The 57,671-nt window shown below is 69.0% G+C and carries 52 protein-coding genes (1 of these 52 running past the window's edge); 10 read left to right on the forward strand and 42 right to left on the reverse strand.

Annotated features, from left to right (window positions below):
• Positions 1 to 471: 471 nt before the first annotated feature.
• From JFC09_RS08470 to argC, 10 genes are all read right to left on the reverse strand, one after another.
• Positions 472 to 1,557 carry a CPBP family intramembrane glutamic endopeptidase gene (locus JFC09_RS08470; protein WP_198393596.1) on the reverse strand — a complete coding sequence of 362 codons (1,086 nt, stop codon included), beginning with the start codon at positions 1,555 to 1,557 and terminating at the stop codon, positions 472 to 474.
• A gap of 130 nt (positions 1,558 to 1,687) precedes the next feature.
• Positions 1,688 to 2,977, reverse strand: coding sequence for a tyrosine--tRNA ligase (gene tyrS, locus JFC09_RS08475; protein ID WP_198393597.1), 1,290 nt, complete (start codon positions 2,975 to 2,977; stop codon positions 1,688 to 1,690).
• Between the two features lie 140 nt (positions 2,978 to 3,117).
• Positions 3,118 to 4,524, reverse strand: coding sequence for an argininosuccinate lyase (gene argH / locus JFC09_RS08480; protein WP_198394027.1), 1,407 nt, complete (start codon positions 4,522 to 4,524; stop codon positions 3,118 to 3,120).
• A 68-nt stretch (positions 4,525 to 4,592) separates the two neighbouring features.
• The gene (locus tag JFC09_RS08485) at positions 4,593 to 5,807 is read right to left on the reverse strand and encodes an argininosuccinate synthase (protein ID WP_198393598.1); all 1,215 of its coding nucleotides are present in this window, start codon (positions 5,805 to 5,807) and stop codon (positions 4,593 to 4,595) included.
• A gap of 89 nt (positions 5,808 to 5,896) precedes the next feature.
• On the reverse strand, positions 5,897 to 6,457 hold the full coding sequence (locus JFC09_RS08490) for an arginine repressor (RefSeq protein ID WP_198393599.1): 561 nt from the start codon (positions 6,455 to 6,457) through the stop codon (positions 5,897 to 5,899).
• Complete coding sequence (argF, locus tag JFC09_RS08495; RefSeq protein WP_198393600.1) at positions 6,439 to 7,374, reverse strand: ornithine carbamoyltransferase; 936 nt, start codon at positions 7,372 to 7,374, stop codon at positions 6,439 to 6,441. The genes JFC09_RS08490 and argF overlap by 19 nt, the downstream gene beginning before the upstream one ends.
• Entirely contained in the window at positions 7,371 to 8,591 is a 1,221-nt protein-coding gene (locus JFC09_RS08500; RefSeq protein ID WP_198393601.1) for an acetylornithine transaminase, read from the reverse strand. Before JFC09_RS08500 ends, argF begins: the two co-directional genes overlap by 4 nt.
• Positions 8,588 to 9,541 carry an acetylglutamate kinase gene (argB, locus tag JFC09_RS08505; protein ID WP_198393602.1) on the reverse strand — a complete coding sequence of 318 codons (954 nt, stop codon included), beginning with the start codon at positions 9,539 to 9,541 and terminating at the stop codon, positions 8,588 to 8,590. Before argB ends, JFC09_RS08500 begins: the two co-directional genes overlap by 4 nt.
• Positions 9,538 to 10,701: a bifunctional glutamate N-acetyltransferase/amino-acid acetyltransferase ArgJ gene (gene argJ / locus JFC09_RS08510; RefSeq protein ID WP_198393603.1), complete on the reverse strand. Its 1,164-nt coding sequence runs from the start codon at positions 10,699 to 10,701 to the stop codon at positions 9,538 to 9,540. Before argJ ends, argB begins: the two co-directional genes overlap by 4 nt.
• Entirely contained in the window at positions 10,698 to 11,792 is a 1,095-nt protein-coding gene (gene argC, locus JFC09_RS08515) for an N-acetyl-gamma-glutamyl-phosphate reductase (protein WP_232483376.1), read from the reverse strand. Before argC ends, argJ begins: the two co-directional genes overlap by 4 nt.
• A 140-nt stretch (positions 11,793 to 11,932) precedes the next feature.
• Between argC and JFC09_RS08520 the strand changes: the two genes are divergently transcribed.
• The 4 genes from JFC09_RS08520 to JFC09_RS08535 all read left to right on the forward strand — a co-directional run bounded on the left by JFC09_RS08520 (position 11,933) and on the right by JFC09_RS08535 (position 15,679).
• Positions 11,933 to 12,913, forward strand: coding sequence for a quinone oxidoreductase family protein (locus tag JFC09_RS08520; protein WP_198394028.1), 981 nt, complete (start codon positions 11,933 to 11,935; stop codon positions 12,911 to 12,913).
• A 213-nt stretch (positions 12,914 to 13,126) separates the two neighbouring features.
• Entirely contained in the window at positions 13,127 to 14,092 is a 966-nt protein-coding gene (locus tag JFC09_RS08525) for a methionine ABC transporter ATP-binding protein (protein WP_198393605.1), read from the forward strand.
• On the forward strand, positions 14,089 to 14,772 hold the full coding sequence (locus JFC09_RS08530; RefSeq protein WP_198393606.1) for a methionine ABC transporter permease: 684 nt from the start codon (positions 14,089 to 14,091) through the stop codon (positions 14,770 to 14,772). Before JFC09_RS08525 ends, JFC09_RS08530 begins: the two co-directional genes overlap by 4 nt.
• A 64-nt stretch (positions 14,773 to 14,836) precedes the next feature.
• Positions 14,837 to 15,679, forward strand: coding sequence for a MetQ/NlpA family ABC transporter substrate-binding protein (locus JFC09_RS08535; protein WP_198393607.1), 843 nt, complete (start codon positions 14,837 to 14,839; stop codon positions 15,677 to 15,679).
• A 228-nt stretch (positions 15,680 to 15,907) separates the two neighbouring features.
• On the opposite strand, the gene JFC09_RS08540 is transcribed toward JFC09_RS08535, so the two are convergent.
• The 8 genes from JFC09_RS08540 to infC form a co-directional block, all read right to left on the reverse strand.
• Complete coding sequence (locus tag JFC09_RS08540; RefSeq protein ID WP_198393608.1) at positions 15,908 to 17,977, reverse strand: ABC1 kinase family protein; 2,070 nt, start codon at positions 17,975 to 17,977, stop codon at positions 15,908 to 15,910.
• Between the two features lie 58 nt (positions 17,978 to 18,035).
• Entirely contained in the window at positions 18,036 to 18,929 is an 894-nt protein-coding gene (locus JFC09_RS08545; RefSeq protein WP_198393609.1) for an SDR family oxidoreductase, read from the reverse strand.
• The gene (gene pheT / locus JFC09_RS08550; protein ID WP_198393610.1) at positions 18,926 to 21,460 is read right to left on the reverse strand and encodes a phenylalanine--tRNA ligase subunit beta; all 2,535 of its coding nucleotides are present in this window, start codon (positions 21,458 to 21,460) and stop codon (positions 18,926 to 18,928) included. Before pheT ends, JFC09_RS08545 begins: the two co-directional genes overlap by 4 nt.
• Positions 21,460 to 22,524, reverse strand: a complete 1,065-nt coding sequence (gene pheS / locus JFC09_RS08555; RefSeq protein ID WP_198393611.1) for a phenylalanine--tRNA ligase subunit alpha — start codon at positions 22,522 to 22,524, stop codon at positions 21,460 to 21,462. Before pheS ends, pheT begins: the two co-directional genes overlap by 1 nt.
• 90 nt (positions 22,525 to 22,614) lie before the next feature.
• Positions 22,615 to 23,529: a TrmH family RNA methyltransferase gene (locus JFC09_RS08560; protein WP_198393612.1), complete on the reverse strand. Its 915-nt coding sequence runs from the start codon at positions 23,527 to 23,529 to the stop codon at positions 22,615 to 22,617.
• Positions 23,530 to 23,656: 127 nt separating this feature from the next.
• Positions 23,657 to 24,046, reverse strand: a complete 390-nt coding sequence (gene rplT, locus JFC09_RS08565; protein WP_087008317.1) for a 50S ribosomal protein L20 — start codon at positions 24,044 to 24,046, stop codon at positions 23,657 to 23,659.
• A gap of 106 nt (positions 24,047 to 24,152) precedes the next feature.
• Positions 24,153 to 24,350 (reverse strand): 50S ribosomal protein L35, encoded by a 198-nt coding sequence (gene rpmI, locus JFC09_RS08570; protein WP_087008466.1) that lies wholly within the window; start codon positions 24,348 to 24,350, stop codon positions 24,153 to 24,155.
• Positions 24,351 to 24,392: 42 nt separating this feature from the next.
• Positions 24,393 to 25,112 carry a translation initiation factor IF-3 gene (gene infC, locus JFC09_RS08575; protein ID WP_232483405.1) on the reverse strand — a complete coding sequence of 240 codons (720 nt, stop codon included), beginning with the start codon at positions 25,110 to 25,112 and terminating at the stop codon, positions 24,393 to 24,395.
• A gap of 208 nt (positions 25,113 to 25,320) precedes the next feature.
• Here infC and JFC09_RS08580 point away from each other — a divergent pair, with 208 nt between their 5' ends.
• The gene (locus JFC09_RS08580; protein WP_198393613.1) at positions 25,321 to 25,761 is read left to right on the forward strand and encodes a DUF1844 domain-containing protein; all 441 of its coding nucleotides are present in this window, start codon (positions 25,321 to 25,323) and stop codon (positions 25,759 to 25,761) included.
• A 255-nt stretch (positions 25,762 to 26,016) separates the two neighbouring features.
• On the opposite strand, the gene JFC09_RS08585 is transcribed toward JFC09_RS08580, so the two are convergent.
• The 7 genes from JFC09_RS08585 to JFC09_RS08615 are packed head-to-tail and all read right to left on the reverse strand — an operon-like array spanning position 26,017 to position 30,984.
• A complete protein-coding gene (locus JFC09_RS08585; RefSeq protein WP_198393614.1) occupies positions 26,017 to 26,835 on the reverse strand; it encodes an SseB family protein in 819 nt (272 codons plus the stop codon).
• Position 26,836: 1 nt separating this feature from the next.
• Positions 26,837 to 27,580, reverse strand: a complete 744-nt coding sequence (priA, locus tag JFC09_RS08590; RefSeq protein WP_198393615.1) for a bifunctional 1-(5-phosphoribosyl)-5-((5-phosphoribosylamino)methylideneamino)imidazole-4-carboxamide isomerase/phosphoribosylanthranilate isomerase PriA — start codon at positions 27,578 to 27,580, stop codon at positions 26,837 to 26,839.
• Complete coding sequence (hisH, locus tag JFC09_RS08595; RefSeq protein WP_198393616.1) at positions 27,577 to 28,230, reverse strand: imidazole glycerol phosphate synthase subunit HisH; 654 nt, start codon at positions 28,228 to 28,230, stop codon at positions 27,577 to 27,579. Before hisH ends, priA begins: the two co-directional genes overlap by 4 nt.
• Positions 28,227 to 28,829, reverse strand: a complete 603-nt coding sequence (locus JFC09_RS08600; RefSeq protein ID WP_198393617.1) for a hypothetical protein — start codon at positions 28,827 to 28,829, stop codon at positions 28,227 to 28,229. The genes hisH and JFC09_RS08600 overlap by 4 nt, the downstream gene beginning before the upstream one ends.
• Positions 28,826 to 29,428, reverse strand: a complete 603-nt coding sequence (hisB, locus tag JFC09_RS08605; RefSeq protein WP_198393618.1) for an imidazoleglycerol-phosphate dehydratase HisB — start codon at positions 29,426 to 29,428, stop codon at positions 28,826 to 28,828. Before hisB ends, JFC09_RS08600 begins: the two co-directional genes overlap by 4 nt.
• Positions 29,425 to 30,579 carry a histidinol-phosphate transaminase gene (locus JFC09_RS08610; RefSeq protein ID WP_198393619.1) on the reverse strand — a complete coding sequence of 385 codons (1,155 nt, stop codon included), beginning with the start codon at positions 30,577 to 30,579 and terminating at the stop codon, positions 29,425 to 29,427. The genes hisB and JFC09_RS08610 overlap by 4 nt, the downstream gene beginning before the upstream one ends.
• Before the next feature lie 9 nt (positions 30,580 to 30,588).
• On the reverse strand, positions 30,589 to 30,984 hold the full coding sequence (locus tag JFC09_RS08615) for a LysM peptidoglycan-binding domain-containing protein (RefSeq protein WP_198393620.1): 396 nt from the start codon (positions 30,982 to 30,984) through the stop codon (positions 30,589 to 30,591).
• A gap of 256 nt (positions 30,985 to 31,240) precedes the next feature.
• On the opposite strand from JFC09_RS08615, the gene lexA reads away from it, so the two are divergent.
• On the forward strand, positions 31,241 to 31,993 hold the full coding sequence (lexA, locus tag JFC09_RS08620; RefSeq protein ID WP_198393621.1) for a transcriptional repressor LexA: 753 nt from the start codon (positions 31,241 to 31,243) through the stop codon (positions 31,991 to 31,993).
• Between the two features lie 67 nt (positions 31,994 to 32,060).
• Here lexA and JFC09_RS08625 read toward each other — a convergent pair whose 3' ends face one another.
• Together JFC09_RS08625 and hflX are read right to left on the reverse strand one after the other, a co-directional pair.
• Positions 32,061 to 34,055: an ATP-dependent DNA helicase gene (locus JFC09_RS08625; RefSeq protein ID WP_332839709.1), complete on the reverse strand. Its 1,995-nt coding sequence runs from the start codon at positions 34,053 to 34,055 to the stop codon at positions 32,061 to 32,063.
• Positions 34,052 to 35,626 carry a GTPase HflX gene (gene hflX, locus JFC09_RS08630; RefSeq protein WP_198393622.1) on the reverse strand — a complete coding sequence of 525 codons (1,575 nt, stop codon included), beginning with the start codon at positions 35,624 to 35,626 and terminating at the stop codon, positions 34,052 to 34,054. The genes JFC09_RS08625 and hflX overlap by 4 nt, the downstream gene beginning before the upstream one ends.
• Positions 35,627 to 35,681: 55 nt before the next feature.
• Here hflX and JFC09_RS08635 point away from each other — a divergent pair, with 55 nt between their 5' ends.
• Complete coding sequence (locus tag JFC09_RS08635; RefSeq protein WP_198393623.1) at positions 35,682 to 36,299, forward strand: class I SAM-dependent methyltransferase; 618 nt, start codon at positions 35,682 to 35,684, stop codon at positions 36,297 to 36,299.
• Positions 36,300 to 36,347: 48 nt separating this feature from the next.
• Here the strand turns inward: JFC09_RS08635 and dapF are convergent, their stop codons facing one another.
• From dapF to JFC09_RS08695, 12 genes are all read right to left on the reverse strand, one after another.
• Entirely contained in the window at positions 36,348 to 37,286 is a 939-nt protein-coding gene (gene dapF, locus JFC09_RS08640) for a diaminopimelate epimerase (protein ID WP_332839710.1), read from the reverse strand.
• Between the two features lie 9 nt (positions 37,287 to 37,295).
• Positions 37,296 to 38,201 (reverse strand): tRNA (adenosine(37)-N6)-dimethylallyltransferase MiaA, encoded by a 906-nt coding sequence (gene miaA / locus JFC09_RS08645; protein ID WP_198393624.1) that lies wholly within the window; start codon positions 38,199 to 38,201, stop codon positions 37,296 to 37,298.
• Entirely contained in the window at positions 38,189 to 39,007 is an 819-nt protein-coding gene (locus JFC09_RS08650) for a hypothetical protein (RefSeq protein WP_198393625.1), read from the reverse strand. Before JFC09_RS08650 ends, miaA begins: the two co-directional genes overlap by 13 nt.
• Positions 39,000 to 40,505, reverse strand: a complete 1,506-nt coding sequence (gene miaB, locus JFC09_RS08655; protein ID WP_198393626.1) for a tRNA (N6-isopentenyl adenosine(37)-C2)-methylthiotransferase MiaB — start codon at positions 40,503 to 40,505, stop codon at positions 39,000 to 39,002. The genes JFC09_RS08650 and miaB overlap by 8 nt, the downstream gene beginning before the upstream one ends.
• Positions 40,506 to 40,570: 65 nt before the next feature.
• Complete coding sequence (locus tag JFC09_RS08660) at positions 40,571 to 41,137, reverse strand: hypothetical protein (RefSeq protein WP_198393627.1); 567 nt, start codon at positions 41,135 to 41,137, stop codon at positions 40,571 to 40,573.
• A gap of 163 nt (positions 41,138 to 41,300) precedes the next feature.
• Positions 41,301 to 41,963 carry a regulatory protein RecX gene (locus JFC09_RS16890; RefSeq protein WP_198393628.1) on the reverse strand — a complete coding sequence of 221 codons (663 nt, stop codon included), beginning with the start codon at positions 41,961 to 41,963 and terminating at the stop codon, positions 41,301 to 41,303.
• Positions 41,964 to 41,967: 4 nt separating this feature from the next.
• The gene (gene recA, locus JFC09_RS08670; protein ID WP_198393629.1) at positions 41,968 to 43,074 is read right to left on the reverse strand and encodes a recombinase RecA; all 1,107 of its coding nucleotides are present in this window, start codon (positions 43,072 to 43,074) and stop codon (positions 41,968 to 41,970) included.
• Between the two features lie 211 nt (positions 43,075 to 43,285).
• A complete protein-coding gene (locus tag JFC09_RS08675; RefSeq protein ID WP_198393630.1) occupies positions 43,286 to 43,513 on the reverse strand; it encodes a DUF3046 domain-containing protein in 228 nt (75 codons plus the stop codon).
• Positions 43,514 to 43,522: 9 nt separating this feature from the next.
• Positions 43,523 to 43,915: a helix-turn-helix domain-containing protein gene (locus tag JFC09_RS08680; RefSeq protein ID WP_425548459.1), complete on the reverse strand. Its 393-nt coding sequence runs from the start codon at positions 43,913 to 43,915 to the stop codon at positions 43,523 to 43,525.
• Positions 43,916 to 44,093: 178 nt separating this feature from the next.
• Positions 44,094 to 44,561, reverse strand: a complete 468-nt coding sequence (locus JFC09_RS08685) for a CinA family protein (protein ID WP_332839711.1) — start codon at positions 44,559 to 44,561, stop codon at positions 44,094 to 44,096.
• Positions 44,558 to 45,169: a CDP-diacylglycerol--glycerol-3-phosphate 3-phosphatidyltransferase gene (pgsA, locus tag JFC09_RS08690; RefSeq protein ID WP_198393633.1), complete on the reverse strand. Its 612-nt coding sequence runs from the start codon at positions 45,167 to 45,169 to the stop codon at positions 44,558 to 44,560. The genes JFC09_RS08685 and pgsA overlap by 4 nt, the downstream gene beginning before the upstream one ends.
• 69 nt (positions 45,170 to 45,238) lie before the next feature.
• On the reverse strand, positions 45,239 to 47,953 hold the full coding sequence (locus JFC09_RS08695) for a DNA translocase FtsK (RefSeq protein WP_198394032.1): 2,715 nt from the start codon (positions 47,951 to 47,953) through the stop codon (positions 45,239 to 45,241).
• Positions 47,954 to 48,298: 345 nt separating this feature from the next.
• Between JFC09_RS08695 and JFC09_RS08700 the strand changes: the two genes are divergently transcribed.
• Positions 48,299 to 49,855, forward strand: a complete 1,557-nt coding sequence (locus tag JFC09_RS08700; RefSeq protein WP_198393634.1) for a DUF1846 domain-containing protein — start codon at positions 48,299 to 48,301, stop codon at positions 49,853 to 49,855.
• A 187-nt stretch (positions 49,856 to 50,042) separates the two neighbouring features.
• On the opposite strand, the gene aceB is transcribed toward JFC09_RS08700, so the two are convergent.
• The gene (aceB, locus tag JFC09_RS08705; protein ID WP_198393635.1) at positions 50,043 to 51,644 is read right to left on the reverse strand and encodes a malate synthase A; all 1,602 of its coding nucleotides are present in this window, start codon (positions 51,642 to 51,644) and stop codon (positions 50,043 to 50,045) included.
• A gap of 103 nt (positions 51,645 to 51,747) precedes the next feature.
• Entirely contained in the window at positions 51,748 to 53,682 is a 1,935-nt protein-coding gene (locus JFC09_RS08710) for an FAD-linked oxidase C-terminal domain-containing protein (RefSeq protein WP_198393636.1), read from the reverse strand.
• A 296-nt stretch (positions 53,683 to 53,978) separates the two neighbouring features.
• On the opposite strand from JFC09_RS08710, the gene JFC09_RS08715 reads away from it, so the two are divergent.
• On the forward strand, positions 53,979 to 55,835 hold the full coding sequence (locus tag JFC09_RS08715; protein WP_198393637.1) for an L-lactate permease: 1,857 nt from the start codon (positions 53,979 to 53,981) through the stop codon (positions 55,833 to 55,835).
• Positions 55,836 to 55,881: 46 nt separating this feature from the next.
• A complete protein-coding gene (locus tag JFC09_RS08720) occupies positions 55,882 to 56,634 on the forward strand; it encodes an IclR family transcriptional regulator (RefSeq protein ID WP_198393638.1) in 753 nt (250 codons plus the stop codon).
• Positions 56,635 to 56,747: 113 nt separating this feature from the next.
• Here JFC09_RS08720 and JFC09_RS08725 read toward each other — a convergent pair whose 3' ends face one another.
• Positions 56,748 to 57,671 carry the 3' portion of a ribonuclease J gene (locus JFC09_RS08725; RefSeq protein ID WP_198393639.1) on the reverse strand. 762 nt of this gene lie beyond the right edge of the window, so the window shows 924 of its 1,686 coding nt (coding positions 763–1,686); the start codon falls outside the window, past its right edge; it ends in the stop codon at positions 56,748 to 56,750.

Consider the following 57,671-nt stretch of genomic DNA (forward strand, 5'->3'; position numbering starts at 1 on the left):
TTCTCAAAGAACAGACACACAAACCGCTCACACCAGAACACACAGTCCCAGCACTCACCGAAAGGCGCTCATCACCACAAATTATGCGCCACCCACACGGCATGAACCAGACGTTTCCGTCCCGCTCACCCTCAGGGCAACGAGTGTTAACTCTATACTCACTCGAACCCGCCACGCAAACCACTTCTCAGTGACCTGCGCCACACGCTGCGACCCGGCAACAATCCGCTGCTGATCCAGATAATCGAGTGAACCTGTTGCCGACTGCCGTTCCAGTGGTACCAGGCGACTACGGTTCGTATACGACCGGCCGTCCTGTTCTCTTCGGTGTTCCCGCCGAGCAACAGATATAAATCTATGTCATCCCACCCGAACACGCAAATCAGAACCCTATGGCACCCATCACAGGTGGTTGGCAGCACCGCTGACCGGCCGGGTGCTGGGTCTCTGCAAGCCACGTGCCCGTGCGGTTCACGACGCCGTGTCGAGTCCCCTCCTCCGTGCGAAGGCCCCGAGGAGGACTGCGCCGGTCACACCGAACACGATCCACCCGGCGACGCCGAGCGGCCCGGCGGTCGCGCCATCGACATCCGGTGAGGCGGACAGGAGCAGGTAGAGGCCGGCGGATGCGTTGAGTGCACCGTGCGCGAAGATCGCCGGCCACACCGTCCCACTCCTCACCCGCAGCCATGACAGCCACGCACCTGCGGCGACACAGCCGGCGATCATGAGGAGCACTCCCCCTGCGTGGGGACGGGCGAAGTTGTACCCCAGGAGGATGAGGGGCGCGTGCCACAGTCCCCACACGACTCCGGACGCGAGAACCGCAGCTGGGGTCCCCCACAGTCGGATCAGCCGTGGCAGCAGGTATCCCCGCCAGCCGATCTCCTCACCCGCGGCGAGCAGTCCGTTGGGCAGCACCGCTGCGAACGGGATGGCCGCCACCTGGAGGAGGAAGAGAACCAGGACGGGGATCCCGGATACTGCCGCCGACGGGGCGAGTGCCGGAATGCTCGTGTCGAGGTCGAGGAACCCCAGGGCTGCGGCCACTGCGACGGTGAGGGCGACGAGCACCGGGGTGGCAATGATCGCGATGCCGCTCCACAGCAGGATCACGACCACCGGGTGCAGCCCGCGCGCGCTGCGCACGGTGAACCCCAGCACGCGGAACATCCGCCGGAAGCGGACTCCGTCGACCCATCGCACGGAGAGCCACGCGGCGACCGCCGGGGTGAGCATCATCGCCGTGGGGAAGAGCTGGAGGAGCAGGAGCCTCACGATCTCGTCGGGAGAGGGAACGGCTTCCGGATCTCCTCCCGACAGTGCGGACATCGCGGCGTCGGCGTCCGCACCCGGCTCCCCGTACACGGGGTCGCCCTCCACGAGGATCCAGAGCGGCAGCATCACGATCCATGCGAGAGCCAGCGCCAGCAGGGTGAACACCGCTGCGCCCCGCAGGTCGCCCGACTGTGAAGAACCGCGCGCCGTCCCACTGCGCGCCGCAGTGTGGCCCGGGCGGGCCACATGGCTGTCTTCCGTCTGTCCGTCCATCGCCATACCGCGCACGCTACCTGTTCTCTTCCGGTGACCGTGGGGTGGACGCGGAGATCGATCCGGCGCGGCAGAGGAAAGGCCCCGGTCGGATCCTCGGGAGGATCCGACCGGGGCCTTCTCGGCAGGAAGCGGCTCAGTCGCGCGTGATCGTGAGCGCGCCCAGCGTCTTCTTGCCGCGACGCAGGACGATGACGCCGTTCGTGCCGGCGTCCAGGACGTCGGCCTGGGTGACGACTGCGTCCTCGCCCTCAGCCTTCGCGTTGTTGACGTACGCTCCGCCTTCGCGCAGTGCACGTCGCCCCTCGGACTTCGACTTGACGATGCCGGCAAGTGCCAGGGCGTCGGCGACGGGCAGCCCCTCTTCGAGGGCAGCGGCACTCACCTCGCCGTGCGGCAGCTCTGCGGTGGCAGCTCCCAGCGTGCCGCCGTCGATGCCTCGCAGTTCCCCACCACGGAACAGTGCGTCCGCCGCCGCGAACGCCTGTGTGGCGTGCTCCGCTCCGTGCACCATCGTCGTCACTTCCTCCGCGAGGGCCTTCTGTGCGATGCGGGTGTGCGGCGCCTCTTCGAAGCGGACACGGATGTCCTCGATCTCCTCGAGCGAGCGGAAGGAGAAGACGCGGAGGTACTTGACGACGTCCCGGTCGTCCGCGTTGAGCCAGAACTGGCTGAACGCGTAAGGGCTCGTCAGCGCCGGATCCAGCCAGACCGTGCCCGATTCCGTCTTGCCGAATTTCGTTCCGTCCGCCTTCGTGATGAGCGGTGTCGCCATCGCGTGGACCGTCTTCTGCTCCACACGGCGGATGAGGTCCGTCCCGGACGTGAGGTTGCCCCACTGGTCCGAACCGCCCGTCTGCATCGTGATGCCGTGGCGGCGGTGGAGCTCGAGGAAGTCGTTCCCCTGGAGGATCTGGTAGGAGAACTCCGTGAAGGAGATCCCGTGCTCACTGTTCAGACGGGTCGCCACCGTCTCCTTCGCGAGCATCCGGTTGACGGAGAAGTGCTTGCCGATGTCCCGGAGGAAGTCGAGCGCGCTCAGGCCACCGGTCCAGTCGAGGTTGTTGACCATCTGCGCGGCGACCGGGCCCTCGAAGTCCAGGAACCGTTCGATCTGGGAGCGGATGCTGTCCACCCAGCCGTCGACCACTTCGCGCGTGTTGAGCGTCCGCTCACCCGACATGCGGGGATCCCCGATGAGACCCGTCGCGCCTCCGACCAGGGCGAACGGCTGGTGGCCCGCATCCTGCAGCCGCTTCGCGGTGAGGATCTGCACGAGGTTGCCCATGTGCAGGCTGGGCGCGGTGGGGTCGAAGCCCACATAGAACCGGACCGTCTCCTCCGTGAGTGCCCTGCGCAAGGCGTCTTCGTCGGTGGACAGCGCCACAAGATTCCTGGCCTGCAGCTCGCTGAGGATATCGGTCACAGCTTTCCTTTCCTACACAGGCGCCTTCCGCCCCAGCAGCCGAGTCCCGGCCGGGTCGCAGTCGCACACCGCCAGACAGTTTAACCGCCCGCCGGACGCCTTCTCGCAGGCGTCCGGCGGGCGCACCCGCTCACCAGCGATCAGACGAGCCGCTGGGACGCGAACTCACGCAGCCGCGCGGATTCCTTCCGTGCGTTCGTGAGCTGCGAGGCGACCGCGCTGCGGGCCGTGCCGCCCTTCGCGCTGCGCGAATCGATCGAACCGCGAGTCGTGAGGACCTCGCGCACTCCCGGGGTGAAGTGCTCGGAGATGCCCGCGTAGTCCTCGTCGGTCAGATCCCACAGTTCGGCATCACGGGATTCGGCCAGGCGCACGGCCTCGCCGGACAGCTCATGGGCCACCCGGAAGGGCACGCCCTGGCGGACGAGCCATTCCGCGACGTCCGTCGCCAGCGCGAATCCCCGCGGAGCCAGGTGCTCCATCCGCTCCACGTTGAACACGAGCGTCGAGACCATGCCCGTGAACGCGGGCAGCAGCAGCTCGAGTGTGTCCGACGCGTCGAACACCGGCTCCTTGTCCTCCTGGAGGTCCCGGTTGTAGGCCAGCGGCATCGCCTTGAGCGTCGCGAGCAGACCGGTGAGGTCGCCGATGAGGCGACCGGACTTGCCGCGCGTGAGCTCTGCGACGTCCGGGTTCTTCTTCTGGGGCATGATCGACGATCCGGTGGAGAAGGCGTCGTCGAGGGTGACGAAGGAGAACTCCTTCGTCGCCCACACGATGATCTCCTCGCTGAGCCGGGAGAGGTCGACGCCGATCATCGCGGCGACGAACGCGAACTCCGCGAAGACGTCGCGCGACGCGGTGCCGTCGATCGAGTTCTCGACGGAGTCCTCGAACCCCAGTTCCCGCGCGACCGCCTGCGGATCGAGGCCCAGTGACGACCCGGCGAGTGCCCCGGACCCGTACGGGGACACTGCGAGCCGGGCGTCGAGGTCGACGAGCCGCTCGACGTCGCGCAGCAGCGGCCACGCGTGCGCCAGCAGGTGGTGGCCCAGCAGCACCGGCTGGGCGTGCTGCAGGTGCGTGCGCCCCGGCATCGCCGCATCCGCGTGCGCTTCCGCCTGACCGATGAGTGCGTCGACGCTGTCGAGCACGAGACCCGCGATCACGCGGGCGTGATCACGCAGGTACATCCGGCCGAAGGTCGCGATCTGGTCGTTCCTCGACCGCCCGGCGCGCAGCCTGCCTCCCAGCTCCGTTCCCGCGACCTCCATGAGTCCGCGTTCCAGGGCCGAATGCACGTCCTCGTCGTCCTGCGCGGGCAGGAATTCGCCCGCGACGACGCGGCGCTCGAGCTCGTCGAGCGCCGCGATCATCGCGGTGAGGTCGGAATCCGTCAGCAGGCCCGCACGGGACAGGACCCGTGCGTGGGCGCGGGACGCCGCGAGGTCGTAGCGGGCCAGTCGCCAGTCGAAGTCCGTGGACTTCGACAGCTGCGCGAGCGCATCGGCCGGTCCGGAGGCGAACCGTCCGCCCCACAGCGCCACCCGCTCGGACTCCTCCGACGGAGCGCCGTCTCCCCTGCCCCCCGCGTCCGCGGGGGTCGACTGTCCGGTCACTTCAGCTTGTCCTTGCCGAACTTCACGTCGCGTGCCGCGGCCTGCTTCGACGAGAGGCCGAAGATGTCGATGAAGCCGCGCGCCGCGGACTGGTCGAACGTCTGGCCCTCGTCGTAGGTGGCGAGGCCGAAGTCGTAGAGCGTCGTCTCGGAGCGGCGCCCTTCCACGGTCGCGCGCCCGCCGTGCAGCACCATCCGGATCTCACCGGAGACGTACTCCTGCGAGGCTTCGATGAAGGAATCGAGGTTCTGCTTGAGCGGGGAGAACCACTGGCCGTCGTACACGAGTTCGGTCCACCGCTGATCGACGAGCTTCTTGAAGCGGGCCTGCTCGCGCTCGAGCGTGATGTTCTCCAGTTCGCGGTGCGCCGCGATGAGGGTCATCGCGCCGGGCGCTTCGTACACCTCGCGGGACTTGATGCCGACCAGCCGGTCCTCGACGATGTCGATCCGGCCGATGCCCTGGGCACCCGCCCGCGTGTTGAGCTCCATGATCGCCTCGAGCGGCGTGACGGCGCGGCCGTCGATCTTCGTCGGGATGCCCTTCTCGAAGGTGAGCGTCACCTCGTCGGCCGGCGGCGGGAACGCCGGGTCGTCGGTGTACTCGTAGACGTCCTTCGTGGGGCTGTTCCAGATGTCCTCGAGGAAGCCGGTCTCCACAGCGCGTCCCCACACGTTCTGGTCGACGGAGAAGGGATTCGACTTCGTCGTGACGATCGGCAGGTCGTTGCGCTCCGCGTACTCGATCGCAGCTTCCCGGGTGAGCGCGAGGTCACGGACGGGTGCGATGCACGTGAGGTCGGGAGCGAGCGAGGTGAGCGAGACCTCGAATCGGACCTGGTCGTTGCCCTTGCCCGTGCAGCCGTGGGCGACCGTGCTCGCACCGAACTGCCGTGCCGCGCGCACCAGGTGCTTCGTGATGATCGGGCGGGACAGCGCGGACACGTTGGGGTACGCGTCCATGTACAGCGTGTTGGCCTTGAGGCCGGGCATGCAGTACTCGTTGGCGAACTCGTCGCGGGCGTCGGCGACGTACGCCTCGACGGCACCGCAGTCAAGCGCCCGCTGGCGGATGGTCTCGAGGTCTTCGCCGTCCTGGCCGACGTCGACGGCCATGGCCACGACCTCGGCTCCGGTGGCCTCCTGGATCCAGCCGATCGCGACGGAGGTGTCGAGTCCTCCCGAGTAGGCGAGGACGATCCTGTCAGTCATGAGTCTGTTCTCCTTGTGTCGGGTGCGCGTCGAACGACTGCGCTCTGTGGTTCAGTGTGAAGCATGGGGGCCTGCCCGTGCGCGGACGGTCAGGTCGGCGCGTCCGTGTCGCCCGTCGTGTCGTCCTCCTCGGCAGTGCCCGCGGCGACGTGTCCGGCGAGCTCGAGGAAGAGCCGGGCGATGCGCTTGCCGCCCACGTCCGCCGCCGCGATGACGAGGACTGTGTCGTCTCCGGCGATCGACCCGATGACGCCGCCGACGACGGAGCGGTCGATCGCGCTGGCCAGGTACTGCGCGGCGCCGGGCGGTGTCCGCAGGACGACGAGGTTGTCCGAGTGGACGGCGCTCACCAGCACCTCCTCCAGCAGTCGCTGGAGGCGGGCATCGAAGACGTCCTCCCCCTGCGCGGAGAAGAGGGATGCCCGGTCGCCGCCCTCGCCGGGCACCGCATACACCGCGCCCGAGGCGCCGCGCACCTTGACGGCCCCGATCTCACCGAGGTCCCGGGACAGGGTGGCCTGGGTGACGGTGACGCCCATCGAGGACAGGCGAGTGGCCAGTTCGGACTGCGACGCGATCGGCTGTCGTTCGATGAGCGAGACGATGAGCTGCTGCCTGGCAGTCTTCGTCGTCAGCTGTTCAGGAGCCATGTCAGCAGCGCCTTCTGTGCGTGTAGTCGGTTCTCCGCCTCGTCGAACACGACGGAGGCGGGGCCGTCGATGACGGGGGCGGCGACCTCCTTGCCGCGGTATGCGGGCAGGCAGTGGAGGAAGATCGGGTCGTCGCCACGGCTCATGAGCTCGTCCGTCACCTGGTAGGCGGTGAAGGGGGAGCTCTCGTCGTCGCGGCCGTCCGCGTCCTGACCCATCGACACCCACGTGTCGGTCACGAGCACCTGCGCGCCGTCCGCCGCGGCGACGGGGTCGTCCGTCACGGTGAGCGAGCCGCCGGTGCGGACCGCGAGCTCTTCGGCCTCGGCGAGGATCCCCGCATCAGGCTGGAAGCCTGAGGGTGCCGCGATCCGCACGTGCATGCCCGCGTTCACACCGCCCAGCGCGTACGAATTGGCCATGTTGTTCGCGCCGTCGCCGTAGTAGCTCATCGTGAGCCCGGCCAGCCCGTTGCCCTCACCGGTCCCCCGGTGCTCACGGATCGTCACGAGGTCCGCGAGGATCTGGCAGGGGTGGAAGTCGTCCGACAGCGCATTGACGACGGGGACGGACGAGTGCTCCGCCATCTCCTCGAGACCTGCCTGCGCGAACGTGCGCCACACGATCGCGGAGACCATCCGTTCGAGCACGCGCGCGGTGTCCGCGATCGACTCCTTGTGCCCCAGCTGGCTCTCCCCAGGATTCACGATGAGAGGGGCCCCGCCCAGCTGGCTGATCCCGGCGGCGAAGCTCACGCGGGTGCGCGTCGACGTCTTGTCGAAGAACACCGCGACGGTCTGTGGCCCTTCGAGGGGGCGGGCCGAGTAGGGGTCGGCCTTGAGCTCGACGGCGAGGTCGAGCACCTCTGTGAGCTCGTCGGGAGTGAGGTCCGTGTCCTTGAGGAAATGGCGGGTCATGCTCGTCCTTCCGGGGCTGCTGAGGCCTGGGCCGCGGCTGTGAGGAGACCGGGCAGTGCGTCGGCGAAGTCCAGCAGCTGGTCGTCGGTGATGATGAGGGGCGGTGCGATCCGCAGGCGGGTCTCCGTCACGGGATTCACGATGAAGCCCGCTTCGAGTGCCGCGGTCGTCACGTCCTTCGCGGACCCGTCGCGCAGTTCGAGGCCCAGGAGCAGTCCGGTGCCGGACACCTCCGTGACCTCGGCCAGCGCTGAGAAGCGTTCGCGTGCCCGCTCTCCCAGCGCCGCTGCGTGGTCGACGAGCCCGTCAGCCGCGAGTGTGTCGAGCACCGCGAGGGACACCGCGGTCGCGAGCGGGTTGCCGGAGTACGTCGAGCCGTGCTGACCCGGCTGCAGCAGCTGCGTGACGGAACGGCCGAACATGAGCGTCGCTCCGATCGGCATTCCTCCGCCCAGCCCCTTCGCGAGGGTGACGACGTCGGGGACGATCCCCTCCCCGAGCTCCGGGTGCTGGAAGGCGAACCACGCGCCGGTGCGGCCGATCCCGGTCTGCACCTCGTCGAGCACCAGGAGGGCGCCGACGGCGATCGTCGCCTCACGTGCCGCACTCAGGTAGCCCGTGGGATGGTGACGGACGCCCGACTCCCCCTGGATCGGTTCGAGGATGACCGCTGCGGTGTCCGTGTCGACCGCTGCGCGCAGGGCCGCCTCGTCTCCGAACGGGACATGCACGACACCGGGAACACCCGGTTCGAACGGTTCCCGGTACGCAGCCTTCGACGTGAGCGCGAGGGCACCCATGGTGCGTCCGTGGAACGACCCCTCCACCGCCACGATCTTCGACCGCCCGGTGCGGCGGGTGATCTTCAGCGCCGCCTCGTTCGCCTCCGCACCGGAGTTCGAGAAGTAGACGCTCGAGCCTTCCGGTGCCTCCGCGAGTGCGAGCACCCGTTCCGCCAGCGCGATCTGCGGCGGGGAGGCGAAGAAGTTCGAGATGTGGCCCAGCGTGCCCGCCTGCCGGGTGAGGGCCTCGACGATCGCCGGGTGGGCATGGCCCAGGGCGTTCACCGCGATGCCCGCGAGCAGGTCGGTGTACCGCTTCCCCGTCTCGTCCCACACGTGGACGCCCTCGCCCCGCACCAGCAGGCGCTGCGGCCGTCCGAGCGCGGGGAGGATCGAGGCGGAGTGGTGGTTGCGCCAGTCGCTCAGGTCGTTCATGCGGGTCCTCCCATGGTGTTCTCGAGTGCGTCCGGGTCTGCGCTCACCATCGTGCCGATGCCTTCGGTCGTGAAGATCTCCAGCAGGATCGAATGCTCGACGCGTCCGTCCACGATGTGCGCGTGGCCCACGCCAGATTCCACGGCCTCCAGGGCCGCTGTCATCTTGGGGATCATGCCTGCATCGAGCACAGGCAGGAGCTCCCGCAGCTCGTCGGTCGAGATCTGCGAGATGAGGCTGTCCGCGTCCGGCCAGTTCCGGTAGAGGCCCGCCACGTCGGTGAGCATGACGAGCTTGTCCGCGCGCATGTGGCGGGCGATCGCGGCGGCGGCGAGGTCCGCGTTGACGTTGAGGGGCTTGCCCGGTTCACCGCCCAGTTCGCTCGCGATCGAGCAGACGACGGGGACGCGGCCCGCGTCGAGCAGTTCGTGCAGGAGATCCGTCGACACCCGTTCGACCTCTCCCACCCGTCCCAGCCCGACGACTTCCCCGTCGACAACGACCTGTGCGGGATGGGCGAGCAGGAGGTCTCCGTCCTCCCCGGACAGTCCCACAGCAGAGCTGCCGTTCTGGTTGATGCGGGCGACGATGTCGCGGTTGACGTGGCCGGACAGCACCATGCGCGCCACGTGGGCTGCTTCTTCGCTGGTGACGCGCTGGCCGGCGCGGAACTCGCTGCTGATCCCCAGCCGGTCGAGCATCGAGGAGATCTGCGGTCCCCCACCGTGGACGACGATGGGGCGGATCCCCGCGAACCGCAGGAACGCGATGTCGTCCGCGAAGGCCTGCTGGAGCTCCGGGCTCACCATCGCGTTGCCGCCGTACTTGATGACGATCGTCGCACCCGCGAAGGTCTTGATCCAGGGCAGGGCCTCCGTGAGGACGTCCGCCTTCGCCTGGGCCTGGGCGAGCCGCTGAGCGGGGGTCGTCTGGTCTGCTGTGCTGTTCATGTGGAGTACGCGCTGTTCTCTTCGACGTAGTCGTGGGTGAGGTCGGACGTCCACACGGTCGCTGCGGAGTCGCCTGACTTCAGGTCGATGTCGACGGTCACCTCGCGGGTGAAGACGACGGCCGTCGGGTCCTCGTCCGGGGTGGAGTCCGTGCAGACGCGCACCCCGTTGATGGTCACGTCGATGCATGCCGGATCGAAGGCGGCGTCCGTGGTGCCCACCTGGGCGACGACGCGACCCCAGTTGGGGTCCTCCCCGAAGATCGCGGCCTTGAAGAGGTTGGAGCGGGCCACGGAGCGGCTCACCGTGACGGCGTCGTCGACGCTCGCGGCTCCGGTCGTCGTGATCGCGATGTCGTGGTGGGCACCTTCGGCATCGACGTGCAGCTGCCGCATGAGGTCGAGGCACGCGTCGGTGAGGAGGTCCGTGAAGTCCGCTTCTTCGGGGGTGACGCCGGAGGCACCGGAGGCCATGAGGATCACGGTGTCGTTCGTCGACATGCAGCCGTCGGTGTCCAGCCGGTCGAAGGACTGCGCGGTCGCAGCGCGCAGCGCGCGGTCCAGCGCTTCGGCCGGCAGCGCGGCGTCCGTCGTCACGACGACCAGCATCGTCGCGAGCCCGGGCGCGAGCATGCCCGCGCCCTTCGCCATCCCGCCCAGCCGGTACCCGTCCGTGCCGGTGCGCTCCACCGTCTTCGCGACGGTGTCCGTCGTCATGATCGCTTCCGCGGCGGTCCGCCCGTCCTGCGCCGCCGCGCCGGCGGCCTCGACGAGCTGCGGCAGCCCACCGACGATCCGGTCGCGGAAGTCCTGTCCGCCCACCCCGATGAGGCCGGTGGAGCAGATGAGGACGTCCTCGGCGCGGACGTCGAGCAGCTCCGCGGTCCTCTCCGCGGTGAGGCGGGAGGTCTCGAAGCCGAACGCGCCGGTGTAGCAGTTCGCCCCGCCGGAATTGAGGACGACGGCGCGCGCACGGCCGTCCGCACCCGCCTGCTCCGACCAGAGGACCGGGTTCGCCTTGCAGCGGTTGGACGTGTAGACGGCGGCGACGGCGTCGGAGGGGCCGTCGTTGATGACCGCAGACAGATCGGGCGTCCGCGAGGGCTTGAGCCCGACGGTGAGCCCTGCGGCGCGGAAGCCGGTGGGATGGGTGACCGTCATGGTGCGACTCCATTCACGGAGAGGGAGAGTGCTTCGTCGAGCCCGAGCGCTAGGTGGGCGGACTGGAGAGCCTGCCCGGCGGTGCCGCGGACGAGGTTGTCGAGCGCGACCGTCACGAGCACGGTGCCGGCCCGCTCGTCGACCGCCCACTGGATCTGGGCGCTGTTCGAACCCGTGACGGAGGCGGTGCGCGGCCACTGGCCGTCCGGCAGGACGGAGACGAACGGTTCGTCCGCATAGGCAGCGGCGAACGCGTCCGCGGCAGCGACTGCGGCCTCGGCGGCCGGGGTTCCCGGCATCAGTGGTGCGGTGAGCGTCGCGTGGATGCCCCGGACCACGGGCACGAGGGTGGGTGTGAAGGCGATGCGGACCGCACCGTCGTGCTGGGACGCGGCATCCACCCCGAGCACGCCCGCGAGGTTCTGCTCGATCTCCGGGACGTGGCGGTGAACACCGGCCTGCCCGTACGAGCTCACGTCACCGACGATCTCCCCGGCCAGCAGGTGCGGCTTGACGGCCTTGCCGGCACCGGAGACGCCGTTGGCGAGCGTCGCGGTGAGGCGCGTCGCGTCGATCAGCCCGGCCCGGACCAGCGGCTGGAAGCCCAGCGTCACCGCGGTGACGTTGCAGCCCGGGACAGCGATACGCGTCGACTCGCGCAGCACGTCGCGCTGCTTCGATCCGTCCGCACGCAGCAGCTCCGGCAGCCCATAATCCCACGTCCCCTGGTGCTCACTGCCGTAGAATCGCCTCCACGCGGCGGCGTCCGTGAGCCTGTGGTCGGCAGCGAGGTCGAGGATGAGCGTTCCGGGGCTCGTCTTCTCCAGCTCCGCCGCGATCGCGCCGGACGCGCCGTGCGGGAGCGCGAGGACGACGACGTCGTGTCCCGCCAGCGCCTCCGCCGTGGACGGCCGGATCTCGAGGTCCGCGAAGGTCGCGAGGTGCGGCTGATGCAGCCCCAGACGGTCGCCGGCGGTCGAATGGCCTGCAGCCGTGGTCACCCGCAGGCGGGGATGGCCAGCCAGCAGCCGGAGGACCTCGCCCCCCGCGTAGCCGGTGGCGCCGGAGACCGCGACACTGTATTCACTCATGCGAATAATCATACACGATGATGCGTGCGTATGCGCAGCGTCCGGAGCGCGAACAGTTCGCAGCCCCGGCAGGCGTCCCCGCTACGCTCGGAGTGACGGAGAAGTCACAGCGCACGCACGCGCAGAGAGAGGGACCGACGATGGTGGAAGCACACGGTGTCAGAGCGATGCGAGCAGGAGGGCCGGAGGTCCTCGAGTACGGCCCGATCGAGGTCGGTGCCCCCGGGCCGGGAGAGATCCTCGTCGAGGTGCGGGCCGCCGGGATCAACTTCATCGACACCTACCGCAGGTCCGGCGTCTACCCGATGGACTACCCCCACACGGTCGGGGTCGAGGGCTCCGGCGTCGTCGCTCAGGTGGGCGAGGGCGTCACCGCATGGAGCGCGGGCGACCGGGTCGCATGGCACGACGCTGCCGGCTCCTACGCCACGCACGTGATCGTCCGCGCGGACAAGGCGATGCGGGCGCCCGAAGGAGTCGACTTCGAGTCAGCCGCAGCGATCCCCCTGCAGGGCCTCACCGCCCAGTACCTCGTGACCGGCTCCCACCGGGTCGAACCGGGCCAGACCGCACTGGTCCATGCGGCGGCCGGAGGCGTGGGACTCCTCCTCGTCCAGCTCATCAAGCACCTGGGCGGCACCGTCATCGGCACCGTGTCCACGGAGGAGAAGGCGGAACTGGCCCGTGCCGCAGGCGCCGACCACGTGTTCCTGTACGGCGACGGCGTGGACGTCGCACAGACGGTCCTCGACCTGACGGACGGTCGCGGGGTCGACGTCGCGTACGACGGCGTCGGCAAGGACACCTTCGACGCCTCCCTCAAGGCGACTGCTGTCAGGGGCTCGGTCGTGCTGTTCGGCGGCGCTTCCGGCCAGGTCCCGCCGTTCGACATCCAGCGGCTCAACGGCGAAGGCGGCGTCTTCCTGTCCCGCCCGTCGCTCGTCTGGTTCGTCCGCACGCCGGAGGAGCTGGCAGAGCGTTCGGAGATGCTCTTCGACGGGCTGTCGAACCGCTGGCTCGACTTCCGGGTAGGACAGTCGTTCCCCCTCACGGACGCGGCAGAGGCCCACCGGGCGCTCGAGGGCCGACGGACGACCGGGAAGGTCGTCGTCACAGTCTGAGCAGGGCCGCCCTCACGGGTCGCAGCGTGAGCGTCCTCACGCGCGGACGGCGCAGTTCACGCAGGAGAACGGCGGGGCGGGGGTCCCGCCGCTCTCCTGCGCTCCGGATGTGTTGCGTTATGTGACGCCGCGTGGCCGCGCGAGTCGGCGAACCGTTCAGAATGTGGACGTTCGCCGGCGACCCCGGCACCCCGCTCGACCCGAGGACACCCGTTGATCGAACTCACAGAGCTCCGGAAGGAGTTCGCAGGCGTCACCGCTCTGGATGGCATCACCCTCTCCGTCGCAGAAGGTGAGATCCACGGGATCGTCGGTCGCTCCGGAGCCGGGAAGTCCACCCTCATCCGCTGTCTCACGGGCCTCGAGCGCTCGACGTCCGGCAGCGCGAGCATAGACGGCGTCGACATCACCGCGCTGAGCGGTGCGCGGCTGCGCGAATCCCGCCGCAGCATCGGCATGGTATTCCAGCACGCGAACCTCCTGGACTCCCGCACGGCGCTGGAGAACGTCGAACACCCCCTCCAGGTCGCCGGCATGAAGCGCGCCGAGCGTCGGTCCCGCGCACTCGAACTCCTCGACCTCGTCGGACTGACCGACCGTGCGGACAACCATCCCGCGCAGCTGTCCGGCGGGCAGCAGCAGCGCGTCGGCATCGCCCGGGCGCTCGCGAGCGAGCCGAAGATCCTGCTGTGCGATGAGCCCACAAGCGCTCTCGACACCCAGACCACAGGACAGATCCTCGGTCTCATCGCCTCTCTGCGGGACAGACTGGGGATCACGGTCCTCATCATCACGCACGAGATGTCCGTCGTCCGCGAGATCTGTGACGCGGCCACCCTGCTGGAGAACGGCGCGGTGACGCAGACCGGCTCCCTGTCCGCCATCCTCGCGGATCCGGGTTCACCGCTCGCCAAGGACCTCGTCCCACTCCCCCACGTCCCCCACGACCCGGACCGCTTCACTCTCGAGGTGGCTCTCGCGGGCACGCCGCTCACTACGGTCTTCGACCTCGCAGCACGCGCGGGAGCCCCGATCGCGTCAGTGGAATCCGGGACGCTCGAGACGATCGGCGGGTCCCAGGTGGGCCGCCTGCGCATCACGTGCACGGATCTCCGCACACGGGACGACCTCGAGACGGCACTCCGGTCGGGCGGCATCCATGTCGAGGCGGCGGCATGACCACCGACCGGCCCACCTGGTTCGAGAACCCCGCGATCCGCATCGAGCTGTGGCCCGCCCTGGGCGAGACGCTCCTCATGACCGTCTTCGCGACCGCGTTCGCGATCATCGCCGGCCTGCCGCTGGGCGTCTGGCTGTACATGACCGCGAAGGACTCCCTCACGGAGAACGCCGTCGTCTACCGGGTGGTCTCCGCGGTCGTCGACATCGGCCGCTCGATCCCGTTCATCATCCTCATGATCGCGCTCATCCCGTTCGCCCGGTTCGTCACCGGATCGGCACTGGGCTGGCAGGCGACCGTCGTCTCCCTCACGGTGAGCGCGATCCCCTTCTACGCCCGCCTCGTCGAGGCGTCACTGCGGGAAGTCGCCACCGGCAAGATCGAAGCCGTCCAGATGATGGGCGCCGGCAACTGGCAGCTGGTGCGGCAGGTCCTCGTCCCGGAGGCGCTGCCGGGCCTCGTGTCCGGTGCGACCGTGACCGCCGTAGCGCTCGTGAGCTACACGGCGATGGCCGGAGCGGTGGGCGGGGGCGGCCTGGGGGCCCTGGCGATCTCGTACGGGTACCAGCGCTACCAGACGGACACGATGCTCGCCTGCATCGTCCTCCTCGTCGCCTGCGTCGCGCTCCTCCAGCTCCTGGGCGACCTCCTCGCCAGAACCGTCGACCATCGCGCGTAGAACCGCGCGCTGCACACACATCACGACCCACCAGTACCAGGTACACACCTGACGAAGGAGAACAATGCGCAAGACCCTCACACTCGCAGCTGCAGTCGCAGCCACCGCCCTCACGCTGAGCGCGTGCGGTGCGGGAGGCGGCGAGGACCAGGCGGTCGGTGCCGAGAGCGACGGTGTCACGACGCTGACCGTCGGCGTCTCACCCGTTCCGCACGGCGACATCCTCACGTTCGTCGACGAGAACCTCGCCGAAGACGCCGGGCTGGACCTCGAGATCACGGAGTACACGGACTACACCGCCCCAAACAAGGCGCTCGTCGACGGCGACCTCGACGCCAACTACTTCCAGCACCTCCCGTACTACGAGTCGGAGGTCGAGGGGCAGGGCTACGAGCTCGCTCACTTCGACGGGGTCCACATCGAACCGTTCGCCCTCTTCTCCGAGAAGGTCGACTCCGTCGAGGACCTGCCGGACGGGGCGACAATCGGTATCAACAACGATCCGTCGAACCAGGGCCGCGCGCTCGACCTGCTCGCCCAGGCGGGCGTCATCGGTCTCAACGACGGTGTCGACGCAGTGTCCGCGACGATCCACGACGTCGCGGACAACCCGAAGAACCTCGAGTTCGTCGAGGCGGACGCCGCACAGCTGGCGCGTACCTTGGCGGATGTCGACGCGTCGGTCATCAACGGGAACAACGCACTCGAAGCCGGACTGTCCCCCACGGAGGACGGCATCCTCGTCGAGGACGGCGAGGGCAATCCGTACGCGAACTTCCTGGCGGTGCGCGCGGGTGATGAGTCGAACGAGGCGATCGTGAAGCTCGACGAACTGCTGCACTCCGACGAGGTCAAGCAGTACATCGAGGACACCTGGTCCGACGGAGCGGTCCTGCCGGCCTTCTGACCCGAGGACACTCAGCTCAACGGGGGGCCCGGAGCTGCCGCGCGGAATCGCGTGCAGCCCCGGGCCCTTCCCCTTCTCCCACCGCGCCGCGGCCCGTCAACCACTCAAGACTGCATACGGGAATGCAGCCGTTTCGGGTTGCATAACGGCCGGCGTGGGTGGCGGGCTCTGGCATGCGAAGAAGCATGCGGCGCGCGCGGCGGTCTCGGGCGTGCGGGTGCGTCGCGGCTAGGCCGAGCTGAGCTGGAAGTCCGCCCGCCTGTCCCGCAGCGCCGGTGCGAGGACGATGGCGGCGAGCACCATGCCTCCCAGCAGCAGCCAGGCGCCGAAGTACGTGAAGATCGTGAGCCCCGCAGCCAGCTGCGGTCCGAAGTCGAACGCCATCATGATGACCCCGGCAAGCACGAGTGCCGTTGCGAGGACCACCTGCACGAGTTGGTCGACCACGGTGCGGACCAGGTTGCGGATGAGGTCGATGTTGAGCCCGCTGGTCCCGATGTCCAGCGTGCCGTCCTGCAGGTGCTTGACGACACGGGACAGCTCCACGGGGAAGTTCGCGACGACCGGTGCCGTCGCACTCGTGTACAGCATCGCATCCTGGGCGCTGCCCCGCAGACTGCGGGTATCGGCCAGCAGATCCCTCCCGTGCAGCCGCACGAGCCCCAGCAGGTCCGCGGACGGGTCGAGCCTGCGGAGGCTGTCCTCGAGAGTCGTGATCGCACGGAATGCCTGGGCGACGGCCGACGGCATCGTGAACCCGTGCGACAGGATGAAGGCGAGCAGTTCGCGGAAGAAGCCGGATGCCGCACCGCCGGCCCCGTTCGCAGCGTGGTCCGCACCGTTCGGCCTGCCGCCCGCGGTCCCCGCAGCAGCGGAGGCCACGCCCCCGTCGTACTTCAGCATGATCTGCCCGATCTCCCGCTGCACGTGTCGCAGGTCCATGCCGACCGGCATCCCGAAGAGGTCGATGACCGCATTCGTGGCCGCGAGGGAATTCTGCCGTTCGAAGGCCAGCAGCAGCTGGAGGACGTCACGGCGGTCGCGGGAGTCCAGCCGCCCCACAGCGCCGAAGTCGATGAGTCCCACGCGCGCCGCGTCGGACACCATGATGTTGCCGGCATGCAGGTCCGAGTGGAAGACACCGGACTGGAGCATCTGCCGAGCGACGACCACGAACAGGTGCTCCGCCATCTCCGTGCGGGCGATCGTCGACAGACCGCTCAGCACGTCCTCCCCCCGGGTCAGCGGCCTGCCGGGCATCCGCTCCATGACGATGACCTGTCGACCCGACAGGCCGACGAACACGTCGGGGATGCTCACGAGCGAGTCCGGCTGGGCCCGCAGGTCCTCCCGCATCGCGACGGTCTGTCGGATCTCACCGCGGTAGTCGAGCTCCTCCGCGAGGGAATCGAGGAAACCCCTTACGATCGCGGTCAGTCCGATCGTGCGGGCCCATGACGCGGTCTTCTCGAACCGCTCCGCGAGCATCATGATGATGTCCGAGTCCGCCCGCACCTGCCGACGCAGGTTGGGGCGCTGCACCTTGATGACGACCTCTTCACCCGTCTGCAGCACGGCCCGGTGGACCTGCGCGACGGAGGCGGCTGCCAGCGGCTTCTCGTCGAACTCCCGGCACACGTCTTCGATCGTGCGGCCCCAGTGCCTCTCCAGCTCCGGCCGGATCTCTGCGAAGGGGACGGCCGGTGCCTCTGACTGCAGTGCGGAGAACTCCTCGACGAACTCGGCAGGGATCATGTCCGCCCGTGTCGCGACGAACTGTCCGAGCTTCACGAAGGTGACGCCTGCGGCGGCGAGGGCCTGCGCGGTGGTCTGCGCGACCTCCCGCATGGACACTCTCAGACTGGGGATGCGGGGGCGCAGGTACCGGCGCAGACCGTAGCGGATGACGAGGTTCTGGATCTCCCCAGCCCGCCGCACTCTGCGGTACCAGGTCGGAAGGCGCGAGGCGGTCCGGGCGGCCTGGGAGAAGGAGCCGGACGGCAGGACGAGTTCGATCGCCAGCATGACATAGAGCTGGATCGCGACGAACCAGGCGAAGACCAGCAGGAACACCATGACGGCGGGGAAGCTCATCCCCAGGAAGGGGACGTCTCCCCGCTGGACGATCTCCAGCATCGAGAACGCCTGGAGGGAGGCCGGCCAGATCGACAGTCCCATGACGAGCGAGACGATCGTGTTCCTGAGGGCACCCGTGCCGACCGTGATGAGCCGGCGCACGAACACGCCGACGATGATGGCGTTGACGAGGCCCAGGACTATCGTCCAGAAGACGTCCACGGGGCTCCCTTCCTCCGATACGGTGCGGCTGCGGGTGTGGTCGCAGTGCGGGGCAACGCTACTGCATGCGCATGGAGAGCGTGCGCAGGCCGTCGCCGAGGTCCCCCGCCGTCAGCGTTCCGGCTGCGGCTTCGAGGGACGCCGGGGTGTCGATCCCAGCGCGCACGTAGCGGCCGGTCCAGGCGTCGAGGCGGCCGGAGGCCAGCCCGACGGCGAGGGCTGCCACCGCCTGCGGATCGGTCCAGTCGGACCCCACGCGATGGTCGTGCATCGGCATCGACTTCGTCATGTCCGATTCGACGACGCCGGGGGCCATCTCGAACACGCGCAGACCCCGGTCGTGCCCGTAGTCGACGAGGGACTGCGCCAAGCGGAACAGCCCGGCCTTCGACGCGGAGTACGCGGCGTGTGACGGCGTGCCCTGCGCTCCCGAACCGGAGTTCAGGTCGATGATCCGCACGGGTGCGCCGGTGGATTCCGCGGTCGCGAACAGCTGTGGGAGCAGCGCGTGGACGACGCGGAAGACGCCGGTCAGGTTCGTCTCGATGACGGCGGCCATGTCGTCGGCATCCGCCTCCCACACGGGTCCCTCGCTCGCCTCGACCATGCCGGCGTTGTTGACGAGTGTCCGCAGGGGTGTGCTCCAGTCAGCGGCGACGCGAGCCGCCGCGTCCGCGAATGCCGCGACGGACGCGGGATCGGTGACGTCGAGTGCGGCACCGATTACCCGGGGGCGCTCCGTGGCGGGGCCCGCGGTCTCCACCGACGACCTGGCCACCGCCTCGGCCGCCGATTCCGCATCCGCTGCGGACCGGGCGGTGAGGAGGACGGGGTGTCCTGCTGCTGCGAAGCCCGTCGCGAGCGCCCTGCCGATCCCGCGCGAGCCGCCCGTGATGACGGCGAGCCCCGCCGCAGGATCGATCGGCGAGGCCGACGTGGTGGGCTCCGTCATGACCGGACCTCCGCTCCGTGCTGTGCGGCTGCCGCGTCCGTCGCCTTCTGGCGGAGCGCGGACGCCTCATCCGCGGTGAGAGTGCGGTCCGCTGCGCGGAACGTCATGCGCAGCGCCACCGACTTGCGCCCTTCTGGAACCTGGTCGCCGGTGTAGACGTCGAACACCTCCAGCGCCTCCAGCTCCTCACCGGCAGCGGCACGGAGCGTGGCCGTGAGCGTGCCGGCCGGCAGCTGGGCGTCGACGACGAGTGCGACGTCCTGCCGGGAGACGGGATACGTCGACAGCGCACCGTCCCAGTCCCGCGTGTCCGGCTGGGCGAGCAGCGCGTCGAGGTCGACCTCGAAGGCGACGGTCCGAGCCGGGAGCCCGAGGTTCTCGCAGACCTTCGGGTGGAGTTCGCCGGCGAAGCCGAACACGGCTCCGTCCGCGCAGAGGAGCCGTGCGCATCGGCCCGGGTGCCAGGGGGCGCGGGCCGCGGACTCCGCCCGGATCGACTGCCCGTTCGCCACCGCGATCCTGTGGACCAGGTCGATCGCGTCGTGCGCGTCCGCCCGCCGACCGTCACCCAGCACGCCCGGCAGCTCGATGTGCCCCGCCATGACGCCGGCGATGTGGAACGGCTGCGCCGGCACGGACCGCAGCACCGCCGCCAGCTCGTCGGCAGTGGGATGGTGTCCCGGTGCGAACCGGGGGCCCGGACCGTCCGTCGGCCGACCGCCCTCCGTCACCAGACCCGCTTCGAAGACCGCGACGTCCTTGAAGCCGCGACCGGTGTTCCGCACGACCGCGTCCAGGAGTGTCGCGAGAAGGTTCGACCGCATGAGCGGCCTGTCCTCGCCCAGAGGGTTCGCGAGCCGCACCATCGTCCGGCGCTCGTCGTCCTGCGGGAGGAGCAGCTCGTCCGCCCGGTTCTGCGACGTGAACGGGTACGTCAGCACCTCGCTGAGGCCGCGGGCCGCCAGCAGATTCGACACGCGGCGGCGGGCCCGCTGCGCCGCGGTGAGGCCGGAACCACCGGGCGCCTGGGGTTCGACGGACGGGATCCGGTCGTATCCCCCGGCCCGCACCACCTCCTCGACGAGGTCCACTGGGGTGAGCAGGTCGGGTCGCCACGTGGGGACCGTCACCCGCAGGACGGTGCCTGAGTCCTGTGTGCCGGCAACGGCCTCGGCGTACGTGCCGACGGCTGCGAGCAGCGCCACCACCTCGTCCGCCGCATACGCGACGCCCACACGGGACGTCGGCAGGTCCGCGGGCATCTCAAGGACGCGCGGCGTCGGAGCAGTCCCCGCTTCGGTCGCGTCCGCGCTGAGCGTGCCTCCTGCCAGTTCGACCATGAGGTCGGCTGCCCGGCGCGCGGCAGCGGGACCCAGCGCGGGGTCCACTCCCCGCTCGAACCGCTTGGCTGCTTCACTGGGCAACCGGTGCCTGCGGGCGGTCCGTGCGATCGAGACCTGATCGAAGTGCGCCGCCTCGATGACGACGTCCCGCGTCGTATCCGTCACCTCGAGCGCCGCCGAGCCCATCACCCCGGCGAGGCCGATGATGCGGGAACCGTCTTCGCCCGTGCCCGCATCCGTGATGAGGAGGTCCTCCGGGTCGAGCTTCCGTGTCACGTCGTCGAGCGTCACGAGCTGCTCGCCCGCCCGCGCGCGCCGCACGGTGATGGGACCGGCGAGCTTCTGCGCGTCGTAGGCGTGCAGCGGTTGTCCCAGCTCGAGCATGACGTAGTTCGTGATGTCCACGGTGAGGCTGATGGGCCGCATGCCCGCCTCGAGCAGCCGGCGCGCCATCCAGAACGGCGTCGTCGCCGACGGATCGATCCCCGTGACGGTGAGCGCGGTGAAGCGCGAGCAGCCCGGCACGTCGTGGATCGGCGCGGAGTCCGCGAGGACCACGGGGAAGCCCGAGGCGTTCGGGACGTCCGTGTCGATGTCCGCGGGGTCTGCGAAGTCCTGACTCTTGAGCATCGCGAATTCGCGGGCGATCCCCCGCATGCTCAGCTGGTAGCCGCGGTCCGGGGTGACATTCACGTCGAGAGTGACCCGGTCGAGTCCGAGGAGCGGGATCGCGTCCTCCCCGGGCGCCCCCTCCAGCCCCAGGTCGGACAGGACGATGATGCCGTCGTGGTCGTCGCCCAGGCCCAGTTCGCGTGACGAGCAGATCATGCCGTCGGACACGTGCCCGTATGTCTTGCGCGCAGCGATGGCGAACCCGCCCGGCAGCACCGCGCCCGGCAGAGCCGTCACGACGAGGTCGCCGGGACCGAAGTTGTGCGCACCGCAAACGATGCCACGGGGGTCGGACTCTCCCACATCGACGGTGCACCAGTTGATGGTCTTGCCGTTGGAGTGCTCCTCGGGCTCCGCCGTGACGACACGGCCCACCACGAGCGGGCCCGTGACGTCGGGCCCGATGTACTCCTCCTCCTCCAGCCCGATCCCCGCGAACTCCGCAGCGAGGACGTGCGCGTCGTCGACGACGGAGAGATCGACGTACTCGGACAGCCATTCGAGTGGGACGCGCATCAGGCGTTCACCCCGAAACGTGCGGAGAAGCGGAGGTCGCCCTCGACCATGTCGTGCATGTCGTTGATGCCTTCCCTGAGCATCAGCGTCCGCTCGATGCCCATTCCGAATGCGAATCCCTGGTACTCGTCGGGGTCGATCCCGGCTGCGCGCAGCACGTTGGGGTGGACCATGCCGCAGCCGCCCCATTCGATCCAGCCCGCGCCCCCCACCTTCTGCGGGAACCAGAAGTCCATCTCCGCGCTGGGCTCCGTGAACGGGAAGAACGATGGACGGAGGCGCGTGCGGGAATCAGGCCCGAACATCGCGCGCGCGAACGCGTCGAGGGTGCCTTGAAGGTGGGCCATCGTGAGTCCCTTGTCGATCGCGATGCCCTCCACCTGGTGGAACACGGGGGTGTGGGTCGCGTCGAGCTCGTCGGTGCGGAACACCTTGCCGGGGCAGACGACGTAGAGGGGGACACCGCGCTCCAGCAGGCTCCGGGACTGCACGGGAGAGGTGTGCGTCCGCAGCACCAGTCCCGCTTCAGGGGGATCCACGAAGAACGTGTCCTGCATCTGGCGCGCCGGATGGTCCGGGCCGAAGTTGAGGGAGTCGAAGTTCAGCCACTCCGCTTCCATCTCCGGGCCTTCCGCCACCTCCCAGCCGTGTCCCACGAAATGGTCCGCGATCTGCTCCTGCAGGAGCTGGAGCGGGTGGCGCGCACCCTGTGCCGAGCGTGCCGACGGCAGCGTCACGTCGATGGACTCCGCGACGAGCACCTCCGCCTCGCGCTTCGCCTCGAGCTCACCCTGACGTTCCGCGAGCGCACGGTTCACACGCCCGCGCGACTGGCCCACGAGCTTGCCGGCGGCAGCCTTATCCGCCTTGTCGAGCCCGCCGATCCCACGGTTCGCGAGCGCCAGGGGCGACCGGTCGCCCGTATGCGCGATCTTCGCGAGCTTGAGCTCCTCGAGATCACCGGCTGCGGCGAAGGCCTGGAGCGCTGCGTCGACGGCCGCGGACACGGCCTCGTCGTCGCGGGGATCAATGGGGGTCGGATCGACGGCACTGGGCTCGGACATCGTCCTTCTCTCGTGGATGGGTCTGGGACAAGGGGCACTCGAAGCGCCGTGGAACAGTCTAGCCCCGGCGCAGACGCCGACATCGGCGCGTCACGAATGCATGCTTCGAGCGGATTCGTAGATGCAGATGCTCGCCGCAGAGGCGAGGTTGAGGCTCTCCGCCCGCCCATACAGAGGAATCGCCACGGCCGCATCGCATTCCGAGCGGTCCGCCTCCGGCAGACCCCACGCCTCATTGCCGAAGACCCACGCCGTGCGCCGGGACAGGTCGAGTCCGGTATCCCACGGGACGTGGAGGTCGTGTGCCGGCGGGTGGGCGTCCGCAGCGAGCACCTGCAGACCGCGTGCTCGTGCAAGCTCCGTCACCTCGGGCAGCCCCACGCCCGTGACGACGGGGATGTGGAAGAGCGACCCCACTGTCGACCGCACCGTCTTCGGGTTGTAGACGTCGACGCTGGAGGAGGTCACCACGACGGCGTCCGCGCCGGCGGCGTCCGCCACACGGAGGACCGTCCCGGCATTGCCGGGATCGCGCACCTGGGAGAGCACGACGAGCAGCCGGGCCTCACGCGTGACCACATCGGTGAGGGACACGTCGAGGTGCTCCACGACAGCGACGATGCCCTGGGAGGCTACGGTGTCCGTCACCACGGACAGCACCTCGGCGGTCGCCTGCCGGACGCGCAGACCCGCTTCACCGGCGGTTTCGATGACATCCGGATGCCGGTCCGCGGCCTCGGCGGTCGCCCACACGTCGAGCACCGCGCCGCGGGGCGCAGGCCGGGCGGAGACGTCCTCCTCACCAGCCCGGGGCGGAATGGTGACGGCGGACGGCCGCAGGTCGCCGTGGCGCATCAGCGCTTCACGGACCGCCTGAGGACCCTCGGCGACGAAGCGACGGGACTTCGTCCTCCAGGACCGCTTCGCGAGCTTGCCCGCCTCGCGGATCCGCGGAGAATCGGGGCGGGTGATGACCGGGCCGGTGAGGCGGGGGTGACAATCCATACTGGAAGCCTACCCACGCGGCCGCGTGCGGACCGCCAGGGACCGCAGACGACGACAGCGGGGTCGGGGACCCGTGAGGATCACCACAACCCCGCTGTCGCAGGCTCCTCAGGACGAGGAGAGCGGCTCAGGCCGCGGAAGTCTTCGGTGCGTTGACATCCGAGGGGAGCGCGTCCTTCGCGACCTTGACGAGCGTCGCGAACGTCGCCTGGTCGTTGACGGCCAGCTCGGCCAGCATACGACGATCGACCTCGACGCCTGCGGCCTTCAGACCCTGGATGAAGCGGTTGTAGGTCATCCCGTTCGCACGGGCACCGGCATTGATGCGCTGGATCCAGAGACGACGGAAGTCGCCCTTGCGAGCGCGACGGTCCCGGTAGCTGTAGACCAGCGAATGGATGACCTGTTCCTTGGCCTTCCGGTACAGGCGCGAACGCTGCCCCCGGTAGCCGCTCGCCCGGTCAAGGATGACCCGGCGCTTCTTCTTGGCGTTGAGCGCCCTCTTCACACGTGCCACGTGTACTCCTTGTGAATATCACCCACTGCGGTGGCAGTGGGGCCGCACGTCCCGCGGTGCCGTCGAACGGTCCGGGGCGCGCAGTGCTGTCTGCGGTGTCAGGAACTCAGCGCTTGCCGAGGAGCTTGAGGCCCTTGGCCCGGTCGCCCTTCGTCAGCACCTGGTCCATAGAGATCCGACGCTTGCGGCGCGAGGACTTGTGCTCAGCGAGGTGACGCTTGTTGACGCCCTCCCGCATGACCTTGCCGCTGCCGGTGAGGCGCAGACGCTTCTTGGCGCCGCTGTGGGTCTTCTGCTTCGGCATGGTGCCGTTCTCCTTCACATCTCGTCGTAGAGCTTCGGTGGGTCAGGAATCCGCCGCGGGGGCGTCCCCCGCCTGGGCCTCAGCCTTCGCCTGTGCTTCGCGGTCGCGGCGGGACTTGACCTCCGCCTGCGATCCCCTCGATCCGGCGGACGCATTGCGCGATTCCGCCTTCGCGTCGGCCTTGGACTTCGTCGGTGCGATGACCATGACCATGTTGCGCCCGTCCACGCGGGGCGAGGACTCGACTGTTCCGAGCTCGGACACGTCTTCAGCCAGCCGGTTGAGGAGTCTGACGCCCATCTCCGGCCGCGACTGCTCACGCCCGCGGAACATGATCATGACCTTGACCTTGTCCCCGCCCGTGAGGAACCGCGTGACGTGTCCCTTCTTGGTCTCGTAGTCGTGTTCGTCGATCTTGAGCCGGAAGCGGATCTCCTTGAGGGCCGTGTTGGCCTGGTTCTTCCGTGCTTCACGCGCCTTCTGAGCGGACTCGTACTTGAACTTGCCGTAGTCCATGAGTTTGGCGACAGGAGGCTTCGCCTGCGGCGCGACCTCGACGAGATCGAGGTCCGCTTCACGGGCGAGATCAAGGGCCTTTCGCATTGCGACGATGCCCACCTGCTCCCCATTCGGTCCGACGAGGCGGACTTCCGGGACTCTGATCCTGTCGTTGATACGCGGCTCGCTGATGTGCTGCTCCTTCTCGACTGAAAACGACCTTCCGGCAACCGGGAATGCAAAAGGCCCCGACTGCCGATGCAGAGAGGGCCTTGGATACACCACAGAAAACGGTCGGCAGGCTGCCGCAGTTACTGCGCAGCGCGACGATAGAGTCGCGCTGAGAGGTACCCGATCGCCATGAGCGATCCAGGTGGGAGCCCGAAGCCCCGCTTTGCACGCATCCCACGATACTCCACTTCCCTGCGGAGTGCACATCGACCGACCGGGCGCGTGTGCGAGACTTGGGCTCATGACCCAGTCGCATTCTTTCAGCTTCGACGCGTCCTCAGACGCCGCCCCCTCCTCCGACACCCCCGTCGCCCCCGGCGAGGCCCCGCTCGTGGATGACGCCGCACAGCAAGCGGTCCGCGACATCGCGGAGGTGCCCGCCGTCGAAGTGATCTCGACCGCCGCAGTGCATCTCATGAGTGCCTCCGCCGTGAAGCTCGGCCTCAGCGAGGACACCGACACGGAGCGGGCGGAGGACCTCGTGGACCTCGACGAGGCCCGCAAGCTCATCACCGCCCTCGCCGGACTCGTGACGGCCGGCGCCACGGAGATCGGCGATCATCACGCCCGCCCCCTGCGCGATGGCCTGCGCACCCTGCAGCTGGCCTTCCGCGAAGCCTCCTCCATCCCCGACGCGCCGGGGAAGGGCCCCGGGGAGAAGTACACCGGCCCCGTGCGCTGAGCCGCCCCCACCAGGGGCGGACGCCCGGCCTCTGCTCGGGCACCCGGGAGGTGTGGGCCGCAGAGTTCGTGTCGACTTCCTTGAGTGGGCCCGCCGCCCGGCAGTAGACTCGTGGCAGGCGGACCCGCTACAGCTCTCAGCGTCCCCTTCCCACGTGCGGTGCCCGCACCGTGCACAGACGCTGAGGAAAGGACCGAGGCCCGGAGCAGATGCTCCGGGCCTCGGTTTCGTCTCGTCCGCCATGTGGTGGCGCGCTCACTGCTCCACGAAGCTGAGTGTGAGCGAATCGACCTGCTCGGCGATCACCGCGTTCTCTGCGAGCGCACGCTGGAAGTCGGACCGCTGTGCGTCCGCGGCCGTCTGTGCTGTCCTCACCTCGACACGGATCTCCGGCCCCGCGGCCTGCACGGCAGCGGTGGCCGGCCCCATCCCCACTCCCCCGATCCAGGGGAACCCGCTCGCTGCGGCGTGCAGTGCGGAGGCGACCGTCGCGTCGGCCCACGCGGGCATCCACGGTTTCCGCTGGAGGAAGGCCCAGAGCGCAGGCCTCCGCAGCAGGAACGTGTGCGGGGTCCCGGGGTCGATCACGACGAGTTGGGCGCCCTCCTCCACTGCTGCAGCGCCCAGCCGCTCGGCCTCGATGGGGACCGGACGCGCTTCCGGATGCCACGCGGTGAGGGACGGGATGTCGGAGAACGCAGGCGTTGCCTCGCGTCCGTCACCGGACCGCAGGCGGACCATCGCCATCTCCGACGAGTTGTCGTGCATGAGTCCGCGCTCGTCCACCGACTGCTCGAGCACCGCCGGCAGGATGGGAGCGAACAGGCGCTTCTCCGCAAGTGCGGACACGACCGACCGGTGCAGCTGCGGATCGAGGGGGTCCACCGTCACGGCGCGCAGGGCGCCGAGCAGCACCGGGTCTGCTTCGCCGGTGTCACCGGCGAACGACGACGTGTGGAGCTCCCGCCCGCCCCACGGCACCCCCGCCGAATCGGCGGGGCCGCCCAGCGCCGCGCGCAGGTGCTCGGGGATCTCGGGTCTCCTCGCTGGCCCCTCCCCCGTCGGCCCCGTCATGTCATCGTCCGGCGACGTCGAGGGCTTCGGTCAGCGTGAATCGGCCCGCGTAGAGCGCCTTGCCGACGATCGCTGAATCGACTCCTGCCGGTACGAGCTCACGGATGGCGGCGATGTCGTCGAGGTTGGAGATGCCGCCCGACGCGACGATCGGGCGGTCCGTCCGCGCGGCGAGATCCGCCAGCAGTTCCGTGTTGGGCCCCTTGAGGGTGCCGTCCTTCGTCACGTCGGTGACGACGTAGCGCGTGCAGCCCGCCGCCTCGAGCTGGTCGAATACCTCATAGAGGTCACCCCCTTCGCGGGTCCACCCGCGTGCAGCGAGGGTACGGCCCCGCACGTCGAGGCCGACCGCGATCTTGTCACCGTAGTGAGCGATCACCTCTGCGGTCCATTCCGGATCCTCGAGTGCGGCGGTTCCGATGTTCACCCGCTCTGCCCCGGTGTCCAGCGCACGCTCCAGGCTCTCCGTGTCGCGGATACCGCCGGACAGCTCCACCTTGATGGACAGTGACTTCGTCACCTTCCGCAGGAGGTCGTAGTTCGAGCCGCGACCGAATGCCGCGTCGAGGTCGACGAGGTGGATCCATTCGGCACCCTGCGACTCGAAGGAGCCCGCGGCTTCGAGCGGCGAACCGTAGACGGTCTCCGTGCCGGCCGCGCCTTGCACCAGTCTCACGGCCTGGCCGTCTGCGACGTCCACCGCCGGCAGCAGTGTGAGTGAGGGGGTCTCCACGAGCGGGGTCATTGCTGTTCCTCCGAGATCAGATGGTCATGTGGTCGAGTAGTCAGGGTACGCACCCAGTTCGTGAGCAGTGCGCGCCCCGCGTCCCCGGACTTCTCCGGGTGGAACTGGGTGGCGCAGGTGGCACCGTCCTCGACGGCGGCCACGAAGGGCACACCGTGCACGGCAGTCGTGGTGAGTGCGTGGTCGGGGCCGCTCAGCGCGGCGAAGGAGTGGACGAAGTAGAAGTACTCCTCGCGGAGTCCGTCGAACAGTCGGGACTCCGCCGGTGCGCGCACACGAGACCAGCCCATGTGCGGGACGACGGGGGCGTCGAGGCGAGCCACTTCGCCGGGCCACAGCCCGACCCCGTCCGCGTGCGCACCGTGTTCCGTGCCGAGGGAGAAGAGGACCTGAAGGCCGACGCAGATGCCCAGAGTCGGCTGACCGGCCGCGTGCCGTCGGCGCACCAGATCGACGCCGCCCACCGCTGCCAGCCCTTCCATGACCGATGCGAAGGCTCCGACACCGGGGACGACGAGCCCGTCGGCCTCAGCGATCGACGAGTGGTCCGCAGTGAGGGCCACTCGTGCCCCGGTGCGCTCGAGCGCCCTCACTGCGGAGTGGAGGTTTCCCGACCCGTAGTCGAGCACCGCCACTGTGGCCGTCGTCATGGGGCCGCCGCGGGGCTGAGCAGACGGCGGACCCTCAGGAGCGCGGCGACGAGCACTGCCGCGCCGAACACTGCGATCACCCAGCCGAGCGCGGATCCGCCCGCCCCCTGGAACACCCCGAAGCCGACGACCACCAGTGCGAGCACTGCGACGACCAGCCAGAGGAGCGCAGTGCGTGCCAGCGCCGCTCTCTGCGGTGTCATGGCCGCTCGGGACGCGTCCATCTTCGACATCGTCGATGTGTCGATCCAGCCGTCGATCTCACGAGGATCCGCGGTCTCCAGCAGAAGCTTCTCCAGCTCGTCGGGAAGGTTGGACAGCGCGAGCCCCGCGGGGACGTCCGCTTCGCGCTCTCCCCCGCGATAGTGAGCTGCGTCGATCTGCTCCTCGCTGCGCACCATGAGCAGGACCTCGTGCTTGCCGGTGAGCTTCGAGATGGCCGCAGCCGCCCTGTTGCCGGCTGCGATGTCCGTGCCGTTCTGCACGATCGCGGAGAAGTCGCCGAGCGGGACGACGTCGCCCGGGACCTCGGAGAGCACACAGGCAGCCGCCAGCTGATCCGGTCGCCCGAACGGGGTGACGATGATCGTCCGGCTCACAGGGCCCCCTTCGTCGAGGGGACGCCGTGCGCGCGCGGGTCCGGTTCGACCGCTGTGCGCAGTGCGCGCGCGAATGCCTTGAACTGGGCTTCGGCGATGTGGTGCGCGTCGCGGCCCGCAAGGAGCCGGAGGTGCACAGTGAGGCCCGCCTGGAAAGCGAGCGATTCGATCGCGTGGCCCGTCATCGATCCGGTGAAGTGACCGCCGATGAGGTGGTACCTCTGCGCCTCCGACTCCCCTTCGTGGACGAAGTAGGGGCGTCCTGACACATCGACGACCGCTTGGGCGAGGGCTTCGTCGAGCGGGACGGATGCGTCGCCGTAGCGCCGGATGCCGGCCTTGTCCCCGAGCGCGTCGCGGAGTGCCCATCCGAGGGTGATGGCCGTGTCCTCGACGGTGTGATGGACGTCGATGTGCACGTCTCCCTGCGCTCGGACCTGCAGGTCGATGAGCGAGTGCTTCGACAGCGCGGTGAGCATGTGATCGTAGAACGGGACGCCGGTGTCGATCGTCGAAGTGCCGGTGCCGTCGAGGTCGAGCGTCACGGAGACGTCGGACTCGCTCGTCGTCCGCTGTGCGCTTGCGGTGCGCTGCGTCACTGCGAGCTCCTTCCAAGGGTTTCGGGGTGGTTGGCCAGGATGTCTTCGACCGCTGTGAGGAAAGCGGACGTCTCTGCTTCCGTCCCGGCGTTGACACGCAGGGACCCGCTGATGCCGACGTCGCGCACCAGCACACCGCGGTCGACCAGTCGCTGCCAGAGGAGACCCGGGTCGGCGATGTTCCTGAACAGCACGAAGTTCGCGTCGGACCCGACGACGTCGAACCCGCAACGGCGCAGAGCATCGACCATGCGGTCCCGTTGACGCGACAGTTCGTCGACACGTGCGAGCAGCGAGTCCGGGTGCTCCAGCGCCGCATCCGCCGCGGCTTGCGTGAGCGCCGAGAGATGGTAGGGCATGCGGACGAGTCGCAGTCCGTCCACGAACGCGGGATCGGCCGCGGCGTAGCCGAGGCGCGCACCGGCGAAGGCGAAGGCCTTGCTCATCGTGCGTGACACGACGAGTCGGGGGCGGCCTCCGAGCAGGCGGAGAGAGGTGCGGAACCCATCTCCGGCGAACTCCGCATATGCCTCGTCCACGATGACGATGCCGTCCGTCGCGTCGTAGATCGCTTCGACGACACTGAGCGGGGTGCTGTTGCCCGTGGGGTTGTTGGGAGTGCACACGAACACGATGTCCGGACTGTGTGCGCGGACGGCGGCGACGGCGGCGTCCGCGGTGATCGCGAACCCGTCGCCGCGCGGCTCCTCGATCCAGTCGGCCCCCGTCGAACGGGTGATGAGGGGGTGCATCGAATAGCTCGGGCCGAAGCCCAGGACCCGCCTTCCGGGACCGCCGTATGCCTGCAGGATGTGGAACAGCACTTCGTTCGACCCGTTCGCCGCCCAGATCATCTCCGGATCGATCGTGGGGTCGGAATCGACCGTGCCTTCCGGGCGCTCGCGGCCGAGGACGTTCCCAAGGTACCGCGCGAGAAGGGTCCGCAACGACGTGAACTCGCGATCGGGGTACCGATTGAGGGACGCGGCGACGCCGGAGATCCGCTCCTCAACGGCCGCGACGACGTCAGCTGGTACGTCGAACGCGTTCTCGTTGACGTTGAGCCTGACCGGCACATCGATGATCGGCGCGCCGTACGGTGAGCGTCCGCGCAGGTCGTCCCGCAGCGGAAGAGAGCCAAGTGAAGTCACGCATGGAGTTTACCGCGCGGGCAGGTCCAGCCTCTGACCGGGGTGGACCACGTTCGTCGTCATGCCGTTGAGCGTCCGCACCTCATCCAGCACGACGCGAGGATCGCGATCGTACGAATGGTCGGACACCACCGACCAGAGGCTGTCCCCTTCGTCCACGATCACGGTGACGATACCGGTCGCGGAAGTGTCTTCATCCGCAGCGGCCGTGGGCGACCACACCGCGGCGACCACGCCGATGAGGACGGCGACGACGACGACCCCCAGGAGGACTGTGCGGGCGAGCCGGCCGCGCCGGGTCATTCCCGGGCGACGGGTCGGTTCGACGTCGTGGGCACGACGGGCACCCCCCGTTTCGACCGCAGCCGCGGGTCCTGCCGTGCGGGTGAGCATCGATGCGCTCATGTCGCCACCTCCAGGGAGATTCCGGGCCGGCGAGGGCCGGCGCGAAGAGTTTCGAACACTTGTACTATTGAACACAGCGTTCGAAGATTTGTCCAGCCCCGTTCGAACGGATATGCGATGATGGGAATCGAACGTCAGTGGTGCAGTCATGTGGATGAGTCGATCACGAGGCACGGACACAACTCTGCGGCACCGCGTTCGGGCAGGTGAGAAGCGAAGGTAGGCGGCAGCCGTCAGGCAAGGGGAGGGAACGCCGATGACTCCGGAACAGCAGCGTCGCAGGGGGCGTCCGCGCAAGAGCGGGCTCGACGAGGAGATCGAAGTGGTGCGCAGAGCGCAGAGCGAGGAGGTGGAGCTGCCAGGGGGTTCCGCCGCGGACGGGGACACCCGCCTCACGCAGCGGCAGCGACTGGTCCTCGAGACCATCGAACGCGCGGTGTACGTCAACGGCTATCCCCCGAGCATGCGGGAGATCGGCAAGGCGGTGGGGCTCGCGTCGCTGTCGTCCGTCGCACATCAGCTTGCTCAGCTGGAGAGGCTCGGGTATCTGCGTCGGGATCCGAAGCGTCCCCGCGCGATCGAAGTGGTCACCCCGCCGGAAGAGGTGCGGAAGGGGATCGATCCCTCCCCGAACACGGCGATGGTGCCCGTGGTCGGGAGGATCGCGGCGGGCGGTCCGATCCTGGCGGAGCAGGATGTCGACGACGTCTTCGCGCTCCCCCGCCAGGTGGTCGGCTCCGGTGAGCTGTTCCTCCTCAACGTCGTGGGCGACTCCATGCAGGACGCCGCGATCTGCGACGGCGACTACGTGGTGGTGCGTCGGCAGCCCGATGCGGAGAACGGACAGATCGTCGCCGCGCTCCTGGACGAAGAAGCGACGGTCAAGACGCTCAAGCGCACCGGCGGCAAGCAGTGGCTCCTGCCCCAGAACCGCTTCTACGACCCGATCGACGGGGACTTCGCGACGATCATGGGTGTGGTCGTCGCGGTGATCCGCCGGGTGGAGTGACCTTCTCGGTGGTCGGCGACCTCACAACGTGGTGAGACCGCCGGTCATGGAGTCTGCCTGAGAAGGGTCAGGTGTCCGTCTCACGCAGACGTTCGAGGGCCCCGCGCACCAGCGCGGGGTCCTCTGTCTTCCACATGGGCGGCAGGGACGCGAGGAGGAAGCCTCCGTACCGCGCGTTGCGGAGGCGCTCGTCGAGCACCGCGACGACACCCCGGTCTGCGGTCGACCGGACGAGGCGGCCTGCTCCCTGTGCCAGCAGGAGAGCCGCATGCGTCGCGCTCACGGACATGAAGCCGTTCGCCCCCACGCGCTGCGCCGACTCCGTCCGCGCTCGCACGAGCGGGTCGTCAGGCCGGGGGAACGGGATGCGGTCGATCACCACGAGACGACATGTCCGGCCGGGGACGTCGACTCCCTGCCACAGTGACAGCGTGCCGAAGAGGCAGGCCTCGTCGTCCGCGGAGAACTGCGAGACGAGTGATCCCAGGCCGTCCTCACCCTGAACGAGAACGGGGAGATGCGTGCGCCTCCGCATCTCCTCCGCCGCACGCACCGCGCCGGCCCGCGATGAGAAGAGGCACAGTGCGCCCCCACCGGACGCGCGGAGGAGTGTCTCGAGCTCGTCCAGGGATTCTTCACTGGCGCCGTTGCGGCCTGGTCGGGGCAGATGGGATGCGACGTACAGGATCCCCTGCCGGGCGTAGTCGAAGGGCGAGCCCACATCGATCGCGTCGTACCGCGGTGCTTCCGGCCCTGCGAGCCCCAACGCGCCCGCGACGGACTCGAAGCGGCCGCCGAGTGCCAGGGTGGCGGACGTGGCCACGACCGTGGACTTCTCGAAGATGCCGGAACGCATCGTCCCTGCCACCGACAGCGGTGCGACGACGAGTGAGGTGGTAGTCCGTTCCCGGAACGTGGATCGCGAGACCCACGCCACGTCGTTGTCGGCATCGTCCGTCAGACGTGTTGCGACGTCGAACACCTCGAGCATCCGCGCCCGCGCAAGCTGCCGCCCCGCGTCGGGTTCCCCGTCGGAACCGCTGGTCCCGGACCCCAGGTCCGCGATGAGCTGGCGTGAGGCGTCCCGCACCTGTGTCACGGCAGTGGCGAGCGCTTCCGGCCATCGCTCGATGAGTCCGTCGGCAGCGCCTTCGACAGCCTTGGTGAAAGCGGCACCGGCGGTCTCGAGGAGTCCGATCACACCGTCCTGCACGACGCCCGTCCGGCGCACGGAGCTGACCGCGTGGTCGATCATCGCGGACGTGAGACTGCCGGACAGTGCGTTGGTGACGCGGTCACGGAGTTCGTGCGCCTCGTCGATGATGACAGCGGAGTGCTCGGGCAGCACCGCATGGTCCCCGAACGCGTCGATCGCGAGGAGTGCGTGGTTCGTGACGACGAGGTCCGCGCCTCCCGCTCGGATCTTGGCCATCTCCGCGAAGCATTCCTCGAAGGCGGGGCACTTCGATCCCAGGCAGTCGAACGCGTTCACGGACACCTGAGTCCATGCTCGGTCCGAGACTCCGGGCACCAGATCGTCCCGGTCTCCGGTCTCCGTAGTGCGGACCCAGCTCCTGATCCTCGTGATCTCCTCCCCGAGCGCGGTCGGGGAGCCGCCCGCGCGGTCGGCCGGACCTCGCGATGCGGCTTCGTCCGCACCGAAGTCGAACAGCATGCCCGCGCCGTCCTCGGGGAACCCACCGTCCAGCTTGTAGCGGCACACGTAGTTCCTGCGCCCCTTGAGCACTGCGAAGGAGGGCTTGCGCGGGAGTTCCTCCTTGACGGACCTGACCAGGCGCGGGAGGTCGCGGTCGACGATCTGCGCCTGCAGCGCGAGTGTCGCCGTGGACACGATCACCCGATCCCCGGTCCGCGTGGCGTGGTCGAGGGCGGGGACGAGGTACGCGAGCGACTTCCCTGTGCCGGTCCCCGCCTGGACGAGGAGGTGGCTCCCCCGGTCCAGCGAGCTCGCGACGGCCTCCGCCATCGTCGTCTGGCCCTCACGTTCGCTTCCGCCCACAGCACTGACCGCGGAGGCGAGGAGGGTCTGGACCTCGTTCACTCCCTGTCGTCCCGGGTCGCGTCCGGATCGCGGTCGCCCCCGGCGTCGGCCGCCGGCTCCGTCCCCGCATACATGTCAGGCTGCACGAAAGGGGCGAGTTCCGCGGCGAGGGCATCGTCCACACGCGCCTGGAGAAGTGTGCCGTCTTCGAGGAAGCGCTCGTCGAGCACCGTTCCGCGGTCATGCACGCGACTCGCCAGCTCGCCCCGATCGAACGGGATGAGCACCGTCAGCTCGTGGGCCATGACCGGGAGCATGCTCGCGATCCGTTCCCGCAGCGCCTCCAGCCCCGCCCCGGTGTGAGCGGATACTGCGATCGATCCCGGGTGCTCCACAAGGAGCGAGGACAGCGTCGTGGGGTCGGTGGCGTCCGACTTGTTGAAGACGACCAGCTCCGGCAGATGTGCGGCGGAGGCATCGGCCAGCACCTCACGCACCGCGGAGATCTGACCGCCCGGGTCCGAATGCGACGCGTCGACGACGTGCACGATGAGATCCGCACCGGCAGCCTCCTCGAGCGTCGACCTGAATGCCTCGACCAGCTGGTGCGGGAGGTCCCGCACGAATCCCACGGTGTCTGTGAGGGTGTAGACCCGCCCTTCAGCGGTCTCTGCGCGGCGCACCGTCGGGTCCAATGTCGCGAACAGCTGGTTCTGGACCATCACACCGGCGTCGGTGAGCCGATTGAGGAGCGAAGACTTCCCCGCGTTGGTGTAGCCGACGATCGCGGCCGACGGAACGGCATTGCGCGCGCGGTCGGCCCTCTTCGTGATGCGGGCCGGCTCCATCGCACGGATCTGCTTGCGCAGCTTCGCCATGCGCGTCCGGATCCGCCGACGATCGAGTTCGATCTTCGTCTCGCCCGGCCCCCGCGAGCCGATGCCCTCGCCCCCCGCGACACGGCCACCGGCCTGACGCGACATCGACTCGCCCCAGCCTCGCAGGCGTGGCAGCAGGTATTCGAGCTGGGCCAGTTCGACCTGGGCCTTGCCCTCACGGGACTTCGCATGCTGCGCGAAGATGTCGAGGATGAGCACGACCCGGTCGATGACCTTCACCTTGACGACGTCCTCGAGTCCTCGCCGCTGGCTGGGCGGCAGCTCCGTGTCGATGATGACGGTGTCGGCACCGACCGCTTCCACGATCTCCTTCAGCTCCCGTGCCTTGCCGCTGCCAAGGTACGTCCGGGGATCGGGTTTGTCGCGCTTCTGCATCACTCCGTCGAGGACGGTCGATCCTGCGGTCTCCGCGAGCGCGGCGAGCTCGCGGAGACTCATCTCCGCTTCCGTGGATCGTCCGGACTCGTAGAGGCCTGCGAGGACCACCTGCTCGAGCCGCAGCTGGCGGTACTCGACCTCCGTGACGTCCTCGAGTTCCGTCGAGAGTCCGCCCACCCGGCGGAGGGCGGACCGATCGAGCACATCGAGCTGCGACGCCTCCTCGTGCGACACACCGCCCGCGTCCAACGCCGAGGCCCGACCGAGGATGCGGTCGATCGCGCCGTCCCGATCATCGGAGGGCCCGGACTCGGTCGGATTCGTGGGAGTGGTCTCGTCGTCGCTCTGCGTCATGTACTGCCTCTCTGCGGATGGATGCCCATTCTCCCACAGCACCTAGACTCCTCCCATGGCCGATCACTACTTCACTGCGGCACCGGCGAGTGCCGCAGAGCAGCGGGAGCTCATCGTGCAGGTGGGTGGCCGGGACGTCGCAGTCGTCACGGCCTCCGGAGTGTTCTCCCCCGACCATGTCGACACGGGGACACGAGTCCTCCTGGACCACGTTCCAGACCCGTCGCCGGGAGAGTTCCTCGACCTCGGCTGCGGATGGGGCCCCATCGTCCTCGATGCCGGCATCCGGGGTGCGGCTGCCGGCACCGACCTGCGCCTCTGGGCGGTCGACGTGAATGAGCGAGCACGCAGCCTGACTGCTGCCAATGCCGTTGCACTGGGGCTCGGCAGCGTGCACGCTGTGGAGCCGGGCGCAGTCCCGTCCGACGTCCGCTTCTCCACGATCTGGTCGAACCCGCCGATCAGGGTCGGCAAGGCCGTCCTCCACGACATGCTCTCGACCTGGCTGCCGCGACTCGCGCACGGGGGCAGCGCCTACCTGGTCGTGGCGAAGAAGCTGGGGGCGGATTCGCTGCTGAAGTGGCTCATCGAAGAGGGCGGCGACGAGTTCCCGGCCCGCCGCGTCGCCAACGCCAAGGGCTTCCGCGTCCTGCGGGTCGACCGCTCTGCCTGAGCATCGACCGCTCGACGCGATGGGCCGCCACCGTGCGGTCGGCGCGCCTCAGCCGGTGATGTCGAGTTCCAGGAGGGCCACCTCCGCAACGAGGACGGCCGGCCCGGACAGGAACACCCGCTCCGATTCGATCTCGACCCGCACAGCGCCACCAGGCTGGTCCACCGTCCAGTCGACCGGCCCGTCCGACCCGGCCCAGAATCGGGCCGCCAGCGCGGCGGCACACGCTCCTGTCCCACAGGCCATCGTCTCGCCCACACCGCGCTCGTGGACCCGCATGCGCAGTCGCCCCGTGCGGGGATCGGCATCTCCGTCGGCATCGACGACGATGTACTCGACGTTCGTCCCGTCCTCGGGAACCGGGTCCACGGCGGGTGCCGTCGCCAGCTCCGCACTGATGAGCTCATCGAGCGAGGGCAGCGCGACGACCGTGTGCGGGTTCCCCATGTCGACGCTCACCGCAGGCCGGTCGACGTCGACGCCCCGCGTGGAGACCACGGAGTCCGCTCCCCGATCGGAGTCGTCGGCACTCAGCAGCGGCAGGTTCCACCGCCCCATGTCGACGCGGTACCAGGGAGCCTGCCCCCCGGCGGGGTCCGCGACCATCGTCACGGTCTTCACCCCTCCCCGCGTGCCGACGAGGATCGGCCGTGCGGGATCCACACGACCACGGCGGACCAGGTAATGGGCGAAGACGCGTACGCCGTTGCCGCACATCTCCGCGACCGACCCGTCCGCATTGCGGTAGTCCATGAACCACTCCGCGCCCGCGGCGACTGCGGTATCCGCGTGCGTGGCGCTCTGGTCGCCGTCGACGAGCGCTGTGGAGCGCGCGACCCGGATCAGTCCGTCCGCACCCAACCCGCGACGCCTGTCGGTGAGGCGCCGCACCGTTTCCGCGTCGAGCCTGCCCCCGGCGTCCGGATCGTCGAGGATGACGAAATCGTTGGCTGTCCCGTGTCCCTTGGTCACCTTCACTGTGCTCACGCGCGCAGTCTACGGTGTGATCGCTGCGGCCCGTTCGACGAGGTCCGGGGCGTCGGCAGGCAGCACGTGGACCCGCCGGTCCCGTCGGAACCACGTCTCCTGACGCTTCGCGAACTGGCGGGTCCGCACGATGGTCCGCTGGATCGCGTCGTCCTGCGTCATCGTGCCGTCCAGATGCGCCATGATCTCCGCGTAGCCGATCGCCTGCCCGGCAGTGGATTCCGGGCGGAGACCCTCCGCGCGGAGTCGGGCGACCTCGTCCACCCAGCCCGCTTCCCACATCCGGTGGACTCGGTCAGCGATCCGCCGGTGCAGGACGTCACGGTCGAGGACCAGACCGATCTGGATCGTGGGGCGCACGTAGGTGTAATCCGGCAAGTAGGCGGTGAAGGGCTCCCCGGTGATCTCGATGACCTCCAGCGCCCGGACGACACGCCGCGCATCGCCCGGGGCGATCTTCTCCGCCGCAGCGGCGTCCAGACGGCCGAGGCGCGCATGCAGGACCGCGGAGCCCAGCGCCGCGGCTTCAGATTCGAGCCGTGCGCGCACGTCTTGGTCCGTTCCCGGGAAGCGCATGTCGTCGGTCACCGCGCGGACGTACAGCCCGGAACCGCCCACCATGACGGGCTGGAGTCCGCGCGAAGCGATGTCGTCGATCGCGCGGCGGGCAAGAGCCTGGAAGTCCGCCACACTCGCGGACTCGCCTATGTCGAGCACGTCGACGAGATGGTGCGGGATACCGGCCCGCTCGTCGACCGCCAGCTTGGCCGTCCCGATGTCCATGCCCCGATACAGCTGCAGGGCATCGCCGTTGACGATCTCCCCGCCTTCACGTGCGAGGGCGATACCGAGGTCGGATTTGCCGGTCGCCGTGGCACCCACCACCGCGAGCAGCGGCCGCGTCATGCGTGCCATCCGGATAGGGAGGTCTGCCGCTCCCGCGGCACACGCAGAGGTGCGTCCGCCTCGAGTGCGAAGACCCGGTAGCGCACGTGGTGGACGTCCGCGGACGCGAGGCCCACACCGCGAGCACCCGCGAGCTCGAGGGTGGCGAGCATGTCGATCCACGCTGCGTGCCCGCCCGCCCGGTCCTGCAGAGCAGCGATCCTCTCGAGGTCGACGGAACCGGTCAGAGCACGCTCCAGCTCCTCGTCGAACGCCACCGCTCCCTCGCGAGGTGCGAGCGGCGCCTCAGGATGAGCGGCGCCGGAGAAATCGAGGGGAACGACCAGGGGTGCCGCCGACGGTGCGGTGCATCCGTCGCCCCCCGCGATCAAGCGCACATCCACTCCGGCTTCCAACCCGGCGAGGACCGCCACGAGCACCCCGGTCGGGATCTGAAGGGCGGTCCGGACAGATGCCTCGTCGAGCTCCTTCACCGCTGTGACGAGCTCGTCGCCCCGCAGCAGGTCCGACGGTCGGCTCGTTCCCTCGACAATCGCGTGGTCCCGCACTCCCCCCGGCCCCGAGTACTCCATCGGCACTACCGGTCCTGCCGGCTCTTCGGCATGAATCCTCGCACCCACGGCGAGACCGAGACCCCCGAGGCTCGCCACGGGAGGAAGCGCGGATCCCGGCACCCGTACGGTCCACGTGCGCGTACGGACGAGGACGCTGTGGACGGCGCTGCGAAGGCTCGCCATCTCCTCCGGCTCGCACGGATCGACCCCGCTGAGGAGGAGCGGCGTGCCGGGGATGAGGAGCGCAGCCGGGTCAGTCACCCAGACCCACACGGAGGGTCGGCATGCCGAGTGATGTCGGCGCGGCCGGTCTGGAGCCTGCAGACGGGGTGCCGCAGGAGTCCGCCTGTGCACGGTCGAAGGCATCCCCAGCCCGGGTCGAGCGGATCGTGTATCCCGAATCGCTGAGGAGGAAGTAGGGCTTGGCCTCGTCGACGACCACACTCACCACGTCCCCCGGGCGGGGAATCCCGACTGCGTCGTCCACACCCACATGTACCAGTCGGTTGTCCTCCGCACGACCCGAGAATCGCCCGTGCGCCTCATCCGGCTGGGCATGCACGAGCACGGACTGCCGCGTACCGATCAGTGCACGGTTCTCCCCGTGGGAGATCTGGTCCTGCAGCGCCGTCAGCCGCTCGAAGCGCTCCTGCACGATCGCTTTGGGCACCTGGTCCGGCATGGTCGCAGCCGGTGTGCCGGGCCGGATCGAGTACTGGAAGGTGAAGGCCTGCGAGAACCGGGACCTGCGCACCACGTCGAGCGTCGCGGCGAAGTCCTCCTCCGTCTCGCCGGGGAAGCCGACGATGATGTCCGTCGTGATCGCGGCGTGCGGGATGCGTTCACGCACCTCGTCGAGGATCCGCAGGAACCGTGCCGACCGATAGGACCGTCGCATGTCCTTGAGGATCCGGTCGGATCCGGACTGCAGCGGCATGTGGAGCTGCGGCATGACCGTGGGAGTCTCCGCCATCGCTTCGATGACGTCTGTGGAGAAGGCGGCGGGGTGGGGACTCGTGAATCGCACGCGCTCGATCCCGTCGACGCGGCCGACTGCACGCAACAGCTTGGCGAACGCACCCCTGTCGCGGAACTCCGCTCCGTAAGAGTTGACGTTCTGACCCAGCAGGGTCACCTCCACGACGCCTTCTGCGGCGAGTGCCTCGACCTCTGCGAGGATGTCGCCCGGGCGTCTGTCCTTCTCCTTGCCGCGCAGCGCGGGCACGATGCAGAACGTGCAGGTGTTATTGCAGCCGACGCTGATCGAGACCCACGCCGAGTGCGTCGATTCGCGCCGTGTGGGCAGCGTCGACGGGAAGACGTCGAGCGACTCGAGGATCTCGACCTGCGCTTCCGCATTGTGGCGCGCCCGTGCGAGCAGCACAGGCAGAGATCCCATGTTGTGTGTACCGAACACCACGTCGACCCAGGGCGCCCGCCGGATGATCGTGTCCCGATCCTTCTGCGCCATGCAGCCGCCCACGGCGATCTGCATGCCGGGCCGCTGCTCCTTGACGTGAGCGAGCCGCCCCAGATTGCCATAGAGCCGATTGTCCGCGTTCTCACGGACGGCGCAGGTGTTGAAGACGACGATGTCGGCCTGCTCGCCACCCGACGCCGGAACGTACCCGGCGTCATCGAGAAGCCCGGAGATCCGCTCCGAGTCGTGCACATTCATCTGGCATCCGTACGTCGTGACTTCGTACGTCTGCGGGATCGCGGTGGTGGTCGCATCGGCGACGAGCGTGTTCTCAGTCATGGCATCCGCCATTCTATCGACGGCGCGCGTCGCAGGCCTCCTGCCGGTGCGATCACCGCCCGGGATCACACGTGAGCGTGGTCGAAGGAGAGACCGTCAGCCCACCCCACACCGCGGAGGATGTCGTCCGCCACGCGATGGGTCTCGTCGTGGTCGAGTGGACCGTTCACCCCGCTGAAGGCGACGGCCAGGGTCATCCCGCCGTCGACCTTCGCGAAGCGGGTCACAGCGCCTCCGATGAACTGCGAATCGGCGTCGACGACGACCGAGTACGCATACGTCCACGAAGACGTGCTGAGCGGGACGACGCGAACTCCCGGGTGGTCGTATTCCTCGCGCACCGAGTCCAGTGTGTGATCCCGAGGTCCTGAGCCGGAGGACACGACGGAGACGAAGACATGATCAGCCCGACCGCACCCCTGCCGGACGACGCCTCCCACCGGCGGCGCACTGAACGAGAGGACGGCACCGCTGCCATCGCCGTAGGAGCAGACCGGGTTCGCAACGACATCGGACGCAGGGGCTTGGAAGTATTCCGCCATCCGGGGCGTGAGGAATTCAGCGGAGTCGCTGGGCAACAGCAGGTCGGCATGTGCACGCCAGCGTGCCACCCGAACGAAATCTGCGGACATCGGTATTCCTGTTCCTTCTAGGACACACGAGCCGGCGGAAGCCGGACCGTAGTGGCCCTGAGTCTAGGAGCACCGAGCACCCTGCGCGCAATCGGATCCAGGCATGTCGCCAATATGTTATCACAGTTTCGGCGCAGATGCTAACTGATCTCACTTGCATATTTCATGTGAGAGACGCGTCACCGTCATCGTCTAGCGCCTGTGCCGCCGCCCGCCGGGCAACGGATCCGGAGAAGCCGCGCCGCCCCAGCACCCCGAGGGTGCGCCGAAGACGCATGTCGTGCGGGAGTCCGCGCGTGCTCGCTGCCTTCTTGCGCGCCGCGTCCAGGGCGAAGGGGAAATCGTCGCCCACGTCGGCCAGCGCATCGCGTGCGTCCTCGTCCGACACGCCCTTCTCGCGCAGCGCACGTGAGATCGCGGAGAGCGAGCGTCCTTTCCCCGTGCGCTGCGAGCGCACGAACTGCTCGGCGAAGCGCACATCGTCGAGAAGGCCCGCGTGCTCCAGCTTGCCGAGCAGCACGTCGACGATCCGCTCTTCATGTCCACGGCCCACGAGCTTCTGCCTCATCTCGACCCGACTGTGATCGCGCAGGGCGAGGATCGCATATGCACGTTTCGACGCGTCCCTGATCGCTTCTGCGTCAGCGTCGTCCTCGCCCTCAGAAGCAGACCCGGCAGCAGCCTGCCCCACCGCGGCGCACCCCGTACCGGGCCGGCTCTCGCCGGCGAGGTCAGCGCCCCCCTGGGCCGGCGGGACCTCCGGAACAGCGTCGATGGCCTGCTGGAGCGAACTCAGCAGGGACTGACGATCGTCCGTCTCCGCCACGCGGTCAGAACTCCGCGTGAGCAGGCTTGGGCGCGGCCTCCACCTGTTCCGCGGCGACCGCGTCATCCTTCGCGTCCGCTTCCGGATCAGCGAGGAGTCCGAGCTTCTGCTTGATCTTCGTCTCGATCTCATCGGCGAGCCCCGGGTTGTCGCGGAGGAAGTTGCGGACATTCTCCTTGCCCTGCCCCAGCTGATCCCCGTCGTATGTGAACCACGACCCGGACTTCCGCACGATCCCGTTGTCCACGCCCATGTCGATGAGGCTCCCCTCACGGGAGATCCCCTGGCCGTAGATGATGTCGAACTCCGCCTGCTTGAACGGCGGAGCGACCTTGTTCTTCACCACCTTGACGCGCGTGCGGTTCCCGACGGCGTCCCCGCCCTCCTTGAGGGTCTCGATCCGACGGACGTCCAAGCGGACGGACGCATAGAACTTGAGCGCCTTGCCGCCGGAGGTGGTCTCCGGGGAGCCGAAGAAGACACCGACCTTCTCACGCAGCTGGTTGATGAAGATCGCCGTCGTGTTCGAGGTCGACAGGGCACCCGCGAGCTTCCTCAGCGCCTGCGACATGAGGCGTGCCTGCAGACCGACGTGGGAATCGCCCATCTCGCCCTCGATCTCCGCCTTCGGCACGAGGGCCGCCACCGAGTCGATGACGACGATGTCGAGAGCGCCCGACCGGATCAGCATGTCCGCGATCTCGAGCGCCTGTTCACCGGTGTCCGGCTGCGAGACGAGGAGCTGATCGGTGTCCACCCCCAGCGCCTTCGCATATTCCGGGTCGAGCGCGTGCTCAGCGTCGATGAAGCCAGCGATCCCGCCCGCCCGCTGAGCACTCGCCACCGCGTGCAGCGCCACCGTCGTCTTGCCGGAGGATTCCGGGCCGTAGATCTCCACGACGCGGCCGCGTGGGAGCCCGCCGATCCCCAGCGCGATGTCGAGCGCCACCGAACCGGTGGGTATAGCTTCGATGGGCGCCCGGGTCTCGTCCCCCAGACGCATGATTGCGCCCTTGCCGTACTGACGGTCGATCTGACCCAGCGCGGCGTCGAGAGCCTTCGACTTGTCCGCACCTGCCGTACGCGGCGTGCGACTGCTCTTCCCTGCCATGTCTCCTCCTCCAGCGGACCTCCGTGGTCACCTGTGCCAAGCCTAGGCATCGGCACGGACACGGCACCGCGAGCGCCCGAATGTGTGTATGGCCGCCCCGCTCGTCCCCAGACGGATCGACGCACCGCGGCCGTGGTCCAGCGTAGCGCAATGGGAACACGTGTTCGAACGGATGCGGGGGCGTGTCACGAATCGTGTCTCACGGAGCGAGTCACAGAGGGGTCGAGTTCGGCTTGTCCCGCCCCAGCCGGCGTTCGTGCGGGACTCCGGCCGCATCGCAGATCGCTGCCCAGATCTCACGCGGGTCGTAGCCCGCGTCGAAGGCTTCCCGGGGTGTGACGGAGCCCAGGGTGCTGAGGGCGAGGTCGGTGTGGAGGGACGACGCGCGCGCGGCACCGAACTCGTCCTCCATCAGCTCCCAGTACAGAGCGTGGCGCACGATCGGGGATCAGACGCGGCCGGCCATGGCGGGACCGTCCGCCAGGGTGTCCTCGGACAGGACGCGCCGGGAGAGTTCGACCGGAACGGTGTCGGGGATCGCGACGCCCTCGTCGAGTGCGAACCGATCGCTCACGTCGCGCAGGAGGATCGATACGGGCATCTCGAGAGCACCGCAGATCGACGCGAGCAGCTCCGAGGACGCTTCCTTCTGGCCGCGTTCGATCTCACTGAGATAGCCCAGCGACACACGGGCATCGGACGACACTTCGCGCAGCGTCCGGCCCTGACGACGGCGCGCGGTGCGCAGCGCATCGCCGATCTCGATTCGCAGAAGAGTCATGCGGATCCTTTCTTGCCGGGCATCCGCACTGTGCGGTACATCCGGCGGGCCTCGAACCACGACAGTGGAGTGTGTCGTGACAGTGCGTTCAACAGGTGGAGGTCGGATTCTGTTCCCATCACCCTACAGGCGGCCCCTGACACGTTCCTCCATGCCGCACGGGCGGACGTCGGCAGCATCGCCCGCGCCCGGACTGCCACCCGCTCTCGAACCGCCTTCCGTTGCCGACCGCAGTCGATCACAGCACTTCGAGCACGAGGGACAGGCACGCCCCGACGGTCGCCCGTCTGATGTCCTCCCGGTCCCCCGAGAGCGACAGCTCCCGCGCGACCACGTGGTCCGATCCCGTCGCGACCGCGATGTGGACGCAGCCCACGGGTCGCCCGTCCTGCGGGTCGGGTCCCGCGACGCCGGTGCACGCGACCCCGATCGTCGCACCGCACACCGTACGCGCTCCCAGTGCCATCTGGCGTGCGACGTCAGGGTCCACCGCGCCCCGGACCGCCAGGAGCTCCGCGTCCACCCCGGCGAGCGTGGTCTTGAGCTCGGTGCTGTAGGTCACGAGTCCTCCGCGCAGCACAGCCGATGCTCCGGGAACCGTGGCGACGGTCGCGGCGAGAAGGCCCGCCGTGAGCGATTCGCACGTCCCGAGCGTGAGCGAGCGGTGGGTGAGGGCGTGCACCGCTTCAGCGGCCAACGAGGTCACGCGGCCTTCGCCTCCCGCACCAGGCGGTAGGACTTCACGCAGTAGTCCACGCCCGTGACGAGCGTGACGATGATCGCCGCCGTCATCGCGAGCCATGCGACCACGGTCCAGGCCACGCCGATCGCGGGGAGCCCGATGAGGACGGGCACCCACAGCAGCATGAGGCCGATCGCCACGGTCTGGAGGACTGTCTTGATCTTGCCGCCCTTCGAGGCGGGCAGGACCACCCAGCGGATGATGACGAAGCGCAGGACGGTGATCCCGAATTCGCGCACGAGGATGACGAGAGGCACCCAGAACGGGAGCGTGCCCACCATCCACAGTCCTATGAGCGCCGCCGCCATCAGCGCCTTGTCCGCGATGGGGTCCGCGATCTTCCCGAAATCGGTGATGAGGTCCCACCGCCGCGCGAGGGCCCCGTCGACCCAGTCGGTCACCATCGCGACGACGAACACGGCGAACGCCCAGACCCGCAGCGTGGGTTCCGTCCCGCCCTCCGCGAGGAGGACGACGAGGAAGACCGGCACCAGCAGGATCCTCAGCACCGTGAGGGCGTTGGGCAGGTTCCAGTTGCTGGGCGGCGGCGCGTCGCGAGTCCGGTCGTTCACGTGCTCCAGCCTATCCGTCCACCGCACGGCGCCGGGATGCGGCCGTCGCCGTCCTCGGAGGTCCTCACGTCACCGCCCCGTCAGCTCCCATGCATCGTCCGACGACTCCTCGACGATCTCGAGACCCGATTCGTCGTCGTACATCCGACCGCTGCCCGCGTCGCGCCCCGCATGCGCAGGGCCATCGTCGTCGGAATCGCCGCCGGGGCCGCAGCCGCCGGGCGCTGTGTCCGCAGCGGCTCCGGGTCCGCCCGTGTCCGGCGGGTCCTCCCCGCGGATGACGGCGAGCGTCCCCGGCAGGTCGTCGGGGCGCACCAGCACATCTCGCGCCTTCGACCCCTCCGACGGACCCACCACACCGCGCGACTCCATGAGGTCCATGAGGCGTCCGGCCTTCGCGAAGCCCACGCGGAGTTTGCGCTGGAGCATCGACGTGGATCCGAACTGGGTGGTGATGACGAGCTCCGCCGCCTGGAGCAGCAGGTCCAGGTCGTCGCCGATCTCCTCGTCGATCTGCTTCTTGGGCGCTTCGACCGCGACGTCCTCGCGGTAGTTCGGTGCGAGCTGCGCCTTGACGTGCTCGACGACCTCCTCGATCTCCGATTCGTTCACCCACGCACCCTGCACGCGCATCGGCTTCGCAGCCCCCATGGGCAGGAAGAGCGCGTCGCCCTGACCGATGAGCTTCTCCGCGCCCGGCTGGTCGAGCACGACACGGGAGTCCGCGAGCGACGAGGTCGCGAACGCCAGACGGGACGGCACGTTCGCCTTGATGAGTCCCGTGACGACGTCGACGGACGGACGCTGCGTCGCGAGCACCAGGTGGATGCCTGCGGCTCGCGCGAGCTGGGTGATGCGCTGGATGCTCGCCTCGACGTCGCGCGGCGCGACCATCATGAGGTCGGCGAGCTCGTCGACGACGACGAGCAGGTACGGGTACGGGTTCAGTTCGCGTTCGGAGCCCGGCGGCGGCGTGATGCGCCCCTCCCGGACGGCCTTGTTGAACTCCTTCACGTGCTTGAAGCCGTAGTGGGCGAGGTCGTCGTAGCGCGCGTCCATCTCCCGCACCACCCACTCGAGTGCTTCCGCGGCCTTCTTCGGGTTCGTGATGATCGGGGTGATGAGGTGCGGGATGCCCTCATAGATCGTGAGTTCGACCCGCTTGGGGTCGACGAGGATCATCCGGACCTCGTCAGGGGTGGCCCGCATCATGATCGACGTGATCATCGAGTTGATGAAGCTGGACTTGCCCGCACCGGTCGCACCCGCGACCAGGAGGTGCGGCATCTTCGACAGGTCCGCGACGACGAACCCGCCCTCGACGTCCTTGCCCACGCCCATGACCATCGGGTGGTCGGTCTTGCGTGCGGCGTTCGACCGCAGCACGTCGCCCAGGGAGACCGTCTCGCGGTCGGTGTTGGGGATCTCGATGCCGATCGCCTTCTTGCCGGGGATCGGCGACAGGATGCGGACGTCGGCGCTGGCGACCGCGTACGAGATGTTCTTCGACAGCGCGGTGACCTTCTCGACCTTGGTCCCCGGCGACAGCTCGACCTCGTAGCGCGTGACCGTGGGGCCGCGGGAGAACCCGCTGACCTCCGCGTCGATCTTGAACTGCTCCATGACGTCGCTCAGCGCCGCCACGACACGATCGTTCGCCTCGGACCTCTCCTTGGGCGGAGGGCCCGCCGTGAGTGCGTCGGACGGCGGAAGGGTGTAGGTGACGTCACCGTTGAGCTCGAGCTGGGCGACGCGCTGCGGCACCTCCCCCGTCGCCTGCGGTGCAGGAGTGGACACGGTGGGCACTCGCGCGGTGTCGCTCTCGTCCCCCGCCGAGCCCGCAGCCGCCTGACCGCCCGACCGACGGTCGGTGAGCACCTGGGTCTCGTCGTCCATGCCGACCGCGCGACGCAGCTTCGCCGACTCCTTCTCCGCCTTCGTGGGTCGGCGCTCGCCGGGCCGATAGGCCGGTGCCTCGTTCGCGTCGACGTCGTAGACGTCCGCGTCCTTCTGCCGCGACCCTTCGGCGGGAGCATCCGCGACATCGGCCTCATGGATGTAGGCCTTGTCGTACGCGACGTCCTTCTCCGCCTCGTGCGCCGGTGGCTGTGCTTCCGCGTCGGCCGCCTTCTTGCGGGCGCCGCGCTTCCGGCCCATCGGCTTGAGGGTCGCCGTGGTCCGGCCGGTCGCGACGAGGTCGTCGTCGGTCGAGTCGGCATCACCCGTGCGCGGCGCACCGTCGACCAGCCGGTGGTACGCCGCCACGAGGCGAGCGGGGATGTCGCGCACAGGCGTCGCGGTGAGCACGAGGAAGGAGAACAGGCCCAGCAGGACCAGCAGCGGGACGGTCACGTAGACGGTCGTCGCGGCGATGAGCGGCGAGGAGACGACGTAGCCGATCGCGCCGCCGCCATTGGCCATCGCCTCACGGGAATTCACGAAGCTGGGACTGCCCGCCACGATGTGGGCGAGTCCTGCGGCCGCCACGATGAGCGCAAGCACGCCGATCAGGATCCTGTTGTTGCCGCGCGTGTCCTCGCCCCGGAGGAAGAGACGGATCGCATAGGCCAGGAGAATGAGCGGCAGAGCGAGCGCGACACGCCCGAACGTGCCTTCGACGACGGAGCGGACCCCGTCCCCCACGACTCCGGGGATGTGCCACCACTCGAACGCGGCGATGAGGATCGCGGCCGCGATGAGTGCGAACCCCGTCCCGTCGCGGCGGGTCGGGGCATCCGCGCTCTCTGCGGGGTCGAGTGTCCTTCGTGTCCGGTCGCCGGCCATGTGAGCCACTCCCATCCATGCGCCGGTGAGGATGTTGCCTCGCCCGGCGGCCTTGTCGGCATCGGGTCCCCCGGGAACGCCGCGCGCGTTCGTGGTCCGCCGGCGCCCGCGGGGTGCTTCTGAGGCATCCGCGGAGCGCGAGGACGTGCGAGCGCGACCGGTGCTGGCGGGGGAAGTCGTACGGGTCGCCATGCTCCCCATGATATTGCCAGGGCGCGCCGCAGCGTCGGATTCACCGCTGTCGGCGTGTGGGCGGCGCGCGGTGACACCCTGTCGGGTCCACCCGTGGCCGTCGACAGCGGATAGGCTTCACGACAGTCCTGCAGTCCGCGAAAGGCCCCGCTGATGTCCCGCGCCACCACGTGCCCCGCCGGCCCCGTCGACGGAGAGGGGTCACCGCGTCCGGAGGGGCCTCCGATCGGTTTCGACCGCGAGCGCTACATCGCGTCCCAGTCGGAGCACATCCGCCAGCGGCAGCGCAGCATCGGCGGCCGGCTCTACCTCGAGATGGGCGGGAAGCTGTTCGACGACCTGCACGCGGCACGGGTACTGCCCGGGTTCGCCCCGGACACCAAGATCGCCATGCTCGAACAGCTGCGAAACGAACTCGAGATCGTCATCGCGGTGAATGCGCGCGACCTGCAGCGCCACAAGGTCCGTGCGGATCTGGGGATCACGTACGAGGACGAGGTCCTGCGCCTGGTCGACGCGTTCCGCTCCCGCGGCTTCCTCGTCGAGAGCGTCGTCCTCACCCAGCTGGACGACGGGGACGAGGCCGGGCACGGGTTCCGCAGCAGACTGGAGCGCCTGGGGCTGCGCACCGTCCGCCACCGGACCATCCCCGGCTACCCGACGGATGTGCGGAGGATCGTCGGCGACGACGGGTTCGGGCGGAACGAGTCCTTCGAGCCCTCCCGCGACCTCGTCGTGCTCACCGCACCGGGGCCCGGGTCGGGCAAGCTCGCCACCTGCCTGTCGCAGATCTACCACGACCACGCGCGGGGCATCCGGTCCGGATACGCGAAGTTCGAGACGTTCCCCGTGTGGGACCTGCCCCTGGAGCACCCGGTCAACCTCGCGTACGAGGCTGCCACCGCGGATCTGGACGATCTCAACGTCATCGACCCCTACCACCTGCGCGCCTACGGCGAGCAGGTGACGTCCTACAACCGCGACGTCGAGGTCTTCCCGCTGCTCACAGCGCTCCTGGAGCGGATCGACGGCAGCAGCCCGTACCACTCCCCCACGGACATGGGGGTGAACATGGTGGGCGCCTGCATCTCCGACGACTCGGTGTGCCGCGACGCCGCGTCGCAGGAGGTGATCCGCCGCTGGTTCCAGGCACGGGTCGCGGAACGACGGGCGGATACCGAGAACGGGGTGTCCGAACGCGTCGGACTCGTCATGCGGCGCGCGGAGGTCGACGTGGAGGACCGCGCGGTCGTCGGACCTGCCCGGGAGCTCGCCGGTTCGACCGGTGCACCGGCGTCCGCCATCCGCCTGCATGACGGCACCCTCATCACCGGGAAGACGTCCGCCCTGCTCGGGTGCTCCGCCGCGATGCTGCTCAACGCCCTCAAGCATCTGGCCGGAATCGACGACGACGCACACCTGCTGTCCCCCGAGTCGATCGAACCGATCCAGACCCTCAAGACGACCCACCTGGGCAGCCGGAACCCGCGGCTCCACACCGACGAGGTGCTCATCGCCCTGTCCGGTTCCGCCGCATCGTCGGCGAGCAGCCGGCAGGCGCTGTCGCACCTCGCCGACCTCGTCGACACGGACGCGCACACGACGACGATCCTCGGCTCCGTCGACGAAGGGATCTTCCGCAGTCTGGGTATCCGTGTCACCAGCGATCCCGTCTACCAGCGGAAGGCCGACCTCTACCACAAGAGGTGACCGGCACCTCGGCGACGGTCTCCACGCGCACCGACGGACAGCGACCGCCCGAACGGACCGTCTGGTTGACAACCGTCATCGACGACCGCGCGGTCCGGGAACGCCGAAGCGCCGGGCGCACCATGAACGATGCACCCGGCGCTGCCGACGTTCGAGTCCTGCGACTCGACCCCTCGGGTCCGGCGACTCAGCCCAGCAGTTCGTACGCGGGGATCGTGAGGAAGTCCGCGTAGTCCTCCTGGGTCGCCATGGTCGCGAAGAGATCGCGGGAGGTCTTCCAATCGGACTCCGCACCCGGGAGGTTCGCGACCTCTTCCGCGATGAGGCGGTCGACGAGCTCCTTCGTGACCTTCTCACCGGAATCGGCCAGCGTCACGCCGAAGTGCAGCCACTGCCACACCTGCGAACGCGAGATCTCCGCGGTCGCCGCGTCCTCCATGAGGCCGTTGATCGCGGCCGCACCGTTGCCGTTCAGCCATGCCTGGACGTACTGGATGCCGACGGCGATGTTCGCCCGCAGGCCCGCCTCCGTCACGTCTCCCGGCGTGTCCTTCACGTTGAGGAGGTCCGCTGCGGTGACGGCCACGTCCTCGCGCTTCTTCGAGATCTGGTTCGGGTTGTCGCCCAGGACCTTGTTGAACTGCTCGCGGCAGGCCTCGACCATGCCCGGGTGTGCGACCCACGAGCCGTCGAACCCGTCGCCCGCCTCGCGCGACTTGTCCTTCTCGACCTGGTCGAAGGCCTTCTTGTTGGCCTCTTCGTCCCTCGACGGGATGAAGGCGCTCATGCCGCCGATCGCGTGCGCACCGCGCTTGTGGCAGGTGCGGACCAGCAGCTCCGTGTAGGCCCGCATGAACGGCACCGTCATGGTGACGAGACCGCGGTCCGGGAGGATCCAGTCCTCGCCCTTGGAGCGGTGCGTCTTGATGACGGAGAAGATGTAGTCCCAGCGGCCCGCGTTGAGTCCCGCGGAGTGGTCGCGCAGCTCGTAGAGGATCTCCTCCATCTCGAACACAGCGGGGTACGTCTCGATGAGGCAGGTCGCACGGATCGTGCCCTGCGGGACACCCAGCGCGTCCTGCGCGTGGACGAACACGTCGTTCCACAGGCGCGCCTCGAGGTGCGATTCCATCTTCGGGATGTAGAAGTACGGGCCGCGGCCCTTCGCGATCTGCTCACGGCCGGCGGTCGCGAAGTACAGCGCGAAGTCGACGAGCGAACCGGACGCGATCTGCCCGTCGATCTTCATGTGCTTCTCCTCGAGGTGCCAGCCGCGCGGACGCACCACGATGGTCGGCAGCTCCTCGTCGGGGCGGAGCTTGTACTCCTTGCCCTGCTCCGAGACGAAGTCGATCTCACGGCGCGTCGCGTCGAGCAGGTTCACCTGACCGCCGATGACGGAGTCCCACGCGGGCGTGTTGGCGTCCTCCTGGTCCGCGAGCCACACCTTCGCGCCGGAGTTCAGCGCGTTGACGGTCATCTTCTGGTAGGTGGGGCCCGTCACCTCGACGCGGCGGTCCTCGAGGCCCGGCGCCGGTGCGGCGACCTGCCAGGAATCGTCTTCGCGGACCGCGCGGGTCTCCTCGAGGAAGTCGAGCTCCTCCCCCGCGTCCAGGCGCGCCTGGCGCTCGACACGTGCGGCGAGGCGCTCCTTGCGGGTCGCGGCGAACTTCCGGTGCAGCGACACGATGAGGGACAGCGCGTCGGGGGTGAGGACCTTCTCTGCGCCTTCGGGCAGATCGGTCGTGATCTCGAGGCCTTCCGGCAGCTCGATGGTGGAAGCGGTCATGTCCATCTCCTCTGGTTGGGGGTGGTGGGAGGGGCAGGGGTTTGGCTGTGGGCCGCGCTGCGGGAGGCAGTCGCGGCGCGTCGTGTGAGGACGCTGCGACGTGTCAGGACGCGGTTTCGGCGGGGTCGGCGCCCAGGGCGGCCAGCACCGCGTCGGCGATGACGGCGTCCTCGGCCGGCTTCCCGCCCGCGACTCCCAGACCGCCGACGACCACGCCGTCGAATGCGATCGGCACGCCGCCGGCGATGCTCGTGAGCAGTCCGCCGGAGCCGTGCTCCAGCTTCTGCGCGAGCTCCGGGACGATGAGCGCGCTGGGGCGGCGCGTCGACGCCGCCGTCTGCGCCTTCCTGCGGCTGGTCTCGACGCTGTGCGGGGTCATCCCGTCCGTCCGGCCGTATGCCACGAGCTGGAGGGCGGGGTCGACGACGGTCGCGCAGGTGCGGACGCCGGCCTTCTGGCCCTCCTCGATCGTGAGGCTCACGGCCCGTGCCGCGAGGTCGTAGGTGATGGTCGGCACGGAGAACGCGACTGCGTCGCCCGTCGCCGAGGTGGTGGTGCCCTGCTCTGTCATCGTCGCCTCTGCTGTCGTCGGTGTCGTGGTGGCCGTGCCTGCGGAGCCTGCCTTCGGCTTCGACTCGAAGACCACTCCGGGGTTGAGGATGCCCTGCGGGTCGAGGGCGTCCTTCACCTTCTGGTTGATCTCCAGCACGTCGGGGCCCAGGTAGCCGGCGAGCCACGGCTGCTTGAGGCGGCCCACACCGTGCTCTCCGGTGATCGTCCCGCCCAGCGCGACCGCGAGGTCCATGATCTCGCCGTACGCCTGGTGGGCTCGCGCGCGCTGCCCGTCGTCCGTCGGGTCGAACACGACGAGCGGGTGCGTGTTGCCGTCGCCCGCGTGCGCCATGACGGCGACGAGGACGTCGTGCCGCTGCGAGATCTCTTCGATCCCGCGCACGAGGGCGCCGAGGTTCGGCAGCGGGACGCCCACGTCCTCGAGGAGGATCGTGCCCTTCTTCTCCACTGCGGGGATCGCGATGCGCCGGGCGGCGATGAATGCCTCGCCCTCGTCCGCATCGTCGGTGGAGAACACCTCGGAGCACCCGTTCGCCTCGCACAGCTGCGTGACCTCGGCGATCTCGACGCCCGCATAGCCGGCCGGCTCATCGGACTGGACGATGATCATCGCCGCCGCATCGCGGTCGAGCCCCATCTTCGTCTCGTCCTCCACCGCGTTGATGGTGGGACGGTCCATGAACTCGAGCATCGACGGGCGCATGCGCTGAGTGATCGCGAGCACAGCCGCCGTCGCGTCGTCGAGGGTGGGGAACGTCGCGACCAGCGTGTGGGGCGGACGCTGCTCGGGCACCAGGCGGAGCGTCACCTCAGTGATGACCCCGAGGGTGCCCTCACTGCCGACGAAGAGCTTCGTGAGCGACAGCCCAGCGACGTCCTTGAGACGGGGCCCACCCAGTTCGACGGCGCGGCCGTCGGCGAGCACCACCTTCATCCCCAGGACGTAGTCGGTCGTCACCCCGTACTTCACGCAGCAGAGTCCGCCTGCGTTCGTGGCGATGTTGCCGCCGATCGAGCAGAACGTGAACGACGCGGGGTCCGGCGGGTACCAGAGGCCGTGCTCAGCTGCCGCCTCCTTGACCTCACCGTTGAACGCACCCGGCTGCGTGACGGCCGTGCGGGTCACCGGGTCGATCGTGATCTCGCGCATCCGCTCCAGCGACAGCACGATACCGCCGTCGACAGCCGTGGACCCACCCGACAGGCTCGTTCCCGCGCCCCGCGGGATGATCGGGGTGCCGGTCGCCGCAGCGAAGCGGACGACGGCCTGGACGTCTTCCGTCGAGGTCGCGCGGACCACCGCCGCGGGGGTGCCCGCGTCGGGGTCTTCGGCCCGGTCGCGGCGGTACGCCTCCGTCTTCACGGGGTCGGTGATGAGAGCCCCCGGCGGCAGCGCAGCCGCCAGCTCGTCGAGTGTCGTCGCGATCGGGGCGTCCGCAGGTGCAGCGGAGGCAGTGGTGGTCATGAGTGGCCTTTCGCCGTCGGCATCGAGCGGGACGGTGCCCGTCCTCACGTCTCACCGTGAACGCTAGCACCCGAAGTCGCCGTTCGTGAAATCTTGTTTTCACTCTGTGGAATCCATGGCGTGAAACAGGACTATTCTTTCGCTTCCCGTCGCTTCGAGTCCACTCTGCGAGATTGCGGGCCCGCGTTCACGGCAAACAACCAGGGATGTGATAGAAACCTCACAGTGACCCGCCCCACAGCAACAGCCGCACCGGCGATCACATCGCCGACTCCGAACTCTTGAGGGAACTCCCCATGGACAACATCGCACTAGCAGCGCTCCTGGCTGCTTCACCCATCCTCGTGGCAGGTGTCCTGCTACTCGTCTTCCGTGCTCCCGCGACCGTGGCCATGCCCGTCTCGCTGGTCGTCGCCGCGCTCGTGGGGGTGTTCGCCTGGGGCCTCTCCTGGGTCACCGTCGGCGCCTCCGTCATCCAGGGCATCATCGTCGCCCTGGGCCTCCTCTGGATCGTGTTCGGCGCACTCGTACTCCTGTCGACGCTCACGAAATCCGGGGCGATCGACTCGATCAAGGCCGGATTCGTCTCGATCTCGCCCGACCGCCGCATCCAGGTCATCATCATCGCGTGGCTGTTCGGCAGCTTCATCGAGGGCGCGGCCGGCTTCGGCACCCCCGCCGCTGTGGTCGCCCCCCTGCTCCTGGCACTCGGGTTCCCCGCGATCGCCGCTGTCATCGCGGGCCTCATCATCCAGTCGACCCCCGTGAGCTTCGGCGCCGTCGGCACCCCGATGCTCACCGGCATCGGTCAGGGGCTGGTCTCCGGCGACGGGGGCCTCTTCCCCCAGCCGGTCCTCGACCGCATGAGCGAGCTCGGCATCTCGGACCAGACCGCGTTCGTCGCACACACCGCCGTCCAGGTCGCCACTCTCCACGCGATCTGCGGCCTCATGATCCCCATCATCCTCGTCTGCTTCATGACCCGCTTCTTCGGCGAGCGGAAGAGCTTCGCAGCAGGCCTCGCCGTCGCGCCGTTCGCTCTGTTCGCCGCGGTCTCCTTCGTCGTCCCCTACCTGCTCGTCGCGATTTTCCTGGGCCCCGAGTTCCCCTCCATGGTGGGCGGACTCGTCGGGCTCCTCATCGTCGTGACCGCTGCGCGCGCCGGGTTCCTGCAGCCGAAGGACACGTGGGAGTTCGCACCGCGCAAGCGCTGGCCCTCCCACTGGATGGGCTCCGTCGACCCGCGGGACGAAGAGGTCGTCCTCGAGAAGAAGATGCCCCTGGCCCTCGCCTGGTCCCCCTACCTCATCGTCGTCGCGCTGCTCCTCCTCACCCGGAACATCCCCGCGCTCAAGGAGTTCCTCAACGGCCCCGCCGCTGTGGAGGTCAACGACATCCTCGGCACCGGGATCGGCCAGGCGAGCGAACTGCTCTACTCGCCGGGAGCGCTCTTCATCATCGCCGCGCTGCTGACGATCCCGCTCCAGCGCATGAAGGCCAAGCAGGTGGCGGGCGCGTGGCGCATCGCCGGCAACCAGATCGCGGGAGCGGCCTTCGCCCTCCTGTGCTCGGTCCCCATGGTCCGGGTGTTCATCAACTCCGGCAGCGACTACAACTCGACCGGAATGGATTCGATGCCACTCGTCCTGGCGGAGGCCGCTGCGAACGCCATGGGCAGCGGCTGGCCGCTGGTGGCGCCCTTCGCCGGCGCGCTGGGTGCGTTCGTCGCGGGCTCCAACACCGTGTCGAACCTCATGTTCTCGCAGTTCCAGTTCGCCACGGGTGTGAACCTCGGTGTGAGCTCGCCGGAGACGATCGTCGCGGCGCAGGCCGTGGGCGGTGCCGCCGGCAACATGGTGGCCGTCCACAACGTCGTCGCGGCATCCGCCACGGTCGGCCTGCTCGGCAAGGAGGGCATCATCCTCCGCAAGACCGTGCTCCCGATGCTCGTGTACAGCCTCATGGCCGGTGCCCTCGCGTCCATCGTCGTGTTCGGCGGAGGATTCAACCTCGGCACGATCGTGTTCGCGCTGCTCGTCATCGGTCTCCTCACGCTCTTCTTCGTCCTGCGCCGCTCGCAGGACATCCCCAACAAGGAGCTGCTCCCCGACCGCCCGGAGGGAACGGTCGAGGAAGCGACGGCCGACCGGTGATGCGGGGGAACCGTCGGTGCTCACCAGGGCTACGCTGGTGAGCACCATGACGACCCAGACCTCACCCTCGCGCCCGTCGATCGTCCAGTCCGTCGACAGGACGATCGACGTGCTCGAGGCGCTCGCGGAAGTCGGTGGCATCGCCCGATCGAAGGAGATCGCCCAGGCGGCGGGGCTCCCGGTCCCCACCGTCCACCGCCTGCTCGCGACCCTCAACATCCGCGGGTACGTCCTGCAGCTCCCCGACCGCAGATACGCCCTGGGGGCGAGGCTGGTCCGGCTCGGCACGGTCGCCGCACAGCAGTCCGGGGCTCAGGTGCAGCCGGCGCTGGACCGCTTGGTGGACCGTCTCGAGGAGACCGTGAATCTGGCGTTCCTCACGCAGGACACGATGACGTACGTCGCCCAGGCATCCTCGCATCGCTCGATGCGGATGTTCACAGAGGTGGGCAGGCGCGTGGCGCTCCACGCCTCCGGTGTGGGCAAGGCGGTCCTCACGACGATGCCGGACGCCCGCGTCCGTGACCTCCTGGCACCGCTCGGCGCACGCGACGTCGACACGGTGCTGCAGGAGGTCGACGTGAGCCGGCGGCGCGGCTACGCGATCGACGACGAGGAACAGGAGGTCGGCGTCCGGTGCCTCGCTGTGGCCGTCCCCGGCGGCCCCGCTCCTGCGGCCCTGTCCGTGTCCGGCCCCAGTTCACGGCTCGAACCGGGCGTCTACAGCCAGGTCGCCGCACACCTCCGGGCCACCGCGGACGAACTCGCGGAGGGCTGGGCCGTCGACGGCGGGTTCTGACGCGAGTCGGACCGCCCAGGTCGTGACGGACGAACGCCCCGCCGGACCTCGTGGTCCGGCGGGGCGTTCGTCCGTGCGTGCACGTGATCAGCGCACCGCCTGACGATGAGGTGTCAGAGGACGACCACCATCGGCACGATCATCGGCTTGCGGCGCAGCTTCGACGAGATCCAGCGACCGATGGTCCGCCGGATGATCTGCTGGAGCTGGTGGCGGTCCTTCGTGCCGTTCCGCAGCGCGTCGAGCACGGCGGTCTCGACCTTGGGCGCGATCGAGGCGAACGTGTTCGCCTCCTCGGCGACACCACGGGTGTGGATCTCCGGGCCGGCGATCACCTCTCTGCGGGAGGCGTCCACCGCCATGAAGATCGACACGAAGCCCTCCCCCGCGAGCGTGAGGCGGTCCTTGAGGTCCGCTTCCGTGATCGCCCCGACGGACGATCCGTCCACGAACAGGTCCTGCGTGGGGTAGGCGCCGGCGACGGACGGGACACCGTCCACGAGGTCCACCGCGTAGCCGTTCTCCGCGAGGATGATCCGGTCCTCCGGGACCCCCGTCTGGTGCGCGAGCTCACCGTTGGCCAGCAGGTGGCGCCACTCGCCGTGGACCGGCATGACGCCCTTCGGCTGCACGATGTTGTAGGTGTAGAGCAATTCTGCGGCGGAGGCGTGACCGGACACGTGGATGTCCGCGGACCCCTTGTGCACGACCTTCGCCCCCAGCTTCATGAGCCCGTTGATGACGCGGAAGACCGCGTTCTCATTGCCCGGCACCAGTGACGAGGCGAGGATGACCATGTCGTCCTCGCCCACCTCGACGGGGTGGTTGCGGTTCGCCATGCGACCCAGCGCAGCCATCGGCTCGCCCTGGCTGCCGGTGCTCATGAGGACGATCTGGTCCTCGGGGTAGTCGCCCACCCGCTTCATGTCGATGATCGTGCCGGGCGGGGCGGTGAGGTAGCCGAGGTCCTGGGCGATCTTCATGTTGCGGACCATGGAGCGTCCCACGAACGCGACCTTGCGGCCGTGCGCGTTCGC

The organism is Brevibacterium yomogidense (assembly GCF_016107685.1).
Classification (GTDB): Bacteria; Actinomycetota; Actinomycetes; order Actinomycetales; family Brevibacteriaceae; genus Brevibacterium; species Brevibacterium yomogidense.

Bases quoted from the DNA above. Each gene is read 5' to 3' on its own strand.
- JFC09_RS08470 (WP_198393596.1), bottom strand. From the start codon at position 1,557: ATGGCGATGGACGGACAGACGGAAGACAGCCATGTGGCCCGCCCGGGC.
- JFC09_RS08485 (WP_198393598.1), bottom strand. From the start codon at position 5,807: ATGACTGACAGGATCGTCCTCGCCTACTCGGGAGGACTCGACACCTCC.
- JFC09_RS08490 (WP_198393599.1), bottom strand. From the start codon at position 6,457: ATGGCTCCTGAACAGCTGACGACGAAGACTGCCAGGCAGCAGCTCATC.
- argF (WP_198393600.1), bottom strand. From the start codon at position 7,374: ATGACCCGCCATTTCCTCAAGGACACGGACCTCACTCCCGACGAGCTC.
- JFC09_RS08500 (WP_198393601.1), bottom strand. From the start codon at position 8,591: ATGAACGACCTGAGCGACTGGCGCAACCACCACTCCGCCTCGATCCTC.
- argB (WP_198393602.1), bottom strand. From the start codon at position 9,541: ATGAACAGCACAGCAGACCAGACGACCCCCGCTCAGCGGCTCGCCCAG.
- argJ (WP_198393603.1), bottom strand. From the start codon at position 10,701: ATGACGGTCACCCATCCCACCGGCTTCCGCGCCGCAGGGCTCACCGTC.
- argC (WP_232483376.1), bottom strand. From the start codon at position 11,792: ATGAGTGAATACAGTGTCGCGGTCTCCGGCGCCACCGGCTACGCGGGG.
- JFC09_RS08520 (WP_198394028.1), top strand. From the start codon at position 11,933: ATGGTGGAAGCACACGGTGTCAGAGCGATGCGAGCAGGAGGGCCGGAG.
- JFC09_RS08530 (WP_198393606.1), top strand. From the start codon at position 14,089: ATGACCACCGACCGGCCCACCTGGTTCGAGAACCCCGCGATCCGCATC.
- JFC09_RS08535 (WP_198393607.1), top strand. From the start codon at position 14,837: ATGCGCAAGACCCTCACACTCGCAGCTGCAGTCGCAGCCACCGCCCTC.
- JFC09_RS08545 (WP_198393609.1), bottom strand. From the start codon at position 18,929: ATGACGGAGCCCACCACGTCGGCCTCGCCGATCGATCCTGCGGCGGGG.
- pheT (WP_198393610.1), bottom strand. From the start codon at position 21,460: ATGCGCGTCCCACTCGAATGGCTGTCCGAGTACGTCGATCTCTCCGTC.
- pheS (WP_198393611.1), bottom strand. From the start codon at position 22,524: ATGTCCGAGCCCAGTGCCGTCGATCCGACCCCCATTGATCCCCGCGAC.
- JFC09_RS08560 (WP_198393612.1), bottom strand. From the start codon at position 23,529: ATGGATTGTCACCCCCGCCTCACCGGCCCGGTCATCACCCGCCCCGAT.
- rpmI (WP_087008466.1), bottom strand. From the start codon at position 24,350: ATGCCGAAGCAGAAGACCCACAGCGGCGCCAAGAAGCGTCTGCGCCTC.
- JFC09_RS08580 (WP_198393613.1), top strand. From the start codon at position 25,321: ATGACCCAGTCGCATTCTTTCAGCTTCGACGCGTCCTCAGACGCCGCC.
- JFC09_RS08585 (WP_198393614.1), bottom strand. From the start codon at position 26,835: ATGACGGGGCCGACGGGGGAGGGGCCAGCGAGGAGACCCGAGATCCCC.
- priA (WP_198393615.1), bottom strand. From the start codon at position 27,580: ATGACCCCGCTCGTGGAGACCCCCTCACTCACACTGCTGCCGGCGGTG.
- hisH (WP_198393616.1), bottom strand. From the start codon at position 28,230: ATGACGACGGCCACAGTGGCGGTGCTCGACTACGGGTCGGGAAACCTC.
- JFC09_RS08615 (WP_198393620.1), bottom strand. From the start codon at position 30,984: ATGAGCGCATCGATGCTCACCCGCACGGCAGGACCCGCGGCTGCGGTC.
- lexA (WP_198393621.1), top strand. From the start codon at position 31,241: ATGACTCCGGAACAGCAGCGTCGCAGGGGGCGTCCGCGCAAGAGCGGG.
- hflX (WP_198393622.1), bottom strand. From the start codon at position 35,626: ATGACGCAGAGCGACGACGAGACCACTCCCACGAATCCGACCGAGTCC.
- JFC09_RS08635 (WP_198393623.1), top strand. From the start codon at position 35,682: ATGGCCGATCACTACTTCACTGCGGCACCGGCGAGTGCCGCAGAGCAG.
- miaA (WP_198393624.1), bottom strand. From the start codon at position 38,201: ATGGCACGCATGACGCGGCCGCTGCTCGCGGTGGTGGGTGCCACGGCG.
- miaB (WP_198393626.1), bottom strand. From the start codon at position 40,505: ATGACTGAGAACACGCTCGTCGCCGATGCGACCACCACCGCGATCCCG.
- JFC09_RS08660 (WP_198393627.1), bottom strand. From the start codon at position 41,137: ATGTCCGCAGATTTCGTTCGGGTGGCACGCTGGCGTGCACATGCCGAC.
- recA (WP_198393629.1), bottom strand. From the start codon at position 43,074: ATGGCAGGGAAGAGCAGTCGCACGCCGCGTACGGCAGGTGCGGACAAG.
- JFC09_RS08695 (WP_198394032.1), bottom strand. From the start codon at position 47,953: ATGGCCGGCGACCGGACACGAAGGACACTCGACCCCGCAGAGAGCGCG.
- JFC09_RS08700 (WP_198393634.1), top strand. From the start codon at position 48,299: ATGTCCCGCGCCACCACGTGCCCCGCCGGCCCCGTCGACGGAGAGGGG.
- aceB (WP_198393635.1), bottom strand. From the start codon at position 51,644: ATGACCGCTTCCACCATCGAGCTGCCGGAAGGCCTCGAGATCACGACC.
- JFC09_RS08710 (WP_198393636.1), bottom strand. From the start codon at position 53,682: ATGACCACCACTGCCTCCGCTGCACCTGCGGACGCCCCGATCGCGACG.
- JFC09_RS08715 (WP_198393637.1), top strand. From the start codon at position 53,979: ATGGACAACATCGCACTAGCAGCGCTCCTGGCTGCTTCACCCATCCTC.
- JFC09_RS08720 (WP_198393638.1), top strand. From the start codon at position 55,882: ATGACGACCCAGACCTCACCCTCGCGCCCGTCGATCGTCCAGTCCGTC.